General features: G+C 61.9%; 54 protein-coding genes, 2 tRNA genes and 1 riboswitch (1 of these 57 running past the window's edge). Of the genes, 29 read left to right on the forward strand and 27 right to left on the reverse strand.

Going from position 1 to position 56,150, the window contains the following annotated elements:
* Positions 1-34 precede the first annotated feature (34 nt).
* Positions 35-1,123, reverse strand: a complete 1,089-nt coding sequence (locus B5G40_RS08040) for a hypothetical protein (protein ID WP_242959328.1) — start codon at positions 1,121-1,123, stop codon at positions 35-37.
* 68 nt (positions 1,124-1,191) lie between these two features.
* Positions 1,192-2,097, reverse strand: a complete 906-nt coding sequence (locus B5G40_RS08045) for a selenium metabolism-associated LysR family transcriptional regulator (protein ID WP_087399285.1) — start codon at positions 2,095-2,097, stop codon at positions 1,192-1,194.
* Positions 2,098-2,169: 72 nt separating this feature from the next.
* Here B5G40_RS08045 and selD point away from each other — a divergent pair, with 72 nt between their 5' ends.
* The 5 genes from selD to udk all read left to right on the forward strand — a co-directional run bounded on the left by selD (position 2,170) and on the right by udk (position 5,630).
* Positions 2,170-3,213 carry a selenide, water dikinase SelD gene (selD, locus tag B5G40_RS08050; RefSeq protein WP_087399286.1) on the forward strand — a complete coding sequence of 348 codons (1,044 nt, stop codon included), beginning with the start codon at positions 2,170-2,172 and terminating at the stop codon, positions 3,211-3,213.
* A 198-nt stretch (positions 3,214-3,411) separates the two neighbouring features.
* Entirely contained in the window at positions 3,412-4,485 is a 1,074-nt protein-coding gene (gene yedE, locus B5G40_RS08055) for a YedE family putative selenium transporter (RefSeq protein WP_242959330.1), read from the forward strand.
* A 10-nt stretch (positions 4,486-4,495) separates the two neighbouring features.
* Positions 4,496-4,699: a sulfurtransferase TusA family protein gene (locus tag B5G40_RS08060; RefSeq protein WP_087269832.1), complete on the forward strand. Its 204-nt coding sequence runs from the start codon at positions 4,496-4,498 to the stop codon at positions 4,697-4,699.
* Positions 4,677-4,937 carry a DUF3343 domain-containing protein gene (locus tag B5G40_RS08065; RefSeq protein WP_087399287.1) on the forward strand — a complete coding sequence of 87 codons (261 nt, stop codon included), beginning with the start codon at positions 4,677-4,679 and terminating at the stop codon, positions 4,935-4,937. Before B5G40_RS08060 ends, B5G40_RS08065 begins: the two co-directional genes overlap by 23 nt.
* A 75-nt stretch (positions 4,938-5,012) precedes the next feature.
* Positions 5,013-5,630 (forward strand): uridine kinase, encoded by a 618-nt coding sequence (gene udk / locus B5G40_RS08070; RefSeq protein ID WP_087188331.1) that lies wholly within the window; start codon positions 5,013-5,015, stop codon positions 5,628-5,630.
* A 43-nt stretch (positions 5,631-5,673) separates the two neighbouring features.
* Here the strand turns inward: udk and B5G40_RS16860 are convergent, their stop codons facing one another.
* The 6 genes from B5G40_RS16860 to B5G40_RS08095 all read right to left on the reverse strand — a co-directional run bounded on the left by B5G40_RS16860 (position 5,674) and on the right by B5G40_RS08095 (position 11,723).
* Positions 5,674-5,835 carry a hypothetical protein gene (locus B5G40_RS16860; RefSeq protein ID WP_158099499.1) on the reverse strand — a complete coding sequence of 54 codons (162 nt, stop codon included), beginning with the start codon at positions 5,833-5,835 and terminating at the stop codon, positions 5,674-5,676.
* Positions 5,832-8,399: a M56 family metallopeptidase gene (locus tag B5G40_RS08075; RefSeq protein WP_087399288.1), complete on the reverse strand. Its 2,568-nt coding sequence runs from the start codon at positions 8,397-8,399 to the stop codon at positions 5,832-5,834. Before B5G40_RS08075 ends, B5G40_RS16860 begins: the two co-directional genes overlap by 4 nt.
* A 6-nt stretch (positions 8,400-8,405) precedes the next feature.
* Complete coding sequence (locus tag B5G40_RS08080; protein ID WP_087269844.1) at positions 8,406-8,765, reverse strand: BlaI/MecI/CopY family transcriptional regulator; 360 nt, start codon at positions 8,763-8,765, stop codon at positions 8,406-8,408.
* A gap of 121 nt (positions 8,766-8,886) precedes the next feature.
* A complete protein-coding gene (locus B5G40_RS08085) occupies positions 8,887-9,423 on the reverse strand; it encodes a hypothetical protein (RefSeq protein ID WP_087399289.1) in 537 nt (178 codons plus the stop codon).
* Positions 9,420-11,354, reverse strand: a complete 1,935-nt coding sequence (locus B5G40_RS08090; RefSeq protein ID WP_087399290.1) for a M56 family metallopeptidase — start codon at positions 11,352-11,354, stop codon at positions 9,420-9,422. Before B5G40_RS08090 ends, B5G40_RS08085 begins: the two co-directional genes overlap by 4 nt.
* A 3-nt stretch (positions 11,355-11,357) precedes the next feature.
* Positions 11,358-11,723: a BlaI/MecI/CopY family transcriptional regulator gene (locus B5G40_RS08095; protein WP_087269853.1), complete on the reverse strand. Its 366-nt coding sequence runs from the start codon at positions 11,721-11,723 to the stop codon at positions 11,358-11,360.
* A gap of 173 nt (positions 11,724-11,896) precedes the next feature.
* Between B5G40_RS08095 and B5G40_RS08100 the strand changes: the two genes are divergently transcribed.
* The gene (locus B5G40_RS08100; protein WP_087188337.1) at positions 11,897-13,381 is read left to right on the forward strand and encodes a DUF1846 domain-containing protein; all 1,485 of its coding nucleotides are present in this window, start codon (positions 11,897-11,899) and stop codon (positions 13,379-13,381) included.
* A 63-nt stretch (positions 13,382-13,444) separates the two neighbouring features.
* Here the strand turns inward: B5G40_RS08100 and B5G40_RS08105 are convergent, their stop codons facing one another.
* The gene (locus B5G40_RS08105; protein ID WP_087399291.1) at positions 13,445-14,311 is read right to left on the reverse strand and encodes a DUF6612 family protein; all 867 of its coding nucleotides are present in this window, start codon (positions 14,309-14,311) and stop codon (positions 13,445-13,447) included.
* 188 nt (positions 14,312-14,499) lie between these two features.
* Here B5G40_RS08105 and B5G40_RS08110 point away from each other — a divergent pair, with 188 nt between their 5' ends.
* Together B5G40_RS08110 and B5G40_RS08115 are read left to right on the forward strand one after the other, a co-directional pair.
* The gene (locus tag B5G40_RS08110) at positions 14,500-15,048 is read left to right on the forward strand and encodes an RNA polymerase sigma factor (protein ID WP_087399292.1); all 549 of its coding nucleotides are present in this window, start codon (positions 14,500-14,502) and stop codon (positions 15,046-15,048) included.
* Positions 15,035-16,507, forward strand: a complete 1,473-nt coding sequence (locus B5G40_RS08115; RefSeq protein WP_087399293.1) for a hypothetical protein — start codon at positions 15,035-15,037, stop codon at positions 16,505-16,507. Before B5G40_RS08110 ends, B5G40_RS08115 begins: the two co-directional genes overlap by 14 nt.
* 568 nt (positions 16,508-17,075) lie before the next feature.
* On the opposite strand, the gene B5G40_RS08125 is transcribed toward B5G40_RS08115, so the two are convergent.
* The 6 genes from B5G40_RS08125 to dusB form a co-directional block, all read right to left on the reverse strand.
* A complete protein-coding gene (locus tag B5G40_RS08125; RefSeq protein ID WP_087329985.1) occupies positions 17,076-19,154 on the reverse strand; it encodes an elongation factor G in 2,079 nt (692 codons plus the stop codon).
* 172 nt (positions 19,155-19,326) lie between these two features.
* The gene (locus B5G40_RS08130; RefSeq protein WP_087399294.1) at positions 19,327-20,208 is read right to left on the reverse strand and encodes a DUF4179 domain-containing protein; all 882 of its coding nucleotides are present in this window, start codon (positions 20,206-20,208) and stop codon (positions 19,327-19,329) included.
* Entirely contained in the window at positions 20,201-20,704 is a 504-nt protein-coding gene (locus B5G40_RS08135; protein ID WP_242959332.1) for an RNA polymerase sigma factor, read from the reverse strand. The genes B5G40_RS08130 and B5G40_RS08135 overlap by 8 nt, the downstream gene beginning before the upstream one ends.
* Before the next feature lie 120 nt (positions 20,705-20,824).
* The gene (locus B5G40_RS08140; protein WP_087269873.1) at positions 20,825-21,784 is read right to left on the reverse strand and encodes an anti-sigma factor family protein; all 960 of its coding nucleotides are present in this window, start codon (positions 21,782-21,784) and stop codon (positions 20,825-20,827) included.
* Between the two features lie 41 nt (positions 21,785-21,825).
* Positions 21,826-22,422, reverse strand: coding sequence for an RNA polymerase sigma factor (locus B5G40_RS08145; protein ID WP_087269876.1), 597 nt, complete (start codon positions 22,420-22,422; stop codon positions 21,826-21,828).
* Positions 22,423-22,461: 39 nt separating this feature from the next.
* A complete protein-coding gene (gene dusB, locus B5G40_RS08150; RefSeq protein ID WP_087399295.1) occupies positions 22,462-23,448 on the reverse strand; it encodes a tRNA dihydrouridine synthase DusB in 987 nt (328 codons plus the stop codon).
* Positions 23,449-23,580: 132 nt separating this feature from the next.
* On the opposite strand from dusB, the gene rd reads away from it, so the two are divergent.
* The 8 genes from rd (at position 23,581) to B5G40_RS08190 (ending at position 33,199) form a co-directional block, all read left to right on the forward strand.
* A complete protein-coding gene (gene rd, locus B5G40_RS08155) occupies positions 23,581-23,739 on the forward strand; it encodes a rubredoxin (RefSeq protein WP_087399296.1) in 159 nt (52 codons plus the stop codon).
* Between the two features lie 401 nt (positions 23,740-24,140).
* Entirely contained in the window at positions 24,141-25,157 is a 1,017-nt protein-coding gene (locus B5G40_RS08160; protein ID WP_087399297.1) for a hypothetical protein, read from the forward strand.
* Positions 25,141-26,637, forward strand: coding sequence for a MutS-related protein (locus B5G40_RS08165; protein WP_087399298.1), 1,497 nt, complete (start codon positions 25,141-25,143; stop codon positions 26,635-26,637). Before B5G40_RS08160 ends, B5G40_RS08165 begins: the two co-directional genes overlap by 17 nt.
* 204 nt (positions 26,638-26,841) lie before the next feature.
* Positions 26,842-27,019, forward strand: a riboswitch (Lysine riboswitch).
* A 121-nt stretch (positions 27,020-27,140) separates the two neighbouring features.
* On the forward strand, positions 27,141-27,959 hold the full coding sequence (locus tag B5G40_RS08170) for a 3-keto-5-aminohexanoate cleavage protein (protein ID WP_087188347.1): 819 nt from the start codon (positions 27,141-27,143) through the stop codon (positions 27,957-27,959).
* Positions 27,960-28,038: 79 nt separating this feature from the next.
* The gene (locus B5G40_RS08175; RefSeq protein WP_087188348.1) at positions 28,039-29,079 is read left to right on the forward strand and encodes an L-erythro-3,5-diaminohexanoate dehydrogenase; all 1,041 of its coding nucleotides are present in this window, start codon (positions 28,039-28,041) and stop codon (positions 29,077-29,079) included.
* A gap of 429 nt (positions 29,080-29,508) precedes the next feature.
* A complete protein-coding gene (gene ablA, locus B5G40_RS08180; RefSeq protein ID WP_087269892.1) occupies positions 29,509-30,762 on the forward strand; it encodes a lysine 2,3-aminomutase in 1,254 nt (417 codons plus the stop codon).
* A gap of 83 nt (positions 30,763-30,845) precedes the next feature.
* Positions 30,846-32,414, forward strand: coding sequence for a lysine 5,6-aminomutase subunit alpha (locus B5G40_RS08185; RefSeq protein WP_087188350.1), 1,569 nt, complete (start codon positions 30,846-30,848; stop codon positions 32,412-32,414).
* Entirely contained in the window at positions 32,411-33,199 is a 789-nt protein-coding gene (locus B5G40_RS08190) for an OAM dimerization domain-containing protein (protein WP_087188351.1), read from the forward strand. The genes B5G40_RS08185 and B5G40_RS08190 overlap by 4 nt, the downstream gene beginning before the upstream one ends.
* A gap of 150 nt (positions 33,200-33,349) precedes the next feature.
* Here the strand turns inward: B5G40_RS08190 and B5G40_RS08195 are convergent, their stop codons facing one another.
* From B5G40_RS08195 to B5G40_RS08210, 4 genes are all read right to left on the reverse strand, one after another.
* Positions 33,350-34,006 (reverse strand): HAD family hydrolase, encoded by a 657-nt coding sequence (locus B5G40_RS08195; protein ID WP_087270005.1) that lies wholly within the window; start codon positions 34,004-34,006, stop codon positions 33,350-33,352.
* 14 nt (positions 34,007-34,020) lie between these two features.
* On the reverse strand, positions 34,021-35,385 hold the full coding sequence (rpoN, locus tag B5G40_RS08200; protein WP_087399299.1) for an RNA polymerase factor sigma-54: 1,365 nt from the start codon (positions 35,383-35,385) through the stop codon (positions 34,021-34,023).
* Positions 35,386-35,482: 97 nt separating this feature from the next.
* Entirely contained in the window at positions 35,483-35,755 is a 273-nt protein-coding gene (locus tag B5G40_RS08205) for a sigma-70 family RNA polymerase sigma factor (protein WP_087188353.1), read from the reverse strand.
* Between the two features lie 25 nt (positions 35,756-35,780).
* Positions 35,781-36,014, reverse strand: a complete 234-nt coding sequence (locus tag B5G40_RS08210) for a hypothetical protein (protein ID WP_087269898.1) — start codon at positions 36,012-36,014, stop codon at positions 35,781-35,783.
* A gap of 258 nt (positions 36,015-36,272) precedes the next feature.
* Here B5G40_RS08210 and B5G40_RS08215 point away from each other — a divergent pair.
* From B5G40_RS08215 to B5G40_RS08240, 6 genes are all read left to right on the forward strand, one after another.
* Positions 36,273-36,348, forward strand: a tRNA-Thr gene (locus B5G40_RS08215).
* A 12-nt stretch (positions 36,349-36,360) separates the two neighbouring features.
* Positions 36,361-36,445: transfer RNA gene (locus B5G40_RS08220), tRNA-Tyr, on the forward strand.
* 279 nt (positions 36,446-36,724) lie between these two features.
* Positions 36,725-37,354 carry a LexA family protein gene (locus tag B5G40_RS08225; protein WP_087269901.1) on the forward strand — a complete coding sequence of 210 codons (630 nt, stop codon included), beginning with the start codon at positions 36,725-36,727 and terminating at the stop codon, positions 37,352-37,354.
* A 15-nt stretch (positions 37,355-37,369) separates the two neighbouring features.
* Positions 37,370-37,729, forward strand: a complete 360-nt coding sequence (locus B5G40_RS08230; protein WP_087188356.1) for a DUF6483 family protein — start codon at positions 37,370-37,372, stop codon at positions 37,727-37,729.
* A 13-nt stretch (positions 37,730-37,742) separates the two neighbouring features.
* Positions 37,743-38,075 (forward strand): cupin domain-containing protein, encoded by a 333-nt coding sequence (locus tag B5G40_RS08235; protein WP_087399300.1) that lies wholly within the window; start codon positions 37,743-37,745, stop codon positions 38,073-38,075.
* 23 nt (positions 38,076-38,098) lie between these two features.
* A complete protein-coding gene (locus B5G40_RS08240) occupies positions 38,099-38,287 on the forward strand; it encodes a hypothetical protein (protein ID WP_087269907.1) in 189 nt (62 codons plus the stop codon).
* A gap of 52 nt (positions 38,288-38,339) precedes the next feature.
* On the opposite strand, the gene B5G40_RS08245 is transcribed toward B5G40_RS08240, so the two are convergent.
* Both B5G40_RS08245 and B5G40_RS08250 read right to left on the reverse strand, forming a co-directional pair.
* Positions 38,340-38,708 (reverse strand): metallopeptidase family protein, encoded by a 369-nt coding sequence (locus tag B5G40_RS08245; protein ID WP_087399301.1) that lies wholly within the window; start codon positions 38,706-38,708, stop codon positions 38,340-38,342.
* The gene (locus B5G40_RS08250; RefSeq protein ID WP_087399302.1) at positions 38,705-40,876 is read right to left on the reverse strand and encodes a Tex family protein; all 2,172 of its coding nucleotides are present in this window, start codon (positions 40,874-40,876) and stop codon (positions 38,705-38,707) included. The genes B5G40_RS08245 and B5G40_RS08250 overlap by 4 nt, the downstream gene beginning before the upstream one ends.
* A gap of 128 nt (positions 40,877-41,004) precedes the next feature.
* Between B5G40_RS08250 and B5G40_RS08255 the strand changes: the two genes are divergently transcribed.
* The gene (locus B5G40_RS08255) at positions 41,005-41,958 is read left to right on the forward strand and encodes a hypothetical protein (protein WP_087399303.1); all 954 of its coding nucleotides are present in this window, start codon (positions 41,005-41,007) and stop codon (positions 41,956-41,958) included.
* A gap of 60 nt (positions 41,959-42,018) precedes the next feature.
* Here the strand turns inward: B5G40_RS08255 and B5G40_RS08260 are convergent, their stop codons facing one another.
* Positions 42,019-43,044 carry an aldose epimerase family protein gene (locus B5G40_RS08260; RefSeq protein ID WP_087399304.1) on the reverse strand — a complete coding sequence of 342 codons (1,026 nt, stop codon included), beginning with the start codon at positions 43,042-43,044 and terminating at the stop codon, positions 42,019-42,021.
* 270 nt (positions 43,045-43,314) lie between these two features.
* Here B5G40_RS08260 and B5G40_RS08265 point away from each other — a divergent pair, with 270 nt between their 5' ends.
* Entirely contained in the window at positions 43,315-43,752 is a 438-nt protein-coding gene (locus tag B5G40_RS08265; RefSeq protein WP_087399305.1) for a hypothetical protein, read from the forward strand.
* Between the two features lie 57 nt (positions 43,753-43,809).
* On the opposite strand, the gene B5G40_RS08270 is transcribed toward B5G40_RS08265, so the two are convergent.
* From B5G40_RS08270 to B5G40_RS08285, 4 genes are all read right to left on the reverse strand, one after another.
* Entirely contained in the window at positions 43,810-46,386 is a 2,577-nt protein-coding gene (locus B5G40_RS08270) for an S-layer homology domain-containing protein (RefSeq protein ID WP_087399306.1), read from the reverse strand.
* Positions 46,387-46,584: 198 nt separating this feature from the next.
* The gene (locus tag B5G40_RS08275) at positions 46,585-47,991 is read right to left on the reverse strand and encodes a Sapep family Mn(2+)-dependent dipeptidase (protein ID WP_087399307.1); all 1,407 of its coding nucleotides are present in this window, start codon (positions 47,989-47,991) and stop codon (positions 46,585-46,587) included.
* Between the two features lie 5 nt (positions 47,992-47,996).
* Complete coding sequence (locus B5G40_RS08280) at positions 47,997-48,650, reverse strand: helix-turn-helix transcriptional regulator (protein WP_087330618.1); 654 nt, start codon at positions 48,648-48,650, stop codon at positions 47,997-47,999.
* A gap of 67 nt (positions 48,651-48,717) precedes the next feature.
* Entirely contained in the window at positions 48,718-49,362 is a 645-nt protein-coding gene (locus B5G40_RS08285) for an L-fuculose-phosphate aldolase (RefSeq protein ID WP_087399308.1), read from the reverse strand.
* A gap of 127 nt (positions 49,363-49,489) precedes the next feature.
* On the opposite strand from B5G40_RS08285, the gene B5G40_RS08290 reads away from it, so the two are divergent.
* The 5 genes from B5G40_RS08290 to B5G40_RS08310 all read left to right on the forward strand — a co-directional run bounded on the left by B5G40_RS08290 (position 49,490) and on the right by B5G40_RS08310 (position 55,751).
* Positions 49,490-50,692 carry an ATP-binding protein gene (locus B5G40_RS08290; RefSeq protein ID WP_087399309.1) on the forward strand — a complete coding sequence of 401 codons (1,203 nt, stop codon included), beginning with the start codon at positions 49,490-49,492 and terminating at the stop codon, positions 50,690-50,692.
* A gap of 38 nt (positions 50,693-50,730) precedes the next feature.
* Positions 50,731-52,092 (forward strand): TraB/GumN family protein, encoded by a 1,362-nt coding sequence (locus B5G40_RS08295; protein WP_087399310.1) that lies wholly within the window; start codon positions 50,731-50,733, stop codon positions 52,090-52,092.
* Between the two features lie 237 nt (positions 52,093-52,329).
* On the forward strand, positions 52,330-53,601 hold the full coding sequence (locus tag B5G40_RS08300) for an amidohydrolase family protein (RefSeq protein ID WP_087399311.1): 1,272 nt from the start codon (positions 52,330-52,332) through the stop codon (positions 53,599-53,601).
* Between the two features lie 132 nt (positions 53,602-53,733).
* Positions 53,734-54,294, forward strand: a complete 561-nt coding sequence (locus tag B5G40_RS08305; protein WP_087399312.1) for an RNA polymerase sigma factor — start codon at positions 53,734-53,736, stop codon at positions 54,292-54,294.
* Positions 54,291-55,751, forward strand: a complete 1,461-nt coding sequence (locus B5G40_RS08310) for a serpin family protein (RefSeq protein WP_087399313.1) — start codon at positions 54,291-54,293, stop codon at positions 55,749-55,751. The genes B5G40_RS08305 and B5G40_RS08310 overlap by 4 nt, the downstream gene beginning before the upstream one ends.
* A 201-nt stretch (positions 55,752-55,952) precedes the next feature.
* Here B5G40_RS08310 and B5G40_RS08315 read toward each other — a convergent pair whose 3' ends face one another.
* On the reverse strand, positions 55,953-56,150 hold the 3' portion of the coding sequence (locus tag B5G40_RS08315; protein ID WP_087399314.1) for a phosphotransferase enzyme family protein. The gene runs 912 nt beyond the window's last position; 198 of the gene's 1,110 nt are visible here — the last part of the coding sequence; its start codon lies off the right edge, out of view; it ends in the stop codon at positions 55,953-55,955.

The following is a 56,150-nucleotide window of genomic DNA, read 5'->3' on the forward strand; positions in this document are numbered from 1 at the left end:
CCCCCCCCCCCCCCCCCCCCCCCGCTTCTCTTCTTTACGCCTGCTCCAGGGCCAGAAAATTCTCTATGATCTCCTCCCCCCGGGCGTGTACCCGGTCAAAGTCCACATGGGGATTATAGATGGCCTCCAGCTCATCGTGCATGGCCTTGGCCTGAGCCAGGGCGTCCACCGCCTCCTCCATGAGGGCGGCAGTCACCTTCCGGGCAAAGCGCAGCCGGGCCCGGCTGCGCCGCAGCAGCTCGGTGTCCACCATGGCCTCCAGCCGGATACGGCGGTAGGGCCGGCGGAGCCAGGGCTGCTCGGGGGTGGTGCTCACAAAGGCCAGAGACAGCTCGGGAACGATCAGATGGGCCATCCGGTCAGGGAACATGGGATCGGGGCAGGCCACCACGTCGTGGCCCGCTGCCATGGCCCCGGCGGCCAGGCAGGTGAGCATGGTGTGGGCCAGACCATAGGTATCGCTCAGCTCATATACCCTGCTGCACTGAGCCTCCACCGTGCCGTACTCCCGCAGCAGCCCCTTCCAGGTCACCGCCCCCAGAAAGCGCTGGACCGACCGGCCCGCCTGATCCCCCTCCCGTTTCAGCTCCCGGGACAGGATGCCTCTGGCCCGTTTGGCCATCTTGGCCTCCAGAGCGGGAGTGAGCAGTAAAGCCCGCCCGTCCTCCTCCAGCTGGGCGGCGGCGGTAAGACAGCGGTAGGCCCGGGCATAGCAGGCCTTATAGCCCTTCATGCACCCTTTCAGCTCCGCACCCACCGCCTGGAGGGCGGCCCGGTCATAGCAGGCCCCCAGATCCACATAGCTCTCCACCAGGCCGGGATATTTGGGCTCCACCACATGGGGGGCAGTGCCGTCCACCACCGCCGCACCCAGGGCAGGGATGATGACCGCATCCAGGGAGTCGGGATCGCCGGAGCAGTAGATGTACTCCACCGAATGGCCCGTCTCCTCCATGGCCCGCCCCACCTGCTTCATCAGGGTGGATTTGCCGCAGCCCGGCCCGCCCTTCAAAATGCGGATGTCCCGGGCCTTCTCCGGGTCCAGCATCTGATCGTAAAGGGAATAAAAGCCGGTGGGGGCATTGGCCCCTAAGTAATAACAGATCCTTGCCTCTGCTTCCATAAAAAGACCCTCCAAGAGTAAGTTTCTCACTCTCAGGGTATGCGTGGGCAGGTTGGACGGTGCGCCGGTCACATCTTGTCCCGGTAAAAGTAGAGTAATTCCTCCACCAGCATGGCCGCCGCCGGGGACAGGGGGCTGGAGCGCCGGTAGAGCAGATAGAACTGCCGCTCCAGCAGGGGGCTCTCCGGGGCGAACACCAGGATTTTGCCCTCCTGAGCCGCCTCTTTGGCGGCGCAGCCCGACAGGATGGAGATGCCCAGGCCATTCTTCACCCCCTGGAGGATGCTCTCAGTGCTCTCCAACTGGGCTGCCATAGTCAGATTCTTAATCTCCAGGCCGATGCCCTTGAGATACTGCTCGGCCTGCTTGCGGGTACCGGAGCCCGGCTCCCGCATCAGGAAGGGGGCGTGTCTCAGGATCTCCGGCGTCATCTGGCCTCCCAGGGCCTGATACTCCGGGGTGTTGGGGGTGGCAATCACCAGCTGTTCCGCGAAGAAGGGGACGCACAGCAGTCCCGCTCGCTGGACCGGGGCCCCCACCAGCCCCAGTTCCGCCCCGTTTTCCACCATCCACTGGACCACCTGGCCGCTGTCCCCCTGCCGGACCTGGAAAAACACGTCGGGGTAGCGTTGGCGCAGCAGGGGCAGGATCTGAGGCAGCAGGTACTGGGAGGGCACGGTGGAGGCGGCCACCGACAGGGTTCCCGAGATGGAGGAAGCGGCGGTGCGCACGTCCTGGGCCGCCCGCTGGCACAGGCCCAAAATCTCGGCGGCATACCGTCTGAGCACCCGCCCGGCGGCGGTGAGCCGCAGTTCCCGGGTAGAGCGCACCACCAGCTGGGTCCCCAGCTCGTCCTCCAGAGCGGCCACATGGGCGCTGACGGTGGGCTGGGTGAGATAGAGGGCCTCCGCCGCCTTGGAAAAGCTGCGCTGGCGGGCCACCTGTAAAAATGCCTCCAGTTGTTTGAATTGCATGGTAAGCCTCCGATTGCTTTTTTTACTAAAATGGGATACACTGTTGTCAACAAAAGTTCAGGGGGTGATGAGATGCCGTATGAGAAGCTGCGCCTGACCGCCATGACCACGGCCGGTGGGTGAGGGGCCAAAATAGGGCCGGGTGTCCTAAGGAATGTATTGGCGGGCCTGCCCAAAGCGGCGGACCCCAACCTGCTGGTGGGCTATGACTCCAGCGACGACGCCGCCGTCTACAAGGTCAGTCCTGACGTGGCCATGATCCAGACGGTGGACTTCTTCCCTCCGGTGGTGGACGACCCCTATACCTTCGGGCAGATTGCCGCCACCAACGCCCTCTCCGACGTGTACGCCATGGGGGGCGAGCCCCGGCTGGCCATGAATCTGCTGGCCTTCCCCTCCTGCCTGCCGGTGGAGGCGGTGGGAGATATTCTGGCAGGAGGCGCCTCCAAGGTAACTGAGGCCGGAGCAGTGATCGCCGGCGGCCACAGCATTGAGGATCAGGAGCCCAAGTACGGCCTGTGCGTCACCGGGCTGGTCCATCCCCGCCGCATCCTCACCAACAGCGGGGCAAAGGTGGGGGATATCCTGGTGCTCACCAAAGCGCTGGGCACCGGCATCCTGTCCACCGCCGCCAAAGCCGAGCTGCTGGAGGAGACCGACTACAAGCAGATGGTGGAACTGATGACCACCCTCAATAAGTACGCCGCCCAGGCGGTGGGGTCTATTTCCCTCAGCGCCTGCACCGACGTCACCGGCTTCGGCCTGGTGGGCCATGTGAAGGAGATGGCGGAGGGCAGCGGCACCACCATGGAGCTGTGGGCGGGCAAGGTGCCCATCGTACCCAAGGCTCTTGAGCTGGCACGGGACGGCATCATCCCCGCCGGCGCCTACCGCAACATGGACTTTACCGCCGGCGACACCCTGGAGGACTCCGCCGTCCCCCGGGAGGTGCTGGACTGTCTCTACGACCCCCAGACCGCCGGCGGACTGCTGTTTAGCGTACCCGAGCGCCAGCTCCACGCCCTTATGGGCCGGATGATGGACGCCGGGGTACCCGCCGTGGCCGTGGGCGCGGTGCGTCCCAGAGGGGAAAAGCTGGTCCACATCAAGCCATAAGCAGACAAAAGGGCTGCCGCACGTTGTGCGGCAGCCCTTTGTGCGTTTTCCCATTATACCTCTCTTTATTGATTTTTTCTATATCTTTCATTTTATTTATGGAAAATTCGTATTTCAAATTTTTGTACCCCGGCGCTATAATCTGCTTGAGAGAAAGTTTGTTTGCTTTCCTGAAAAAAAGTTAGAGAGGTGTTGTGTGTGACAAAGCTCAAAGGACACCTGCCGGTCATTCTGGCCGGGCTGGTGGTAGGCATCGCCTCGGTGGTGCTGGTTGCCCTGGGCAACCCGGTAAACATGGGCTTCTGTATCGCCTGCTTCCTGCGGGACATCGCCGGCGGCGTGGGGATGCACCGGGCCGCCATTGTGCAGTACATCCGGCCCGAGATCATTGGCCTGGTGCTGGGCGCCATGATCATGGCCATGGCAGGCAAGGAGTTCAAGGTGCGGGGCGGCTCCTCCCCCATGACCCGGTTCGTGCTGGGCTTCTGCGTCATGGTGGGCGCCCTCATGTTCCTGGGCTGCCCCCTGCGGATGGTCATCCGCCTGGGCGGCGGCGACGGAAATGCCATTCTGGGCCTCATTGGCTTCATTATCGGCATCTTCGTGGGCACCCTGTTCCTGAAGGCAGGCTTCTCCCTCAAGAAGTCCCAGCCTCAGCCCAAGATCGAGGGTGTGCTCATGCCCGCCGTCAACGTGGGCCTGCTCATCCTGGTGATCGCCGCTCCCGCCTTTATTTTCTTCTCCACCGAGGGCCCCGGCTCCATGCGGGCTCCCATCGCCGCCGCCCTCATTGCCGGTCTGGTGGTGGGCGCCATCGCCCAGCGCAGCCGTCTGTGCATGGCCGGCGGCATCCGGGACGCCATGATGCTGAAGGACTTCCACCTGCTGATGGGCTTCGTGGCCATCTTCGTGGCCGTGCTGGTGGGCAACCTGATCGTGGGCGGCATGGGCCTCAAGGGCGGCTTCAACCCCGGCTTTGCCGGTCAGGCCGTGGCCCACACCGACGGGCTTTGGAACCTGCTGGGCATGGTGCTGGTGGGTCTGGGCTCCGTGCTGCTGGGCGGCTGTCCCCTGCGTCAGCTCATCCTCTCCGGCAGCGGCAACAGCGACTCCTCCGTGGCCGTGCTGGGCATGGTGGTGGGCGCCGCCTTCTGCCATAACTTCGGCCTGGCCTCCTCCACCGACGGCCCCAGCTTTGCCGGTAAGGTGGCCGTCATCATCGGTCTGGTCCTGGTCTGCGCCATCGGCGCGGGCAACACCAAGAAAGCGTGAGGTGAACGGTATGAATCAAGTGGACGCCAGAGGCTACTCCTGTCCTGAGCCGGTGCTCATGACCAAGAAGGCCCTGCAAAACGGCACCCCCCTGGTGGTGCTGGTAGACAATGAGACTCCCCTCCAGAACGTGCGCCGGTTTGCCGCCAACAATGGCTACCAGGTGACCTGGAAAGAGGTGGGGGAGGACTATGAACTCACCATCACCAAGTAAGGAGCACATCGCCACCTTCCACACCCACTTCGGGGCCCTCACCTTCCACAAGAAGCTGAAAGCCCTGGGAGACAACGCGGTGATGATGCCGGTACCTCGCAAGCTGTCCGCCTCCTGCGGCACCTGCGTGAAGTTCTCCCTTCCCTTCGACCACGCCTGGGCCGACGAGGATCTGGAGGCGGTCTACCTCCATGAGGAGAGGGACTACCGGCTGCTCTTCGAGAACGAGGAAACCTGAGAAATCCCCCCGGATGTCTTGTAGCATCCGGGGGGATTATGCTATACTAAATAAAAAAATGGGGGAGCGGACGCAATGGACACCATGATCATCGGCATCGCCGGGGGCACCGGCTCGGGCAAAACCACCCTGACTCTGGGTCTGAAGGAGCGCTTTGGGGACGCGGTCTCCATCCTCTACCACGACAACTACTACAAGCAGCACGACGAGATGCCCTATGAGGAGCGGTGCAAGCTGAACTATGACCACCCGGACGCCTTCGATACCCAGCGTCTGGTGGAAGATCTGGACGCTCTGCGCCGGGGGGAGACGGTGTACAGCCCCACCTACGACTACACCATGCACAACCGGGCCGCCGAGACGGTGGAGGTCCGCCCCGCCAAAGTCATCCTGGTGGAGGGCATCCTTATTTTCGTGGAACCCGCCCTGCGAGAGCGGATGGACATCAAGCTCTTTGTGGACACCGACGCCGACGTGCGTATCCTCCGCCGTATCATGCGGGACGTAAAACAGCGGGGCCGCTCCCTGGACTCGGTGGTGCAGCAGTACCTCACCACCGTCAAGCCCATGCACGAGCAGTTTGTGGAGCCCTCCAAGCGGTACGCCGACCTGATCGTGCCCGAGGGCGGCCGCAACCAGGTGGCCATGGAGATGATCATTCAGCGCATCCGCAGCCATATTTCTTTGGATTGACAGACAGCAAAAGGGGACCTGCCATACGGCAGGTCCCCTTTTCTTATTGAAACCGGTAGCCCTTCTGCTGCAAGTTCTGGAGAAAACCCATGAAATGCCCGTGGTCCCAAAAGTTCAGCAGCCGCCAGCCCTCCATGGGGTGGAAGGAGACGATGCGGGCCTCATCCTCCAGCCACAGCTGATGGAGCGTCTCTGTTCCTGTCATGTTTTCAACAGCGCCTCCTCCAGGGTACAGACATAGGTCAGCGTTCCGTCCTTGTACTGGTATACGCCCTCTTCTCCATCCACTCTGGCCAGCACCAAATCGCTGTATTCCCGCTGGATATTGCCGATGAGGGTCGTGGAGTCGGCAAAGTCCGCACCCAGTTCCCAGGCCACATCAATCTTGTGGAGCCCATCCTCGTAATAGTCATAGATTATCAGCTTTCTTTCTTCATCCGCAGGCCAGACTAGTGCCTCCTGGAATCCATCGTCGTCCAGGTCGCAAAGCACCACATTTGTGTCCTCCCCCGCGGCTGTCAGGTAGAGATAGAGCTGCGGGTCCTCCACGATGGCCGATTCGTTGACCGTATCTCCCACATAGCGCAGCAGCACCGTATAGGGCTGGGACTGGATGGCGTAGACGCTGATGTGGGAATCCCCCGGGCCGTTCAGGTACAGGCACAGCCCGCCGTCAGCGTCCATATAGGACTCCGGGTCCTTAATGGGCACCAGCCTGGCTGCCGCTGCTCCCATCGCCTCGGTCTCAGCTCCGGTGCGGGCCAGCTCGGTCTCCTGGTTTCCATCTACCCACACCAGACGGCTGGTCAGTCCGCTGGCATTCTTCAGCACAGACTCCATGGCCAGCCCTTGTCCCGACAGGGTGATCCGGCTGTCCGGCGTAAAGCTCTCCGCCATGAGGGCCATCACCTGGGGCTCAATGGCAATGTAGGGGTAGTCGGTAATGGCGTCGTCCTGCCACTGGATGGTGATTCTCCAGCAGCCCTCCGTCCCCTCCACATAGTAGTAACGGTAGTTCCAGCCGTCCCCCTGTGCCTCAAAGACCCGTCCGCTGTCGCCGGCAGGGGTCATGCCCCCGGTGTCCCCCGCCAGATAGTCGGCCAGGTTGGTCTTGGTGTAGTCCACCGTGATGGCCGAGCCGGTATTGTACTGGGACACCCATACGCTGTGGACCGGGTCCGCCGACCACTGGGTCCAGGCCATCACAGGAACATAGAGATACCAGCCGTCCCCGTCGTAGCGGCGGACCGGGACATTGATCTCCTGTTCCCCATCCGGGCCGAGCATCAAAACGTTCCAGTCCTTTACATGGAGGGGCAGGTCCAGACCCTGGTCCGTCACATACCAGTCGTAGATAGCCTCCTCATAGCTGTTGTGGTGGCCTAAAAACTCTATGTCGTCGTTGACGATCTGGTTGTAGAGAATATCGTAGGTGCCGTCCGGGTAGCGCAGGGAGACGATGTTGTGGCCCCCCTGGCCCTCCAGGTCAAACCAGCCGTCCTCCTCGTACATCCCACCCACCAGGGCAATATCCTCCGCAGGGGCGTCGATCTGCACCAGGTAGTTGAAGGTCCAGGCCTCCAGGGTGCCCTCGGGAGCCAGCCCCTCCAACTCTCCCTGCTTGTCCAACCAGGCCAGCTTGGTACTGGTGACCTGGGCGGTGGCCTCCTGATTCGCGTAGGAGTAGTAGGTCACCTCTTTGGCGTTGTCCATCGTCTGCTGGGCAAAGTCCTCCATGCTCTGATACCGCCCTCCGCCGCCAGCAGGGGGTTGGCTGCTCGGCCCGGCGGGGTTTGCAGCACAGGCCGCAATGACCGCCACGCAGGCCACCCCAGCCACCAGGGACAGCCACATCCGGGGCCGCTTCCACCGCAGCAGGTTGCGGATACGCCCCTTGGGGTCTCCCTCGCCGAAAGCCAGAGGAGTACCCGCGATGGTGAGCCGCCCGGTGGCCAGCGCCAGCAGGGAGGCCGAGTAGTCGGCCTTGACCCGCTCGCCCAGCTGCCGCACCACCGCTTCGTCGCATCGCATCTCCATGTCCTTGCCCGCCAGAATGAAGGCCGCCCACACCAGGGGGTTGAACCAGTGGAGGCACAGGCCGGCAAAAGCCAGCACCTTTACCACATGGTCCCCGTGGCGGATGTGGTACCGCTCATGGCGGATGATGTAGCCCATCTCCCCCTCCGTCAAGGTGGAGGGCAGATAGATTTTAGGCCGTACCAGTCCCAGCACAAATGGGGTGGAGATGTGGTCGGCCAGATAGATGTTGTCCCGCAAACGCAAGCTGCCCACCAGCCTGCGCCGCAGCCGGAGCAGGGCGAAGATGCTGTACCCCGCCATGCCCAGCACGCCGGCCAACCACACCCAGGCCGCCACAGCGGCCCAGTCCACAGTGGAAGTAGCCTGCTGTTCCGGGACTACAGGAGCCAAGGAATCAGAGGCGGGTGTTTGGGGCTCCACCGGCACCTGCTCGGTCTGGGGCTGGATAGCCTCCGGCTGCCGCTGGGGCTGCACATAGGTGACGGTGCTCACCACCGGGCTTGCCTGTCTGGCCGGGGCGTCCAGGGCCCCCAGCAGGGAGATGCCGGAGGGCAGGGACACCGGACACAGAAGCCGGAAGAGCACCACCGCCCACAGGGCATAGGAAAAGACCTTTGGGGCCCGCTTCAGGGCCAGTCGGGCCGCTATCACACACAGGATCACGATACCTGCCGTGAGGCTCATGTTCAAAAGGGCCGGAAACAGCGTCTGAGACAAGAATGCCGTCATTTTAGGTCACCCCCTGCTCTCATCAATGAGCTGCTGTAACTGCGTGATCTCCTCCTGGGACAGTTTTTTCCGGCGGGTAAAGGCAGTGAGGAAGGCGGGCAGAGACCCGGAAAAAGTCTCCTCCACAAATTCCTCGCTCTGCCGGGCGTAGAACTCCTCTTTGGATACCAGGGCGGTCACCACCCCGTCCTGATTTTGAAAAATGCCCCGCTGGCACAGCCGCTTGAGCACCGTGTAGGTGGTGGACTTCTTCCAGCCCAGGGCCTCCTCCGCCTGGCGCACCAGCTGGGTGGAGGTCATGGGTTCCCCCTGCCAGATGAGATCAGCAAAACGGGACTCCACCGCCCCCAGTTTCCAATCGCTCATAGGATCGCCTCCTTTGGTCTACTGCTTGTCGTCCTCACCTGTAGTCTACAACCTATAGACCTCCCTGTCAATGACAATCCGGTTACAAAAAAGGGCGGCCTGGAGATCCAGGCCGTCCTTTTCAGGCAAATTTCTTCCGCAGGCGGAAGAGCTGCCAGATGATGCAGAACATGACGATGATCCATACCACCAGCACACCCATCAGAATAAGCGTGCCCAGGGTATCCCATTCCTCCCAGGGCAGGGGCAGGCACATGAGGGTACGCAGCACCGCGTCCACATTGCGGCAGGTCCTCAGGCCGCTCCCGTTCTCCCCTGCTCCATCCGCCAGGATAGCCAGGTCGGTGAGCAGTTGGAAGTGAAAATACAGGCCGATGCAGGTAAGCAGCGCATTCAGCAGGAAAAACTGCCCCATCAGTGTCTGTCCGGTGGCAAACACCGCCAGCCAGTCGGCCAGCTCCCTCGCTCCCAGCAGGATGCAGAAGGGTTTGAGCAGGGTCAGGTCCCGCAGCTGATCCCCCAGCAGGGTGATGGCGGAGAAAAAGAGCAGATAGCCCACCCAGTTGGGCAGAACGTTCAGGGTACCCAGGTTCAGATTCAGGTGGAGAAACACATAGCCCCAGGCAATTTTGGTCAGGCCACGATAGGTACTGCTCATGGGACCACCTCCTCCGGCAGAGCCACGCAGATATAGGTTCGATCCCCGTCCTCAACGGCCACCGCCAGGGCCTCTGGCATGGCGGTCAGGGTCATATTCTCGCCGCTGTATAAGCCGGTGCTCTTCCGCACCGGGTCCTCATCCGGCCCCACCGGATACAGGGTATACCGGTAGTCCGCCTGGGAAAGGGCGCGCTCCGGATCGGCGGACCGGGACATGAAGGCCAGCTCCACCGGCACTTCCACAGGCTCCTCCGTCTGTCTCACAGTGACTCGGAGGGCAAAGCCGTCCTGCATCAAAGTAAACGGGGTATTGGGGCGGGGAGCCGGCTCGACCCAGCCGCTGGAGAGATAACCGACCAGTTGCTGCGGTCTGTAGGAGGATACGGTGCGGTCAATGCCCAGCTGCATCCGCAGGTCCACCTCCACCCGAAGGGTGGCTGTCTCCGCCACGTAGGTGGTGCCGGGGGTGTTCAAATTCCGGGGGAGCCACCGGGGCGCCCCGTCCTCGGCGAATCCCATCCAGCTCTCCAGTTCCCCCAGGGGAGTTACCGTCCAGAATTCTCCCTCCGGACGGACCGCCACCTGCTGGACGGCCACGCCTTTGGTCTCATCTCCCTCCAGTGGGACAAAAAACAGGGTGCCGGTGTAGCCACCCGCTCCATCGGCCAGCAGGTTCATCACCGACCACTCCGCCTGCCAGGCAGGCCGGGACCAGTGAAAATTCAACTCCCAGAACAGGGAGTCATTCAGGTCCACCTCCTCAAAGGGTGCCTCCACCGCCTGAACCACCTGGGCCCGTTCCTTCTCCGGAGTCACCATAGCAAAATATACCGGACTGTCGCACAGCACCGCCTTAGCGTAGGTGTCCAGCGCTCCGGCCACGGTGGTGGGCCGGTTGAGCATGGCGGCGGTCATTGCAAAACTCCCCCGCTGGTCATACTCAGGCACCGCCACCGCCCCGCCGGTGCCCGCCAGACAGGTCACCGCCAGCACCACCGCCACGCACCGGGCCCCTAAAGCCACCCCTCTGGGGTAACGCTTGAACCGGGCAATGGCTCCGATACGGTCCTTGATGTTGCGGCCCCCGTTGGCCATGGAGGTGGTACCCGGCGCCCGGGCATATTTGTCCTCCGCCATGGACAGGAGGATCACGCCATATTCCCGCCGCTGCTCCCCCTCCAGCCGTTCCAGCACCCGCTGGTCGCACAGTGCCTCGCTGTCGTTCTGGGCCCGGTTCCAGCAGTACCACAGCAGGGGGTTGCACCAGTGGAGGCAGCGCAGCAGGCAGATCCCTACGCCGGCCCACAAATCCCCATATTTCAGGTGGAGCAGCTCGTGGAGGAGCACCTTGTCATCCACCGCCCGCTCCGGCAGCACCAGCACCGGGGAGAGCGGCCCGCACACAAAAGCGCTCTCCGCCGCCGCCAGCACAACCACTCGCTTGGGCACCTTCAGGCCGTACCTCACCGCCACCCGCTCCAGCTGGGCTGTCACCTCAGGTGCGGGGGCCCTTCCCCGGGCCACCTTCCGGCGCAGAGCCACATAGGTCAGCAAAAACCATAGCAGAGTAAGGACCACCCCGGCCACATAAATGATAAAAAGCCAGTCGGTCACACTGGTGGGCATGACAGGCCGGAGCAGCGGCACCGGGGCCGCCACCTCCGTCCCAGTATAGGGCTGGGTGAGGGCAGAGGACAGGTTGGCCTCGGCCGCCAGTTTGGCGGTCTCCAGCACCATCCGCCCCTCCGGCAGGAGGGACCGGCCCAGCAGCCCGGCAGGCAGCAATACCCGCAGGGCCAGAATGGCCCACACTCCGTACTGCCACCGGGGAGACAATTTGTCCAAAAAGAGCCGCTTGGCAATGAGCAGCATCGCCGCCGCCACCGAGGCGGTAAGGGTCTGCATCAAAAAGGCCCAGATGTTTTCCATGGATCACACCTCCATGTCGTCCAGCAGCTTCCGCAGCTCCTCCCGTTCCTGGGCAGTCAGCTTCTCCTCCTTCAAAAAGGCGGCCACCAGCTTGCCCGCCGAGCCCTGATACACCCGGTCCAGCAGCCCCCGCCGCTCCTGAGCTGCACAGGCCTCCCGGTCCACCGCCGCCTGGTAGCGGTGGGGCGCCTGAGTCTTGTCAATGGTCACCAAACCTTTGGCCTCCATCCGGGTCAGGTAGGTGAGCACCGTATTGCGGCTCCAGCCGGTGGCGGGCCGCAGCGCCTCCACCGCCTCGCCCAGAGCCAGCCCATCCGGCGACGTCCACAGCACTTCCAGCACCCGCCACTCCTTGTCACTCAGCTTCATCTCCGCCCCTCCTACAGCTGTAGTATCTACATAGATACTACAGCTGTAGGAGTATAATGTCAACACTTTCGCCAAATTTTCCGCAAACAGAAAAAAAGCCTACAGACCGTCCCGGAATTGTGGTACAATAGCCGTTGAGTGAAAAATGATATGAGAAGGGACGGAGACCGGAAATGGACAAAATCGGGTTTGACAATCAAAAATATCTGGAGCTTCAGTCGGCGCACATCCGGGAGCGGATTCGCAAGTTCGACAACAAGCTCTACCTGGAATTTGGCGGCAAGCTGTTTGACGATTATCACGCCTCCCGGGTACTGCCCGGCTTTGAGCCGGACAGCAAGATCCGGATGCTGAAGGAGCTGCGGGATTCGGTGGAGGTGGTCATCGCCATCTGCGCCAATGACATTGAGAAAAACAAGGTCCGGGGCGACCTGGGTATTACCTACGATGTGGACGTGCTGCGGCTCATCGACGCTTTCCGGGGCCAGGGCCTGCTGGTGGGCAGCGTGGTCATCACCCAGTATGCCGGCCAGCCCGCCGCCGACGCCTTCCAGCGCCGGATGGAACACCTGGGCGTCAAGACCTATCTGCACTATCCCATTGCCGGTTATCCCCACAACACCACCCTCATCGTCAGCGACGAGGGCTACGGCAAAAACGACTATATCGAAACCCAGCGGCCTCTGGTGGTGGTCACCGCCCCCGGCCCCGGCAGCGGCAAGATGGCGGTGTGCCTGTCCCAGCTGTACCACGAGTACAAGCGGGGCGTGAAGGCGGGCTACGCCAAGTTTGAGACCTTCCCCATCTGGAACCTGCCCCTCCAGCATCCGGTGAACCTGGCCTACGAGGCCGCCACCGCCGACCTGGGGGATGTGAACATGATCGACCCCTTCCACCTGGCCGCCTACGGGGAGACCACGGTGAACTACAACCGGGACGTGGAGATCTTCCCCGTCCTCTCCGCCATATTTGAGAAGATCATGGGCGAGTGTCCCTACAAGTCCCCCACCGATATGGGCGTGAATATGGCGGGCAAGTGCATCGTGGACGACGACGCGGTGTGTGCCGCCGCCCGGCAGGAGATCGTCCGCCGGTACTACACCGCCCTGTGCGACCGCCGCATCGGCACCGCCACCGACGATCTGGTGTACAAGCTGGAGACCGTTATGCAGCAGGCCCATGTGGATGTGTCCATCCGGTCTGTGGTGGCCGCCGCCGCCCAGGTGGCCGAGGAGACCGGCAACCCCGCCGGAGCCATCGAGCTGCCCGACGGCGAGGTGGTCACCGGTAAGACCACCGATCTGATGGGCGCCTCCTCCGCCACCCTGCTCAACGCCCTCAAGCGGCTGGCAGGCATCGACCACGAGCACCACCTGATCTCCCGTGAGGCTCTGGAGCCCATCCAGCAGGTGAAGGTCCACCACCTGGGCTCGGTGAATCCCCGGCTCCACTCTGACGAGATTCTCATTGCCCTGGCCATCTCCGCCACCACCAATCCTCTGGCCAAGCAGGCGCTGGATCAGCTCTCCGCCCTGCGGGGATGTGAGGCCCACTCCTCCGTCATCCTCTCTCCCGTGGACTCCCACACCTACAGCCGTCTGGGCCTGCGCCTCACCTGCGAGCCCCAGTATGAGACCAACAAGCTGTATCACAAATGAATTTAGAACAAAAAATGGGTGCTGTCTGTTGACAGCACCCATTTTTAATGTCTGTATCTGGGATCAGGCGCCCAGGGCTTCCGCCGGAATCTCAAAATCGGCGGCGTTGTTGTAGTTGGTGCAATCCATGGTGACCTCCACCTTGTCGACGGTCATCATGCCACTGACATCCACACCTTCCGCGCCTTCCACGCTTCCCATCGCCGCGTTCAGTGCCTTGCCCATGATGGACTGCATCACGTCGGTCATATCCATGAAGTAGCGCACGGGATAGCCGCTCTCCTGGTCGATCCACACGGTGATGGGCATATCGCCCAGATCGCTGTAAAAGTCGGACACATCCACCATACCGCCCAGGCTGGACTCCAGATTGGTGGTTGCGCCGCTGGCCTTAAGCACTTCTTCCATGGCCTCGCCCCGGATCACGCCGGTATACTTGTCGGCGGTCACGCCGTTGATCTCCTCGGTGCCCACGCTGATGTACTCCGCGCCGCTGTCCAGATAGAGGTTCACACTCTGCTGGGCGTCGTACTGCTCCAGCATATTGACGGTGGCGGTCTGGCTGGTCCAGGTGTTGCCGTCATAGAGGTACATATTGTAGGTATCCCCGTCAGCCTCGGCAAAAATACTCATGGAAACAGAGCCCAGGGAACCCATGTCCATGGTCATGTCGGCCTTCATCTTCATGGGGTCGTTGAAGCACACCATATCCATGGTGGTATCAGTCTCCACCTTCTGGCCCATGGCGGTCATATCCATTTCCATGACCATGGTGGCCTCCATACTCTCCACCGCATTGACCTTCTCAGAGGCCGCCCGGATCTTCGCGGTGGCATCCTCCTTGTTGGCAGTCCCGCCGCCGCAGGCAGTCATGGACAGGGTCAAAGCGGCACCCAGCGCAAGGGCTGCAATCCTCTTTCCGCTCTTCATAGGATTTACCTCCTTGTGATTGTGTCTAATATTTTTATTCGGGTCCCGATGGGATGTATTCAAGTTTACCATAGTTTCTTCCCCTTGTCTCCCCTTTTTTCTGAAAATTTTCTGAAAATTCTCCGTGGGTTTTTTCACCGCCCCGTGTATAATGAAACAGAAAGGTAACGTGGAAAGGGGGTGCCGGCATGGAGGAGCGCGATATCATAGAGCGGCTGCTGGGGCGGGATGAGACCGGGCTGCATGATCTGCTGCGCTATTACGGGCCCCTGATGCGCTATATCATCGCGCCCATCGTGACAGACCCCCACGACCAGGAGGACTGTCTGTCAGAGGCGGCCATGCGGGTATGGGACCGGGTGGACCAGTTCGATCCCCAGCGGGGCAGCTGGACTGCCTGGCTGACTGCGGTGGTCCGCAATACCGCCCGAAATCACCGGCGGGCCGTTCAACCCCACCACAGCACCCAGGACCTGGACGAAAACACCCCCTCCACCCAGCCCACCCCGGAGGAGCTGCTTCTGCGGCAGGAGCGGCAGGCCGCCGTCAATCGGGCCTTACTCCTGCTCTCCCCCAACGAGCAGACCCTCTTTTACCGAAAATATTACTACTTACAGCCCACGGCTCAGATTGCCGCCGAACTGGGCACCACGGAGCGGGCGGTGGAGGGCAGGCTCTACCGGCTGAAAAAGCATCTGCGGAAACTGTTGGGAGGTGAGGGATATGCGGGACCCTGATTGGGAGGCCATGGATGAGCAGGAATTTGAAGCCCTGCTGGAAAGCAGCGTCATCCAGCCCCCACCGGAAGAAGTGGTGGCGGAGGTCACCCCCTGGCGGCTGGCCACCAAGCGCATCCTCACCGGCATCGGCCTCACCACCGTCACTTTAAATTTCTGGTGGCTCAACTACCTTCTCCCCGCCATAGGTATAGCGCTGATGCTGCTGGGCTTCCGGGCCCTCCGGCGGGAAAATCGGTGGCTGGGTCTCTGCTTCGGCATCACGGTGTTCCGTGCCGTCTATCTGTATGCCGGACTGATCTCCAACAGCACCATTTGGCACAGCACCATATTCCCCTCTCCTGTGGTCTATGGATTGACCGGAGTCAATCTGCTCCTTACATTCGCCCAATTCTTCTGCCTGTGGCGCGGATTTCGGGCGGTGCAGCAAAAGGCGGGGCTTCCCGCTCGTGCAGGGGGCGCTGTGGCTCTGATGGTATGGTATGGCGTCATTTTCCTGCTGGCCCTGGTGCAGTATGTGGGATTCATCCTTCTTGGCATCTTGTTGGTGAGCTATATCTGTATCCTCCGCAGCCTGTGGAAGCTGTCCAAAGAGCTGGATCAGGCGGGCTATGCCATCCGCCCCGCGCCGGTGCGCATCGAGGACGGAACCGCGGCCCTGGCCATTGCCATCCTGCTGGTGGCCGGCTGCTTTTTGGGCTGGCTGCTGGGGTGCAAGTATCCCATGGACTGGCAGGCGACAGGCCCTGCCGAGCACAGCGGTGTGGAGGAGATCGAGGCACAGCTGCTGGAGCTGGGCTTCCCCGATTATGTGCTTCAAGATCTGACTGCCGAGGACATCGCCGCCTGCGACGGCGCCCTGCGGGTGGTAACAGATGTCCACAATTATTCTGTGAATAACAGCACGAACGAACCCCTGCGCATCACTGGTGTGGCGGTGGAGCTGCCCGGCGAACAAGGTCGATGGATGATTTTCCACCACTTCCTCTGGACCGAGGACCCCGGTTTCTACGGCACCGAGTCTATCCAGCTCTGGCCCGCCCAGCACCTTTCGGAGGGATGGAGGTCTGCGGGAACTGTCTCCGGCCGGGTGCTGTACGACAAGAACGGGCAAACCTACTCCGCTCCTTACTACTATCTGGGCGAGCAGACCTTTACCTCAGACAGCATCTTCTGGGGAGAGCAGACCAGCACCGACATATTCGCCGCCTTCTCCATGCCTGAGGCAGGCGAAAACAAGCGGGGTTATCTGGCCTATCCCGTTGCAGCACTCCAGGACGGCTATATCCTTGACAGCTGGTTCAATTACACCCACCAGCGCACCGCCCTCCAGTACCCCGCCATGACCGCTATGGAGGCCAGAATGAGCAACGGTCTGAACTGGTACGGTCCCTTCTACACCGTTCAGGACGCGCTTCAGTTCTACCCCACAGCAGAAAGTGCAGATCTTCTTTCGTAGGAATCGCCCCTACGGCACATAATAGCTGTTCTTCCGCAAAAAAGGGCCGGGCTGATTTCAGCCCGGCCCTTGTGCATCTGATTAGTCTGCCTCGTCCTGCATCGCCTTGGCGGCCTCGATGGCCTTCTCCTGGGCGGCGGGAGGTGCGTCCGCCCCAGCGGGTCAAGACCCGCCGGGGTCCCCACTTCTTTTCACCTGCTCGGGGCAAGTGAATTGCCCCGGCATCAAGGTTTTGCCCTTGGGGCAAAACGCTTGGACGAGGACGCTTTTCCTCCCGCCGAAAAAACGGGCCGGGCTGATTTCAGCCCGGCCCTTGTGCTCTTATTAGTCTGCCTCTTCCTGCATCGCCTTGGCGGCCTCAATGGCCTTCTCCTGGGCGGCGGGAGGTGCGTCCGCCCCAGCGGGTCAAGACCCGCCGGGGTCCCCACTTCTTTTCACCTGCTCGGGGCAAGTGAATTGCCCCGGCATCAAGGTTTTGCCCATAGGGCAAAACGCTTGGTCGAGGACGCTTTTCCTCCCGCCGAAAAAACGGGCCGGGCTGATATCAGCCCGGCCCTTGTGCATTCTATTAGTCTGCCTCGTCCTGCATCGCCTTGGCGGCCTCGATGGCCTTCTCCTGAGCGGCGGGAGGAGCGTCCTCGTAGCGGACAAAGTGGAAGGTGAAGGAACCGCGGCCCTGAGTCATGGACCGCAGGTCGATGGCATAGCGGCTCATCTCCGCCATAGGCACCTCGGCCTCCACCACCTGGTTGCCCTCGCCGTCGGGGTTCATACCCATCACGCGGCCACGGCGCTTGTTCAGGTCGCCGATGACGTCGCCCATGTAGCTGTCGGGGATGGTGACCTTCAGCTCGCCGATGGGCTCCAGCAGCACGGGGCTGGCCTGGGGCATACCGGCCTTGTAAGCCAGCTGCACGGCGGTCTTAAAGGCCATTTCGGAGGAGTCAACGGGGTGATAGGAGCCGTCGAACAGGGTGGCCTTCAGGTACACCACGGGATAGCCCGCCAGCACGCCGTGGACCACGGCTTCACGCATACCCTTCTCAACAGCGGGGAAGTAGTTCTTGGGCACAGCGCCGCCCACGACCTCCTCGCAGAACTGGAGCTCCTCGGTGTCGCCGGGCTCAAAGCGCATCCACACGTCGCCGAACTGGCCGTGACCGCCGGTCTGCTTCTTGTGGCGGCCCTGGACCTCCACCTTCTTGCGGATCTTCTCACGGTAAGCCACACGGGGCTCGGAGAGCTCGGCGTCCACGCCGAAGCGGCTCTTCAGGCGGGAGACGATGACGTCCATCTGCATATCACCGGTACCGGAAACCACCATCTGGTGGGTCTCGGCGTTGTTCACCCAGTTGAAGGTGAGATCCTCTTCGTTCAGGCGGGTAAGACCGGCAGCGATCTTGTCCTCCTGGCCCTTGGTCTTGGGGCTGATGGCCACGGAATAGCAGGGCTCGGGGAAGGGGATGGGCTCAATCTTGACCACCTTGCGGGGGTCGGACAGGGTGTCGCCGGTCTTGACCTTGTCCATCTTGCCGATGGCGCCGATGTCGCCGCACTCCAGCTCCTTGACCTCCTCGGCCTTCTTGCCCTTCATGACGTACAGGCGGCCCAGCTTCTCGGTGGCGCCGGTGCGGGCGTTGACCACCTGCATATCGGGCTTCAGGTTACCGGAGAGCACCTTCACATAGGAGTACTTGCCGTACTGGTCGGACACGGTCTTCCACACAAAGGCGCAGGGCAGAGCGCCGGGGAAGGCCACGAACTCGTCCAGTTCGCCCTTCTCGTTCTCGCCCATGAGGGGATGACCCTCCAGGGGAGAGGGCAGCAGCTCCACGATGATGTCCAGCAGCATACGGGTGCCCAGGCCGGTGATGGCGGAGCCGCACACCACAGGGAAGAGGGACAGCTCCTTGACGCCCTGGCGCAGGCCCTGGATCATCTCGGCGTAGGTGAAGTCCTCGCCGGAGAAATACTTGTCCATCAGCTCCTCGCTGGTCTCGGCCACGGACTCCTTCAGGGCGTCGTACAGCTCGTCCAGCACGGGCAACTTCTCGTCGGGCACGTCGATCTCCACGCGCTCGCCCTTGGGGCCCGCCTCAAAGGCACGCTTATGGAGCACGTCGATGAAGCCAATGACCTTCTTGTCGGCGTCCCAGATGGGGGCCACCACGGGGGCGATGTTCTTGCCAAAGCGCTCCCGCAGGGTGTCGAAGGCGGCGTTGTAATCGGAGTTATCCTCGTCGGTCTTGGAGATGTAGAGCAGACGGGGCATATTGCGGCGCTGGCACAGCTTCCAGGCCTTCTCGGCGCCCACGCTCATGCCGCCCTTGGCGGAGCAGACGATGATGGCGGCGTCGGAAACCTGCATGGCCTCCATGACCTCACCGGAGAAGTCGAAGTAGCCGGGAGTGTCCAGCACGTTGATCTTACAGCCATTGTACTCAATGGGGGCCACCGCGGTGGAGATGGAAATCTGGCGGCGGGTCTCTTCGGGATCATAATCACAAACGGTGTTTCCGTCGGCAGGATTGCCCAGACGGGGGGTACCACCGGTCAAAAACAGCATACTCTCGGCCAGGGAGGTCTTTCCGTTGCCACCGTGTCCCAGCAGACAGACGTTGCGGATATTTTGTACGGAATAGCTCATAACTTGTTTCCTCTCCTTACATTTGGAATCGCGGAGCAGCATGGTAAACTGCTGTTGTCCATTATACATGAAAGTTCCGTCAGTTACAACTAAAACTTTAGAAAAATCGCGCAAACTCCCGGGTAAGGCAGAGGAAGGCCCCGCCGCAGAAGGGGCGGGGCCTTGGGACAGTTCAGCTTTGGTCCACGGGGATAGTCTGGCCGTTGAGGGTAATGGAAACCACCTGCTCCGGGTCGATGGGCTGATCGAAGGCCCAGGTGGCCCACCAGCTGTTTCCATCCGCATACGTTGGGGTCAGGACGGTGCCGTCCTTCAAAACGACCGTAGGAGTAAATTTCTCCAGTGTAATAAAGCGGAGTGTCTTTCCATCCTCCAGGTACATGGTATCCTGATCACAAACCAGAGTAAGGCTCAGCGGGGAGAGTTCCAGGGCCTGGGCCATGACAGAGCCCTCCGACTCAAGATCAGCAGGCAATGCAAGGGAGATGGAAAAATACTCAGATTCCACTGTCTGGAGTGGAATTTCTATGGTCCACTCCCCTTCCATCGGTTTACTCAGGGCAGAATAGTCCACCAGCATCTCCACCTGGGTCAGCCTGGGCAACTGCTCGGGGCCAAAGCCCTCCAGACAGTAGGGCCAGACATCCCTGTCCGTCCTCATCAGGGAACAACTGATCTGCGTGGTCTCATCCAGCCGATTCCCGTCCAGGTCCCGAGCCGTGAAATAGACCCGCACCATCCTGCCGTCAGCCAGGGCCTGGGCCGCTTCGATCCGGACCCCCTGATCCTCACAGGCGGCCTCCACCTCCGTGGCATAGGAGGTCCGGCTGCCCAGGTCGTTCTGGATGGCCTGCCAGAGGGTGGGCCCCGCCGCCAGGGCGGTAACGGTAAGGGCGGCGGCAGCGGCTGCCGCCACAAGCCCCCGGCGGGTAAGGCGGCGGGGCCGGGCCTTCTCCCCGGACAACGCTTTTCTCATCCGGTCCCGGGTACCCTCCACCAGCGCCCGGTCCGGAGCAATCTCGTCAAATTTGGCGCGATAGTCATGCTCAAACACAGGAATCCCCTCCTTCTTCCAGATAGTCCCACAGCTGCCGCCGGACCCGCATCAGGCGCATCCGCACGGCGGACTCCTTCTTGCCCAGCAGCCCGGCAATCTCAGGGGTGGAGTACCCCTCGTAGTAGTAGAGATGAACCACCACCCGCAGCTCGGGAGACAGCCTGTCCAGGCAGGCGTCCAACTCGCTTTCTCCCTCCGGCGGCGGCGCCGTCAGCTCCCCCGTGTCCTCCAGGGGTTGGGTCCGGCGGCGGAAGGGATTACGCCAGTAAGAGTTGGCACAGTTGATGGTCACCCGGCAGAACCAGGCTTTTTCGTGTTCCTCAGTTTCCAGCTGGGGACGCTTGGCCACCAGGCGGAGAAACACCTCCTGAAACACGTCCTCCGCCCCCTCCCTGCTGCGGGTGCGGGCAAAGGCCTGTCGGTAAACCAGCCCTGCGTACCGCTCCAGCAGCTCCTCCGCCCGGGCATTGAACCCGCCGGCATCCTTCTTCACATGACCCCTCCTCTCCAGGTGTTTGAAAAGGCCTTTCACCTGAACTACGCGCCAGCCCTCTGTTTCGTCACATCCAAATAGAAAAAGCGCAGGCCCGCAGCCTGCGCTTTCTCAAAATAATTACGGTTGCACGATCTCGCTGCCGTCCAGCGGCACGGTGTAGGCGGTGCAGCTGGCGGTACCGTCAGGGCCAGGGGTGACCTGCTCCAGCTGGCACAGCCAGCCGGTACCCTCCTGGTTCAGTCCGGCGCACATCAGCTTGGTGGTAGTGCCGTCCTGAGCAGTGGGGCCGGTCATGGTCCCGTCCTCACCCACGGTCAGCTCGTCGGTGTTCCAGCCCAGCCAGGCGGCCAGCTTGTACAGGGCTTCCGTCTGGGTAAGACCGATCTGGGTAAGCGTGGGATTCACGGTGGCCTGGGTCGTCTGGACGCCCCGGTCGTCCGGGGTCACGCTGTAGGGTTCAGCTCCAGTTCCAGCAGGTGTCTGGGACGCAGCAGCAGGCTCCGTGGTCTTTGTGCTGCCCTCTCCGGAATAGCTCTGACCGCCCTGCTGGCTGTCTGTCCCCTGACCGGAGCTGCCGCCGGCAGTCTGATCCTCCTGATTGCCGCTCTCTGCCTGGGCCTGGGTGGGCTGGGGCACGATCTCTCGGGTCACCGGTCCCTCCTCATCGCCTCCGGCAGGCAGGTTGCTCTCCACCGCCACGGAAATGCTGCCGGGGGCCTGCTCGCCGCCCCGGAAGCCGCCGGTGCGCCACTGGTCCATAACCCCAGCGCCCACCAGCACCAGGGCGGCCACCGCCGCCAGGGAGGCCAGGCTCCGCCAGCGCCACTGCCGCTTCTTGCTCTGGAAGGGAGTGACCTTGGAGGTATGGATCTGGTCCATAACCCCCTCCTTCAGCCCGGCAGGGGGCTGAGCGGCCAGCTGGGGTAATTCCTCATGGAGCTCCTTCAGATCCTCCGCAAGGGTCCGGCACGCCGGGCACGCCGACAGGTGCTCCTCCAGCCGGGCAGTCTCTTCCTGGGTCAGAGGTCCGTCCAACCGGGCGCTGATTAGTTCCAGCGCCTCGTCACAGCTCAGCATATCGTTCCCTCCTCTCCGTTTTGGGGGAAGTTCCCCCTTGTTCATGGTATAGACGTGGACGAATCAAAAAAGTTCCCCTGTTTTTTCAAATAGTTTCGCAGAGCCAGCCGGGCACGGGCAATGCGGGATTTCACCGTGCCTTCCTCCAGACACAGTACCTGGGCGATCTCGCCGTAGGACAGCCCCTCCAGCTCCCGGAGGATGAGCACCCGCCGGTGCTCCGCCGACAGGGTGCTGAGGCCCGCCCGGAGCGTCTCCTGCCGCTCCCGGCGCTCAGCTTCCACATGGGGGGAGAACCGCTCGTCGGGCAGTTCGGCCTGCCTGGCCTCCTCCTCATCATCCAGAGAGATGGTCATGGACAGGGCGCTGCGCCGCTTTTCCCGGCGGAGAAAATCAATGCACACATTGCTGGTCAGCCGGTACAGCCAGGTAGCAAAGGAGCTGTCCCCCTGAAACTTGCCCAGCCCCTTCCAGGCGTTGAGAAAGGCCTCCTGACTCAGCTCCAGGGCATCGTCCGGGTTGCCTGTCATCCGCAAGGCCAGATTGTAGATCCGTCCCTGATTCTGCTCCACCAGGGCGGCAAAGGACTCCTCGTCCCCCTGCTTGGCCCGCTGGACCAGCTCCCATTCCGCTTTCATGCCTTTCTCACCCCTTTCTCTATCTTGTACCCGCCGCCGTTACCGGTCCGGCTCGTCTTTCAAATCCCGTTTGATGCCCGCTGTCACCTTGTAGATATCCTCCAGGGTGGACACATGGCTGATCTGCTCCTTATAGTATCCGGCGTGGGGCACCCCCTTCAGGTACCAGGCGTAGTGCTTCCGGGCCTCCAGGCAGGCAATGTGTTCCCCCTTCTGGGCCGCCGACAGCTCAAACTGCCGCACCGCCGTGTCGCACCGCTGGGCCAGGGGCGGCAGAGGCGGGATCTCCTCCCCCGCCAGCGCCGCATTGGCCCGCTGGAACAGCCAGGGATTGCCGAAGCAGCCCCGGCCAATCATGGCCATATCCGCCCCGGTGTACTTGAGGATGCGTACCGCGTCCTTGGGCTCAAATACATCGCCGTTGGCGATGACCGGAATGGAAACCGTCTCCTTCACCGCCCGGATGTAGTCCCAGTTGGCGGTGCCGGAGTACATCTGGGTGCGGGTCCGTCCGTGGACCGCCACGGCAGCCACTCCGGCCTCCTCCATGGCTTTGGCAAACTCCACGCAGTTGATGGAGCCCTTGTCCCAGCCCAGACGGAACTTCACCGTCACCGGCCTGCCACCGGCGCCCCGGATCACCGCCTCCGCCACCTTCACAGCCAGCTCCGGGTTCTTCATCAGCCCCGAGCCGTCGCCGGAATTGGCCACTTTAGGCACCGGGCAGCCCATATTGATGTCGATGATATCGGCGCCGGAGCGCTCCGCGGCCATACCCGCTGCCTGCTCCATACAGGCCGGGTCGCTGCCGAAGATTTGCACCGCCGCCGGGTGTTCCCCCTCCCCCAGCTGAAGGAGCGGAACCGACTTTTTGTCCTGATAGCACAGGGCCTTGGCGCTCACCATCTCCGTAATGGTATAGCCCGCCCCCAGCTCCCGGCAGATGGTCCGGAAGGCCAGGTCTGTCACTCCCGCCATAGGAGCCAGCGCCAGCGCCGAATTTATCGTGATATTGCCAATTTTCACAGTGTCCCCCGATGTGTTATAAATAGTAGCGTAACAAGCGTATCATACCACAGGACAGGAAATCCGGCAAGGTTGTTTCCCCGTCGGGTATCCTCCGCTTGATTTAAGATGAAAATGAAGGAGCGTTCTAACATGGATAAGTACGTCTGCGATCTCTGCGGCTATGTCTACGATCCCGCTGAGGGTGACCCCGACAACGGCGTAGCCCCCGGCACTTCCTGGGAGCAGGTTCCCGCCGACTGGGTGTGCCCCCTGTGCGGCGCCGGCAAGGACCAGTTCTCCAAGCAGTAAGCTTTTCCCCCCGCCGCATTCCGCCTGTCTGACGGTTGTTCCGTCGGACAGGCGGTTTTCTTTTTTTGCATCAATTCCATTCCAAAATTTCATGTACAAAAGCGTTCCTCTTTTCTGTCAAATGATTCTCGTTTGGTTTTTCCCGGTTATTTTGTAAATTTTATTTTTTATATTCCAAAAAGTAATCATTTATTCTGCCATTATGCTATATATTTCTTTCGTCCGTTCCCCGGCTCTGCATGATTGATGTATGCTTTTTTCATTTTCTGCTACTCCTCGCATCTGATTTCAGGCGGCTGGAATTCTGCTTCTCCCCATTGACAGAACCGATGTGGGCCTCTTATAATGGCCTCGACGAACTCAAAAATGACCCAATTTTCCTATGGAAGGGAGGCCCTATTTTGGAACATCTGTTAGCGCCGCTGGTGGGGGATGCCTCCCCCGTGACCGTGATCGGCCTGTGCAAGAACGCGGGCAAGACCACCGCCATGCGCCGCCTGATGGCCGAGTTGGGGGACGAGCGGCTGGCCCTCACCTCGGTGGGCCGGGACGGAGAGCGCACCGACCTGGTCACCGGGACCGAGAAGCCCGATCTGTACCTGAAAGCCGGCGATCTGTTCGCCACCGCCCGGGGCATGATCACGCTGTGCGACGCCACCCTGGAGGTGGTGGACCTGACCGACGTGATGACCCCCCTGGGACCGGTGGCTATTTTCCGCACCCTGTCTGACGGCTATGTCCAGCTGGCCGGTCCCTCTGCCGCCGGACAGCTGCGCCCCCTCACCGCTCGCTTCATGGAATTGGGGGCCCAGCGGGTCCTCATCGACGGGGCCGCCGGACGAAAGTCTCTGGCTGGCGCCGGTGTGGAAGGCGTGGCCCTGTTGTGTACCGGTGCCTCTCTGGACCGGGATATGGACCTGGTGGTATCGGAGACCGCCCACACCTGCTGGCTCTTTGACCGGAAAGTGCCGGAGCACGCCGGCCTGCGTTCCGCCCTGGAGGGCGTGGAGGACCGCTTCGCCCTGTTCGAGCTGGACGGCACCCCTCTGGAGTTGCCCCTGGACGAAGGCGGCAGCCCCAAGTGGAACAAGCTGCCTCGCCGCCCCCTGGCGGTGTGGGCGTCGGGAGGGGTTACCGACCCCCTGCTCAAAACCCTGGCCCGCCGGGGCGCTCCCACTACCCTGGTCACTCAGGACGCCACCCACCTGCTGGCAGGCCGGGCCGCCCTGGAGCTGTTCCAGCGCAACGGCGGCCAACTGGCTGTCCGCCGGGAGCTGACCATCGCCGCGGTGGCTGCCAATCCCTGGTCTGCCTACGGCTGGCACTTTGAACCGGATAAATTCATCTCCGCCCTGCGGCAGGCCATCCACCTGCCGGTGGTCAACGTGAAGGAGGATCATGATGGAACTGACGCATGAACTGCGGGAAAACGCAGGGTTTCAGTGGGTACTGAACCGGCTGAGTCCCATGTCGCCGTTCGGCAAGGCAGCCGCCCGTTCCCTGCGGTGGTACGGCCCCGGAGAGGAGGCCGCCCTGGAGGAGGAGCTGGACAATGTGGCTCTGGCCATGGAGCTTTGGAACGCAGGCACCACCGCCCCTCAGACCGAGGGCTGCGGCTGCGGCCCGGTGCGGCTCACCGAGGCCGAGCGCAAGGACGCCGCCGCCGCTCTGCGGGGTGTCACCCGCTGCCTGCCCCTGTTTCACGACATCCGGGGCTCTTTCGACCGGGACCCCGGCGCCCCCTTCGATCTGGTGGAGCTCTTTGAGATCAAGCATTTCCTGGTCACCCTGGAGCAGCTGGTCCAGGCCTACGCCGCCCTGCCCCCCATGGCCGGGCTGTCCTTCCCCTCCCTGGCTGACGCCCTGGAGCTGATGGACCCGGAGGGACGCCGTCTGCCCACCTTCTCCGTTGTCAATTCCTACCACAACGACCTGGCACCCCTGCGCGCGGAGAAGGCCAAGCTGGAGAAGGCCATCCGCATGACCATGGAGGACAAGCGGGGCCCCCTGATGGAAAAGCGCCGTGTCCTGGCGGTGGAGGAGGATAAGCTGGAGCTGGAGGTCCGCCGGATGCTCACCGGCAAGCTGATGGCCTACAAGCAGGCCTTCCTGGACAACATGGAGACTCTGGGCCGTCTGGATCTCATCGTGGCCAAGGCCAAGCTGGCTCTGCGGTACAACTGTGTCCGGCCCGCCCTCAGCGCCGACAAATCCATCACCCTCCGGGGGGTGCGCCATCCCCAGGTGGAGGAGGATCTGGCTAAGCGGGGCGAACAGTTCACCCCGCTGGATCTGGATCTGAAACCGGGCTGCACCGTCATCACCGGCGCCAACATGGGCGGCAAGACCGTGTCTCTCCGCTCCACCGTGCTCTCCCTGCTTCTGTGCCAGTGCGGCTTCTTCGTCTTTGCCCAGTCCGCCACCCTTCCCCTGTTCCACCGGGTGGAGCTCATCCTGGCCGACAGCGGCCCCGGCGCCGGCGGCCTGTCCTCCTTCGGCAAGGAAGTCCATCTGCTGGACAAGCTGCTGCGGGAAACCCACGGCCAGTTCTTCTTCGTGGCTCTGGACGAATTCGCCCGGGGCACCAACCCCCAGGAGGGCGCAGCCCTGGCCCGTGCTCTGGTGCGTCACCTGAGCAGTCTGGACTGCGTGGCCCTCATGACCACCCACTACGACGGGGTGTCCGACGTGGCCGCCGCCCACTACCAGGTGGCCGGTCTGGTGCGGGACATCCAGGGCGACGAGGGGGACGATCCCCGCAAGCGGATCGCCCGCCGGATGGACTACCGCCTCCTCCCCGCCCCTCCCGGAGCCCCCTGTCCCCGGGACGCCCTGCGTGTCTGCCGTCTGCTCAAACTGGACGATACTCTCATGGATCTCTTCCAGGCCGATCTGTAAATTTTCCCTGCTCCGGCAGGCAGTTCACGCCGCCTGCCGGAGTTTTTCTTCTTCCAGTTCTGGTTACCATTTGGTAAGCGCCGTCCCGCTGTAGCGCACAAAAGTCTGTGGGGTAGAGAAGAATTTTGTTGGCCTAATTTTTCAAAAAATAGTTGACAAACAAAAACGGCTGGGTTATAGTGTTTTTGTCAAAAGTAAATAACACGCATGGATAGAGGCGCGGAGCGCAAGGTAGCAGAGCAATGATAAGGGCAGGCGAGCCCGATGTACTCTGTGAATGTCCGCTCCGCCGAAGGGGGACGTGAATCGTACAGCCCTCCCCCTGAGCCGTGGGCCCAGCGCTTACGGATTGTCATGAGTCACATGAAGCGCTATTTGTGTCTGAACGAGAGTTTCCCCTCCCGCGGACATGAGTAGTGTTTTTTTGTTCATGAAGCGCTATCTCGCCGGAGGAATACATCTTCTGCCGGCGGGGTAGCTTTATTTTTTCGAGGAGGCGTGTCATGGAAAAGCTTATCATTACCGCGGCCATCTGCGGCGCAGAGGTCACCAAGGAGCACAATCCCGCTGTCCCCTATACCGTGGAGGAAATGGTCCGCGAGGCTAAGAGCGCCTTTGACGCAGGCGCCGCTGTCATCCACGTCCACGTCCGTGAGGACGATGGTACCCCCACTCAGGACCGGGAGCGGTTCCGGGTGATCCTGGACGCCATCAAGGAGGCCTGCCCCGGCGTTATTTTGATCCCCTCCACCGGCGGCGCCACCGGCATGACTCCTGAGGAGCGGCTCCAGCCCACCGAGCTGTGCCCCGAGATGGCCACTCTGGACTGCGGCACCTGCAACTTCGGCGACGACATCTTCGTCAACGATATGCCCACCATGCGTGCCTTCGGCAAGCGCATGATCGAAAACAACATCAAGCCCGAGTATGAGTGCTTCGAAATCGGCCACCTGGACACCATCGTGAACATGGCCAACAAGGGCCTGGTCCCCGGCGCTCCCATGCAGTTCAACTTCGTGCTGGGCGTGTCCGGCTGCACCCCCGCCACCGTGGGCAACCTGGACTACCTGGTGAAGCAGATCCCCGCCGGTTCCACCTGGACCGTCACCGGCATCGGCCGGGGCGCCTGGCCCATGGTTGCCGCCGGCATCGTGATGGGCGGCAACGTCCGCGTGGGCTTCGAGGACAACATCTACCTGGAGAAGGGCCACAAGGCCGCCTCCAACGGCGAGCTGGTCGCCAAGGTGGTCCGCCTGGCCAAGGAGCTGGGCCGCGAGATCGCCACTCCCGATGAGGCCCGGAAGATCCTGTCCCTGGCCTGATCTCATTCCTTTGTTTTACTTATCTCCCCAACCATATATCTCCCCAACCAAACATTAAACGAAACAGGAGGAACTTTCTATGCAGAAGAAAGGCAACAAGTACGGCACTCACCGCGTCATCGAGCCCAAGGGCCTGCTGACCCAGGCTGCCAAGAAGATCGACAACACCATGGAGTGCTACTCCAATGAGATCCTGTGCGACGTTTCCGCTCTGAACATTGACTCCGCTTCCTTCACCCAGATCTATGAGGCCTGCGAGAAGGACCTGGCCAAGACCGAGCAGATGATCCTGGATATCGTCAATGAGCGCGGCAAGATGCAGAACCCCGTCACCGGTTCCGGCGGTATGTTCATCGGCACCGTCCGTGAGATCGGCGAGGATCTGCAGGGCAAGATCGACCTGAAGGTGGGCGACAAGATCGCTTCTCTGGTCTCCCTGTCCCTGACCCCCCTGAAGATCAACAAGATCAAGGCCATCCACCCCGAGATCGACCGCGTGGACGTGGATGCCCAGGCTATCCTGTTTGAGTCCGGCCTGTATGCCAAGCTGCCCGACGACATGAGCGAGGAGCTGGCTCTGGCCGCTCTGGACGTGGCCGGTGCTCCCGCCCAGACCGCTAAGCTGGTGAAGCCCGGTGACTCCGTGCTCATCCTGGGCGGCGCCGGCAAGGGCGGCATGATGTGCTGCTACGAGGCCATGAAGCGCGTTGGCCCCACCGGTAACGTGGTTGCCCTGGTCATCTGCCAGGAGGACGCCGACCTGCTGAAGAGCATGAACCTGTGCCACCACGCCATCGTGGGCTCCGCCACCAACCCCACCGAGGTGCTGGAGAAGTCCCTGGCCGTCAACAACGGCAAGGAGTACGATGTCTCCATCCTGATCGTGAACGTGCCCGCCTGCGAGATGGCCGCCATCCTGCCCGTCCATGACAACGGCGTGGTATACTTCTTCTCCATGGCCACCGATTTCGCCAAGGCCGCCCTGGGCGCCGAGGGCTGCGGCAAGGACGTCACCATGATCGTCGGCAACGGCTACACCAAGGACCACGCCGAGATCACCCTGTCCGAGCTGCGTGAGAATCCCCAGCTGAAGGCCTACTTCGAGAAGAAATATCTGTAAGATATTCTGAGCTGTCTGTGCAGCTCGGACACCAGCGCCAGCTGGCCGCGCCTTTTGGCGCGCAGAACGCGCAGCGTTCCCGCAGGGGCAATTCAGTTGCCCCGAGGATGTCAAATCACGGGGCCCCCGCGCAATGGAACATTGCGTGGGGCACTGCGTGAGAATCCCCAGCTGAAGGCCTACTTTGAGAAAAAGTACCTGTAAGTTCCTGTTTTACCGATTTCCAGATTATTTCCCATTTACTTTGTGACTTACCTGTCCCATCGACAGATGAGCTGATTGATGTGATCGTTCTGCGGCCGACGATTCCGGTCCGGTCCTGCCGGAGAAACTCTCCTCCCCAACCCTTTCTCCCCCCGTTCCGGTTTCCGGTCCCTGACGCCTGTGAATGGCACATCCCCACACTGATTTAGAAAGGATGACCTTGTTATGGTAGAGTCCCGCCGTAAGATCCTGTTCCCCGATGTGACTGACGAGCAGTGGAACGACTGGCATTGGCAAGTCAAGAACCGCATCGAGACTCTGGAGGACCTGAAGAAGTATGTGGATCTGACCCCCGAGGAAGAGGAAGGTGTTAAGGCCTGCCTCGGCACCCTCCGCATGGCCATCACTCCTTATTATCTGTCCCTGATTCAGCCCGGCGATCCCCACGATCCCGTCCGGCTGCAGGCCGTCCCCACTGCCAAGGAGCTGCATCAGTCCGCCGCCGACCTGCTGGACCCCCTGCACGAGGATGAGGACTCCCCCGCTCCCGGTCTGACCCACCGTTATCCTGACCGCTGCCTGCTGCTGATCACTGACCAGTGCTCCATGTACTGCCGTCACTGCACCCGCCGCCGCTTCGCCGGTCAGAACGACGCCGGCCTGCCCGTGGATCAGGTCGATCAGGCCATCGAGTACATCCGCAACACTCCCGTCATCCGTGACGTGCTGCTCTCCGGCGGCGACGCTCTGCTCTGCTCCGACGAGCGCCTGGAGTACATCATCGCCAAGCTGCGTGAGATCCCCCACGTGGAGATCGTCCGCATCGGCTCCCGTACCCCCGTGGTGCTGCCTCAGCGTATCACTCCCGAGCTGTGCAATATGCTGAAGAAGTATCATCCCATCTGGCTGAACACCCACTTCAACCATCCCAACGAGATCACCCCCGAGTCCGCCAAGGCCTGCGCCATGCTGGCTGACGCCGGTATCCCTCTGGGCAACCAGAGCGTGCTGCTGGCCGGCATCAACGACTGCGTCTACACCATGAAGAAGCTGGTCAACGAGCTGGTCAGAATCCGGGTGCGCCCCTACTACATCTATCAGTGCGACCTGTCCATGGGCCTGGAGCACTTCCGTACTCCCGTCAGCAAGGGCATCGAGATCATCGAGGGCCTGCGCGGCCACACCTCCGGCTTCTGCGTGCCCACCTTCGTGGTGGACGCCCCCGGCGGCGGCGGCAAGACTCCCGTCATGCCTCAGTACGTCATCTCTCAGACCCCCAAGAAGGTCATCCTGCGCAACTACGAGGGCGTTATCACCACTTACACCGAGCCCGAGCACTACACCGATTGTCAGTGCGACTACTGCACCGGCAAGAAGAAGAAGGAGCTCATGGGCGTGGCCGGCCTGGAGCGCGGCCAGGCGCTCTCCATGGAGCCCGCCAACCTGGAGCGTCATAAGCGCTCCCACCACGAGGAGTAATCCAGATAAATACAGCGGATCGCCGCCCAACCGCGGCGATCCGCTGCCCCCCGTTTTGAACTGAAAAAGAATGGAAGTGATCGATGTTGGAATCCAAGCTGAACCTTGATTTTAAGCTGGTGGAACAGGCACGCGCTCACGCTTCCCGTGTGGCGGACGACACCCAGCGTTTCATCGACGGCTGCACCACCGTGGCCGTGGAGCGTACCATCTGCCGCCTGCTGGGCATCGACGGTGTGGACGCCGGCGACGTGCCTCTGCCCAACGTGGTTGTGGAGCACCTGATGGACAAGGGCGCTCTGCCCCAGGGCGCCGCTTTCTGGATCGGCAACGCCATGGTGGAGACCGGTAAGGATCCCCAGGCCATCGCCGAGGACGTGGCCAACGACAAGCTGGACCTGACAGCTCTGCCCACCCACAGCGAGGCCGAGATCCACGCCGCTCTGGATCCCATTGTGGAGGCCAGCCTGGCCAAGATCCGCGCCCGCCGCAAGCGCCGCGAGGACTTCATCGCCACCCACGGCGGCGAGAAGCAGGGCCCCTGGATCTACCTGATCGTTGCCACCGGCAACATCTATGAGGACGTTGTGCAGGCTACCGCCGCCGCCCGCCAGGGCGCCGACGTTATCGCCGTGATCCGTACCACCGGCCAGTCCCTGCTGGACTATGTGCCTTACGGCGCCACCACCGAGGGCTTCGGCGGCACCTACGCCACTCAGGAGAACTTCCGCCTGATGCGTGAGGCCATGGATAAGGTGGGCGAGGAGCTGGGCCGTTACATCCGCGTGTGTAACTACTGCTCCGGCCTGTGTATGCCTGAGATCGCCGCCATGGGCGCCTTCGAGGGTCTGGACGTGATGCTGAACGACGCTCTGTACGGCATCCTGTTCCGCGACATCAATATGCAGCGCACCCTGGTGGACCAGTCCTTCTCCCGCGCCATCAACGCCTATGCCGGCGTGGTCATCAACACCGGCGAGGACAACTACCTGACCACCGCCGACGCTGTGGAAGAGGCTCACACCGTGCTGGCCTCCCAGTTCCTTAACGAGGCCTTCGCCCTGCGGGCCGGCCTGCCCGAGGAGCAGATGGGTCTGGGTCATGCCTTTGAGATTGACCCCGACGTGGAGAATGGCTTCCTGTATGAGCTGGCCCAGGCCGAGATGGCCCGGGAGATCTTCCCCAACGCTCCCCTGAAGTATATGCCTCCCACCAAGTTCATGACCGGCAACATCTTCCGCGGCCACGTTCAGGACGCCCTGTTCAACATGGTGACCATCCTGACCAACCAGAAGATCCACCTGCTGGGCATGATGACCGAGGCCATCCACACTCCCTTCCTGTCCGACCGTTTCCTGGCCATCCAGAATGCCCAGTACATCTTCCGCACCATGCACGACCTGGGCAGCGAGATCGTGTTCAAGGAAGGCGGCATCATGCAGAACCGTGCCGCCGACGTGCTGCACAAGGCTACCGATCTGCTGGGCCAGATCGAGCAGCTGGGCATTTTCGAGACCCTGGAGCGGGGCATCTTTGCCGACATCAAGCGTCCTCGCGACGGCGGCAAGGGCCTGGACGGCGTTGTGACCAAGGCCGCCGGGTACTTCAACCCCTTCCTTGAGCCCATGATGAAAGGGGGTGCCGGCAAATGAGTTCCGGACTGTATCAGATTCGCGATAAGGACCTTGACACCACGCTGGACCTGACCCGGCTGAAACCCTATGGCGACACCATGAACGACGGCAAGGTGCAGCTCTCCTTTACCCTGCCCGTTAAGGACGACGACAAGGGCGCCGCGGCTGCCGTGCTGATGGCTCAGAAGATGGGCCTGGCCGATCCCAACGTGGCTCTCCGCCAGAAGCTGGACGAGGCCTTCACCTTCTATGTGGTGTACGGCTCCCTCACCCACTCCATCAACTACAACGAGATCGTGGTGCAGACCGTGGCCGACGAGGCCATGAGCATGGACGAGACCGATGAGTTCCTGAAGGAGCGGCTGGGCCGCAAGCTGGTGGTGGTAGGCGCCTCCACCGGCACCGACGCTCACACCGTGGGCATCGACGCCATCATGAACCGCAAGGGCTTTGCCGGCCACTACGGCCTGGAGCGCTACGAGATGATCGAGGCCTACAACCTGGGTTCCCAGGTGCCCAACGAGGAGTTCCTCAAGAAGGCTGCCGAGGTCAACGCCGACGTGCTGCTGGTGTCCCAGACCGTGACCCAGAAGGACGTCCACATCCAGAACCTCACCGAGCTCATCGAGCTGGCCGAGGCCGAGGGTGTCCGCGAGAAGTACATCTTCTGCTGCGGCGGCGCCCGTATCACCCACGCTCTGGCCAAGGAGCTGGGCTATGACGCCGGCTTTGGTGCCGGTACCTACGCTGACGACGTGGCCACCTTCTGCGCCAAGGAAATGGTCCGCCGCCTGGGTAAGTAACCCAAATCTCAATTGTTTCGATTTTTCCTCTTTTTCCCCTCTTTTTCTCTGTAGGACAACGGGGCCCCAGACGGGGCCCCGTTGTCCGTTTTGCGTAAAAAAACGCCGGGGCTGCTGCCCCGGCATTTTTTGCTACCTTATATAATAGAATTACAGCCCCAGCCAGGCCTTCAGATCCCCAAGGTCCTCCGCCACATGATCCAGCGGCAGGCCGCTGGCTTCAAAGTCCTGCCGGGTAGTGGTACCGTTGAGAACGGCGCAGAAATGGGCCCCGGCCCGGTGGGCGGTCTCCGCATCAATGAGGGTATCCCCGCAGTAGAGCACATTTTCCGGCTTCAGGCCCAGCTCTGCCAGGGCTGCCAGCAGCCCCTGGGGATCCGGCTTGGGCCGGTCCACTTTGTCACCTCCGGTGAGAGACACCAGGTACTGCCGCACTCCTCTGGCCTCCAGCACTGCCGTCAGTGTGTCGGTGCGCTTGGTGCTTACCACACCCGCCGGGATGCCCGCTTCCTTCAGGGCGGCAAGCAGTTCCGCCGCGCCGGGGAAGAGTTTGGTCACCTGCACCTGGAGCGGTCCAGCCTTCTCGGTGTACAGCTTCCGAAACAGGGCCCGCTGCTCGGGCCGCTGGTCTCCGGTGAGGGTGGTATAGCCGTCCTCCAGAGTCATACCGATGGTGTGGCGCACCGCCTCCCGCTCCGGCTCCGGCAGACCCATCTGCTCAAAGCCGTACTGGAAACCGGCCACAATGGCCTCTGTGGCATCCCCCAATGTATAGTCAAAATCAAAAAATACCCCTTGAAAACTCATGATTCCTCCAAAAATCATTCGTATTGCTTCCGCCCTGTGGTGCTGGGGATATGCAGCTCATCCCGGTATTTGGCTACGGTGCGCCGGGACAGAGGGCAGCCCTGGGCGGTCATCATCTCACACAACTTCTGGTCGGACAGAGGCTTTTTCTTGTCCTCTCCGGCGATGAGCTTTTTCAGCAGGGCCTTGGCCGCGTCGGGAGAGGCGGCGTCCTCACTGCTGGTCCCCAGGCTGCGGGAGAAGAAGTAGCTCAGGGGATACACCCCCATGGAGCACTGGATGTACTTGTCCTTTACCGCCCGGCTCACCGTGGACTCGTGGACCCCGATGCGCCCGGCCACGTCGGCCAGAGACATGGGCACCAGATGGCCCGGTCCCTGCCGGAAGAAGGCCTCCTGCAGCTCCAGGATGCACCCGGCGCAGGACATGAGGGTGGAGCGGCGCTGCTCAATGGCATGGACCATCCACTTGGCCTGCTTGACCTTTCCGGTGAGATAATCCTTCACCTGCTGGTCATCGCTCTCCTTCAGCAGACGGGTATAGTACCCGCTGATCCCCAGAGTGGGGAAATAGTAGTCGTTGGTCAGCAGCTCGAAGTGATCGGGAAAGCTGACCACGATGATATCGGGATTGATGTAGGTCAGGTTCTCTCTGGCGGCAAATCCGGTGCCCGGCCGGGGATTCAGGGTGCGGATCAACTCGCAGGAGGCCCGCACCTCCTCCGGGGTTGCCTTCAGCTCCCGGGCAATGAGGCCGTAGCGGCTCTTGGACAGGGCATCCAGCTGGCTCTCCACAATACGCACTGCCAGCTGGTCCACCGGCGTACGGCGCACCAGCTGGAGCCGCAGGCATTCGGACAGGTCCCGGGCCCCCACGCCGGCGGGCTCCAGGGACTGGACGGCAGCCAGCGCCTGCTCCAGCACCTCCACCGGGCAGCCGTAATCGGCAGCCAGGGCATCCAAAGGCTCATCCAGCCAGCCGTTGGCGTTGAGGCTCTCCACCAGGAAGGTGCCGGCCTCCATGACCTCCGGCGGCAGATCCAGCACCTTGAGCTGGGAGAGCACATAGTAATACAGGTTGTCCTCCCGGTCCTCCATGGTACCGTAATTGCCCAGCCGGTCGTCCTCCTCTTCGGTATCCTGCTGGTGATAGTAACGGTTCTGAGGGTCGGTGGATTCCAGCCACTCCAGCTTGCGGCGGAGCTGATCGCTCTCATCCGCCTTGTCGTACCGCTCCTCCGGCTCCAGCACCGGATTCTCCTGCACGGCCTCCTCAATGTATTCCAGCAGCTCCTGAGACCCCATCTGAAGGATCTCCATGGACTGCATCATCTGGGGAGAGAGGGTCTGTGTCTGCTTTTGTGTCAGGTTCAATTCCAAGGTAACTTCCTCCCTTCGCCCATTTTCGCGGTTTCTCGGAAGAAAGTATATCATGGAACCCCCTCACATTTCAACATCTCGCCCGGTAGAAAATACTTCACTCCCGGGGCGCCAGCAGCTGCTCGGCTCCATAGCGCAGGCAGCGGCGCAGCCGGGACTCTCCCCGCTTGATGTTGCGGGACACGGTGGATTTATCCACACCGGTCAGCTCGGCGATCTGCCGCATATTGAGCCCTTTTTCATAATAGAGCAGCATACACTCCCGCTGCCGGGGGGTTACATCCTCCTGGAGGGCCCGCATCACATTGCGGCGCAGCCGCCCCATCTGCTCGGAGTTATCCTCCGCCATGACCTGAGCATAGACTGCCATATCGGCGGCAAACTCTTTCCCTCTCCTATATCGTGTACCGGACATTGCAGTGATACCCCCTGTCGTAATAGCGCTCACACAGGACCGCCAGGTCCCGGGCCTCTCGCCACATGGCCTCCAGATGGCGAATGCGCTGTTCCAGCAGCCGGCGTCCGTGCTCGTCCACCGCGGCCGTCCTTCGGCTCTCCAGCAGCTGCACCCGCTGCCGCAGGGTCTCCGCACCTGCCCGATATTGAATCGATAACTCCTGTAATGTCATGCCTAGTCCCCTTCTCTCTGTCGGTAAGCTCCGCCCGGCAGAGCGGGCAAAGCTCCCGCTCCTGGCCATACAGCTCCGCGCCGCAAAGGCGGCACCACTCTGCCGGCGGTACCCGCTGCACATCCCGCAGCGGGTCTGTCCACACCCGTGGCCGGATACCCATTCCTCCTCCAAAAATTTTTTAAAAAATTTTGTTCTTTCTCTTGACAAATCCCCTTCTCCCTGATAAAATAACATTCGCTGTGGACGAGCTGGTCTGCTGGTGTAGCTCAGTTGGTAGAGCAGTTGATTTGTAATCAACCGGTCGGGGGTTCGAGTCCGTCCACCAGCTCCAACAAGTTCATATGGAGGAGTTCCCGAGTGGCCAAAGGGGGCAGACTGTAAATCTGTTGCGATTCGCTTCGGTGGTTCGAATCCACCCTCCTCCACCAAAAATGTCTCGCCAGAAGGCGGGGCATTTTTTATTTTCCTCCCCAATCGGGATGCCTCGCCGGACGGCGGGGCTTTTTTCTTCCCCTGCGTTTCTCCCCTCTCCGAAATAAATCTCCGATTGGTGATGAACTTATCCAAATATGGAACTTTCGTTCCATCGCATAGCCATAATAGCACCAAACGGAGATAAAAGTCAATCATTTTTTGTCGAAGTATGTTGCGTTTGGTGATAAAATGTGATAGAATAGACCCACAAATTGGACAGGAGGGAACATGGTATGGAGCAGGAGAGCACCTTCGGCGCCCGTCTGCGCAGCCTGATGGAAGAGTCCGGCCTCAGCTATGAACAGCTGGGGGACCGGCTGAATATGAATCCCCAGACTCTGAACCGCTATGTCCTGGGCCAGCGTGAGCCCAAAATCGGCACCGCCGCCGCCATTGCCCGCTCCCTTGGGGTAGACCCGCTGTGGCTGCAGGGTTTCAACGTCCCCCGCCAGCCCCCCTGCCCTGCTCGCCGGGAGCCGGTGGTACCCATACTCGGTGTCATCCGGGCGGGCTCCCCTATTCTGGCCAGCCAGCAGATCGAGGGCTATGCCGCTGCCGACGTGCCCGATCCGGAGGAGCATTTCTATCTTCGGGTCACCGGCGACAGCATGATCAACGCCGGTATCAGGGACGGGGATCTGGTGCTCATCCGGCGGCAATCTACGGCGGAGAACGGTCAGATCGTGGCCTGTCTGGTGGACGGCGAGGATGCCACCCTGAAGCGGTTCCGCTGCCAGAAGGGTATGGTAATCCTTCAACCGGAAAATCCCTGCTATGAGCCCAAAATCATTCCCCTGCGGGACTTCGAGCAGGGGTTGGCCCGCATCGTGGGCATAGCCGTCAAACTGGTGCGGGAATTATAACAAAGGAGCGATACCATGCTGACAGATGATTGGATGCTGCGGCAGGTGGACGGGCTGGCCCGTTCCCTGGCCAAGCTGGTTTTGAAGAAGGACTCCGCCGACTATCTGCCCACCGGTGCGGAGGAGGACGCAGCGCTGGATGCCCTCCATCTCCGACTGGTGGAGCGGCTGGCCGCCGGCGATGTGGGCGGCGGAGAAGATCTGCTCTTTCAGGAGAGCGACTGGGACGACCTGCGCTACCTGGAGGTGGCAGTGGACTTCTATGCCCGCGCCAACACCCTCACCGACGACCAGCTGGACCAGGCCGGCTTTGACCGGCAGGAGCTGCAGGAGGGCCTGCAGGAGCTGGCGGCCCGTTACGGTGTGATTCTGTAAGGAGGATACCCCTATGAAACTCTGTTTTTCCCAGATGGAAGAAACCCCCATGCCTCAGTTCAAGGGGGGCAAAAAGACCACCTACAGCCGTTTTGTGGACGACTGCGTCAACCACATCATGATGAACCGTCTGGAGCCCGGCGCCTCCATCGGCCTGCACACCCACACCGGCAACAGCGAGGTCATGTACATCCTCTCCGGCACCGGAAAGGCCATCTGCGACGGCGTGGAGGAGCGTCTGGGCCCCGGCGACTGCCACTACTGCCCGGAGGGCCACGCCCATACCCTCATCAACGACGGCGGGGGCGACCTGGTCTTTTTCGCCGTGGTGCCTCAGCGCAACTGAACAAAAAAGGGGGTTATAGAAGCATGAAGAAAGCCATCAATTATATCCTGCTCCTTATGCAGGTGATTGCGGTGGTATGTAATTTATTGCTGTTGCTTTTCCCACAATTACGCAGCTGCACGGCCATTTATCTGATCGTTATTTTGGGGTATGGATGCGGTGTAGCATTGAGCATCCGCTTCCTCATTCAACGCGAAAACCAACAAAAGTAAGAGGATGGCGTATCTATAAAAAAGCGGCGGACGCATGGCGTCCGCCGCTTTCTTACTGTTCCTGCCGGTACTGTTCCAGCTCCAGCTCATCCTTGATCTCCAGGCCCCGCTCGCCGGCCAGGCCCTCCACATGGTGGGTAAACTCGTGGGACAAGGTGGTGTACAGCTCGTCCTCCCAGTCCTCATGCGTCCAGTCCTCCTGCTCCGCCAGGGCGGCAAAGGAGCCGTAGTAGAGGTTGATGTACCGCCCCATCATGTCGTTGCAGTACTCCCCCATGATGTAGAGGTCCTCCCCCGCCGGGTCCTCCACCGCCTCAGGCAGCAGGGAGATGCCCCCGTTCAGGTCCTGATAGAACTCCTCCGGGAATTCCTCCGCCATTTCGTCCAGCAGGTCCCCCACCTGGTCAAAGCTGAGAATCATACCGCTCCCTCCTTGGGCTTTTTCATGGTGAGAGAGATGCGCTTCTTTTTCTCGTCCACCTCCAGCACCCAGACGGTGACGATGTCCCCCACGGCGCACACCTCGCTGGGGTGGCGCACCCGGCGGTTGGACAGCTGGGAGATGTGGACCAGTCCGTCCTGGTGGACGCCGATGTCCACAAACACGCCAAAGTCGATAACGTTGCGCACCGTGCCGGTGAGCTCCATCCCCGGCTTCAGGTCCTTCATCTCCATTACGTCGGTACGCAGAATGGGCTTGGGCAGCTCGTCACGGGGGTCCCGGCCCGGCTTGAGCAGCTCCTTCACGATGTCATCCAGGGTGGGCAGGCCCACGCCGCAGGCTTCTGCTGCCTTTTCCCTGCCGTAAGTCTTTACCCGGTCAGACAGCTCGTCAATGGTTCCTGCCCCCACATCCTTCAGGGTGTAGCCGCACAGCTCCAGCAGCTTCTGGGCCGCCTCATAGCTCTCCGGGTGGACGCCGGTGTGGTCCAGCACGTTTTTGCTCTCCGGCACCCGCAGGAAGCCGGCGCACTGCTCGAAGGCCTTGGGGCCCAGCTTGGGCACCTTGAGTACCCCCTTCCGGGTGGTAAAGGCGCCATTCTCCTCCCGGTACTTGACGATGTTCTTGGCGGTGGTGTTATTGAGGCCCGCCACATAGGCCAGCAGGGGCGCCGAGGCGGTGTTCAGGTCCACGCCCACCGCATTGACGCAGTCCTCCACCACGCCGCCCAGGGTCTCGTCCAGCCGTGCCTGGGGCATATCGTGCTGGTACTGGCCCACGCCGATGGACTTGGGATCGATCTTCACCAGCTCGGCCAGGGGGTCCTGGAGCCGCCGGGCAATGGACACAGCGGAACGCAGATTCACGTCATAGTCGGGGAACTCCTCCGCCGCCAGCTTGGAGGCGGAATACACCGAAGCGCCCGCCTCGTTGACGATCATGTAGCTCACCCCGCCGCCCAGCTTGCGGATCATCTCCACTGCCATCTGCTCGGTCTCCCGGCTGGCGGTGCCGTTGCCAATGGCGATGTGGGCCACGCCGTGCTTGCGGATGAGCTTGGACAGGATGTCAATGGCCTCCTGCTTCTTCTTTTCATTGAAGGTGGGATACACCACCGCCGTGTCCAGCACCTTGCCTGTGGCATCCACCACCGCCACCTTGCAGCCGTTGCGGTAGCCCGGGTCCAGGCCCATGGTGACAAAGCCCTTCACCGGCGGCTGCATCAGCAGGGGTTTCAGGTTGAGGCCGAACATCTTGATGGCCCCCTCGTCGGCCTGTTCGGTAAGCAGGTTGCGCATCTCCCGCTCCACCGAGGGGAAGATGAGCCGGTCGTAGGCGTCCTCGGCGGCTGCACGCACAAAGGCCATAGCGGGGGTGCCGGGGTTGAGCACCCGCCGACGGACGGGGATGAGGGCGGCTTCCCGGTCCATCTCCACGCTCACCTTCAGGATATCTTCCCGTTCGCCCCGGTTGATGGCCAGGATCTGGTGGCCCTGGAGGCGGTTGATGGGAGACCGGAAGTCGTAGTACAGCCGGTATACCGTGTCCGACCGCTCCTTAGCCGCGGCGGCGGATGCCAGATAGCCCTTCTTCCACACCAGCTCCCGCAGCAGCTTGCGGATGTCGGCGTCGTCGGAGATGCGCTCTGCAATGATGTCGTTGGCGCCCTGGAGGGCGTCCTCCACCGTCTCCACACCCTTCTCCGGGTCAACATACCCGGCGGCAGCTTCTTCCGGCACAGGGCCGTCCATGGCCTGAGCGAAGAGCAGATCGGCCAGGGGCTCCAATCCCTTCTCCTTTGCCATGGTGGCCCGGGTGCGCCGCTTCTGCTTGTAGGGGCGGTATAGGTCCTCCACCTCCGCCAGGGTGGCGGCGGAGTCAATGGCGGCGGAAAGCTCCTCCGTCAGCTTGCCCTGGGCCTCAATGGCCCCCTTGACCTCCTCCCGCCGCTTGTCCAGGTTCCGCAGGTATTGCAGCCGGTCGGCCAGGGTGCGCAGGGTGGTGTCGTCCATGGCGCCGTGGAGCTCCTTGCGGTAGCGGGCGATAAAGGGAATGGTGTTGCCCTCGTCGATGAGGTTCACCACGTTCTGAATGTATGTCTCCTTCTGGCCCAGTTCCCTGGCCAGGATCTGAATGATGGTATCCATAGCGTTCTCCTTTGCAGCGGGCTTGTCATCAATATTTTACCCGGTTTTGGACCGCAAGTCCAGGGTATCTCCTTGCTTTCCCCCGTCGTTGTGTGTAAAATCAAGGGGAAAGAAGGGGGAGAGATGTTATGAACCAACGCCTTTATGAGATCGACCAGGCCATCGATGCCCTGACCGCCGCCCAGGCCCGCCGCAAGCAGCTGGATGCCCAGATCGAGGAACTCCACCGTCAGCGGGGGGAGCGGCAGGCCAAGGTGGACGAGACCGCCCAAAGCTTCCGCAAGGAGCAGGACGACGTGGACAAGCTGGAGAAGGGCGGCGTGCACGCCTTTCTCCTTACCCTGATTGGTCATAAGGAGGAGCGGCTGGACAAGGAGCGCCGGGAGGCTCTGGCCGCCAAACTCCAGTACGACCAGGCCAGGTCGGACCTGGAATATCTGGAGAACAAGCTCAACGGCCTGATCCGGGAGCGGGACGGCCTGCGGGACGCCCCTGAGCAGCTGGAGGCACTGTGGACGGAGAAGGCGGAGCTGGTGAAGGCCATGGGCGGCCAGACAGGGGCCCGACTGGTGGAGCTGGACCGCCAGCTGGCCGACCTGTCCCACCAGCAGAAGGAGCTGGAGGAGGCCATATCCGCCGGTGAAAACGCCAAACGCCTGCTGGGCCAGGTCCAGGACGATCTGGACAGCGCCCGCAGCTGGGGCACCTGGGATATGCTGGGGGGCGGACTGATCGCCACCATGGCCAAGTATGACCGGCTGGACAGCGCCCAGTCCAGCATCCGGGCGGCTCAGCGGGCCCTGAGCGACTTCCGCACCGAGCTGGCCGATGTGAGTCAGCTCCAGGTGCCCAACATCCAGATCGGGGAGTTTGCCACCTTTGCCGATTACTTCTTTGACGGCATTTTCTCCGACTGGTACGTCCAGTCCAGCATCAAAACGGCCCAGGAGGGGGTATCGGAGGTCCACATGAAGCTGACCGCCGCACTCCGGGATCTGGAGGCCGCCTCCCAGGACCTGAACGACCAGCAGGCTTCTCTGAAGCGGGAGCGGGAAGAGTTGCTGGATTCCGTCTCATCTTAAAGCGCAAAAGAGCCGGCCTGCCAATGGGGCAGGCCGGCTCTTTGCTTGCGTTCGCCCGGCTTAAATGGTAGCCAGCCGGTAGGTGGTGGTGTGGCGGTACTCCTCCCCCGCCCGCAGGATGGGGCTGGGGAAACCCTGGTGGTGGATGGCGTCGGGCCATCCCTGGGTCTCCAGGCAGAAGGCCGACCGGGGCCCGTACACCGCCCCGTCCTTGCCGGGCACGCCGTCCAGATAGTTGGCGGTGTAGAGCTGGAGGCCGCACTGGGTGGTGTAGCACTCCAGGCACAGCCCGCCGCCCATGACCCGGGCGGCCAGCCCCAGAGGGGCATTGGGCTGGGTCCGCAGCACAAAGTTGTGGTCGTAGCCGTTGCCCAGGGTCAGCTGGGGATGCTGCATGGCCAGTCCCTGAAGGAACTCCCGGGGGAAACGGAGGTCAAAGGGGGTGCCCTCCACCGCCAGCAGGGACCCGGTGGGGGTGCTGTTGGCGTCGTTCTCGGTGATAGCGCTGGCATACACCTGGACCCGCTGTCCCTCCAGGGACCCAAAGTTGTGGCCCATCAAATTGAAGTAGCTGTGGTTGGTCAGGTTACACAGGGTATCCTTGTCGCTCTTGGCCCAGTAATCCAGGGAGAGTACGCCGTCGGCGGTGAGGTCGTAGCTCACCCGCACCTCCAGGGTGCCGGGGAAGCCCTCCTCCCCGTCGGGGCTGGTGTGGGAGAGCACCAGCCTGCCCTCCCGGACCGCCGCCTCCCACACGGCCTCATGAAAGCCGTGAACACCGCCATGGAGGCAGTTGGGGCCGTTGTTGGCGGCCAGGGGGTAATGGACCCCGTTCAGGTCAAAGGAGGCGCCGCCGATGCGGTTGGCCACCCGGCCCACCAGGGCGCCGAAGTATTTGTCCTGCTTCTCATAGTCGGCCAGGGTGTCGCACCCCAGCACCACGTCTCTGTCCTCCACCATAAAGCTGCGGAGGATGCCGCCATAGGTGAGGATCTTGGCCGTATAGCTGCCCGCCTGAGCGGTCCACTGTTCCACTTCCTTGCCCCCGGCGGTGACGCCGAAAGGTTCTCTTGTCCAGTCTGCCATGGTTCCACCTTTCTCCCGGCCGAAGCGGGCCTCCCCTTCCTGTGAGCACAGCCCGCTCCGACTGATCATTCCACTCCATATCCGGTCCCGTTCCCGGGACAGCCTTACAGGAAATGATAACATATTTTGCGTCCCATGCCAATAGCCAGACGCTCCGCAAGGGCACTTCTTGCCGGCAGTCTGCCGGTTGTTTTTTGCCTGTGCAACAGATCGCCATCTGGCGCTGTTTATGGATCATAACGGTCCAAGCAAAAACAAGGAGGAATGTGCATGGCAAACTATACGGAACATTATCAGCTTCACCAGTGGGAACCGGGGGACGCATTTCTGCGGACCGATTTTAATGAGGATTTGGAGAAGATCGATGCTGCGTTGGAGGACAAAGGAAACTGCCGGATTGCCACCGGCAGCTATGCAGGCACAGGGGAATACGGCAACTCTCACCCCAACACCATTCAGCTGCCTTTCCCGGCCCAGATCGTCTTGTTGGATGTATCTACCTGCCACAGTTTTAACTCTACACCTGAGTATTACTTGCTGTTTCGGCAGGCATCCAGTTTTATTCCGAACGACACATCTAACGGGGCCAATGTCCTGAGCTGGAGCGACAGTTCAGTATCCTGGCACTATACCGATTCCCACAGCGATGGTCCTTTTTACCAGTTTAACAAGAGTGGCCAAACCTACCACTATATTATAATTGGATAAAAGAAGGGTCCTGCCAGAGGCAGGACCCTTCTTCAGTGTTTGGATAATGCTGATCCGTTAGGGAGCGGCGTCAATGTCAGTGATGAAGATCACCACAGCGCCGTCCTTAGACACATTCATGGTCAGAACAGCATTGGTAATGACGTTGTCCTTCTTCAGGGAGTTCAGCTCATCGATGGAGGACACGGTAGCATCGTAGTTGCCTTCCGCATCGGTATCGTGAACGTCGACCACCACGGCATCACCAATCTTGATGTCCTCGATGGTACGGTTGCCGGTCTGAACACCCTCGATGGTCAGCAGGTTCTCGAACAGGGACTTGAAGTTACCGGTGACAACACCCTCCTGCTCATCCCACACGCCGGAGACAGCAGTGGACATAGCGTTGGCATCCTTCAGGGTGTAGTAGCCGTCGCTGTTCTTGTCGTAGGTGTAGAAGCCAGCGCCGTAGGCGTTGGAATCCAGCTGCCAGGTCTCCTCGGTGCCGTCAGCGAAGTAGACCTTACGGGCATAGTAGCCGTCGCCCTCTTCGTAAGCATCGATGTCAGCCAGGTACACAGTGTCCTTGCTGTAGGTCTGGCCCTCAGAGATCTCGCTGGCAGAGCCGATCACCACATACTTCACAACGCTGGAATCCTCAGCGGTGATGAAGTAGGCAACGTCGGGAGTGCCGGAAGTCTTCACGGTGTAAGCGATGCCGCCAGTCTTGACGGTGGCAGACAGATCCTTACCGGACTCGCCAATCATCACATACTTGGTATCGCTGTTCAGACGATAAGTCTCGCCGCCAACAGTGATGCGGGTAGTGTCCTTGGTGAAGGTGCCGGTCACGTTGGAGACCTTGGCCCAATCCTCGGTGGGATTCCACTCAGTGACGTTGAACTTGTCGTTGTTGGCCTTGCAGACCACGGTGTCGCCAGACTTCACAGCCTTGTCGGACAGGGTGACCAGCTTGCCGGCAACAGCAGCGGCGTCATAGGGATCCTGACCATTGTTCTTGCTCTCCAGCTCGACTTCCTGAACGGTGCCGTCCAGAGCAACCACCTGGGCAAACTGGCTATAAACGGAGGCGCCATAGCTGGCGTCGGTGTTCTTCCAAACCTTGGCGATGTAGTACACATCATCAATGGTAGCAGCCTTCTCGGTATCGGCAACAGCGGCGATCACGTAGCCGTTGTCGTCAGTGTAGAAGGTGTAGGAGCTGCCAGCGTTGATGGCAACCTCGTTGTAGGCGGAAGCCAGGGTGTACTTAGTGCCGTCAACGGTGAAGTAGCCGTTGTAGCCGTCCCCAACAGAAGAGATCTTCTTGGTGGTGACAGTGGCATCAAAGGAATCAATGTCGGTAGCCTCGATGAAGTTGGCAGCGTTGACCTCGGAACCCTTGAAGTAGGTCAGCATGTAGTCACCCTTCTCGTAAGAAGCGGTCAGGGTGTCGAAGGTATCGTCCTTCTTGTCGGTGTCGTCCTTGAAGGAAACGGAGATATACTTGCTGGCGTGCCAGGGATTGTAGACCTTCAGGGTAATGGTGGTCTTGGTCAGAGTAGTAACCTCGGCAGCGTAGGCCTGAACCAGAACAACCTGAGTCAGGTTATCGTTCTTGTCGGCATACAGCTCGATCACGGTGCCCTTGTAGTCGCGCTCGGTGAGAGTGGTGGCGTTCAGAGAAGCGTCGATCACACCGTTGTTGTAGAACTTGGTGGCATTGTCGCCGGAAGTGACAAAGTTGTAGTCCTTGGCGATCTCATCCTTATCGAAGTCCTCAGTGTAAACAGCGTCAGCCTTGTCAGCATAGGTACCGACGGTATCCTTGCCATTCTTCCAAGCATGAGCGGGACGGCCATACTTGTCGATGGTGCTGGCAGTGTCGACGAGCTTCAGATCGGTGAAGTACTTCTCAGCAAACTGCAGGTTATCAGCGTTCATGTTGTCATCGTAGCTGCCCTGAGGAACAACCTCAGCAGTGGAAGCACCCACGCTGACGGAACCGCTGCCGGTACCGAAGTCAATATCGATGCCCTTGTTGTCGTACTTGACCATGTCAGCGGTCAGAGTCTGGAAGGCCATCTGAGCGGCGTCCTGACGGGACAGCTCGTTGGTCAGCACCATACCCTTGGGGGAGATGCCGGCCTCGATGGCGTCGGAAGCCACATTGATGGTCCAGGAGTTGCCGGTGTAGTTCTCAACCTTGGGATCATAGCCCAGAGCAACCAGCAGCATCTTGGCAAAGGCAGCGCCGGTCAGCTTGCCCTCGGGGAAGAAGTGGCCAGCACCGTCGCCGGCCAGGATGCCCAGGTTCACGCAGTAGCCGATGTAGGGAGCGGACCAGCGGTCAGCAGCCACGTCGGAGAAGATGGCGCCGCTGGCAGCCAGCTTCTCAGCGTTCTCGGTGCCCAGGAGCATGTAGCAGATGATCTTAGCAGCCTGCTCACGGGTCAGGATGGAGTTGGGCTGGAAGTCGCCCTTATCGCCGCCCTGAAGCACGCCCAGAGCAACCATAACGTCGACAGCCTCAACATTCTTGATCTCACTGGCGTCAGTGAAATCCTTGCTCGCAGCGCCGGCGCCCACGACCATCATGCCCATCAGCATAACAGCGGCCAGAGCCAGGCTGAGAGTCCTCTTGAGGTTTCTCATTTGGAATTCCTCCTTATTTTATTTGACCATGAGGAGGGAACATCCTGCGAGTTTTTCAAGAATAGACTGTGCTGCAAGGCTTTCCACTTTTTTAATCGGCTACTGGTAGCCAGCGGGTAGCCGTCAGGTAGCCACAAAAAAAGGCCGAAATCCCCTGTTTGGAGATTTCAGCCTTTTTATGCAATCAATGGGTTTCCATCAGCCGCACAGGTCAATGATGGCCTGAGCGAAGATCTTGGCGGCGGTGAGCTGGTCGGCAATGCAGGTGTGCTCGTCGGCGCCGTGCATATTGCCATTGAAGCCGGGCATGGCGCAGCCGAAGGCCACGCCGCCGGGGATATCGTGGACGTAGGTGCCGCCGCCGATGGCCAGGCACTCCCCTTTCCGGCCACTGTACTGCTCGTAGCACTTGAGCAGAGTGCTGACCAGCGGGGTATCGGCGGGGGTATAATGGGGGGCCTGCATCCCACCCTCGGCAGTAAAGCCGAACTTGGCGAAGGCAGCCTCAGCCGCGGCCTTGCAGTTTTCCTCGTTGGCGCACACCGGCACCCGGCTGTCAAACTGGCCGGACAGGCCGGTGTCGTTCAGCTCCAGCAGGGAGAAGGCCAGGGTCAGCGGGCCGGACATTTCGTCGGCCTGAGCAATGCCCAGGGCCTTACCAGCATAGTCTCCGTGGGGGAAGAGAGCGTTCAGTGCATGGAGGGCAGCGGTGGAACCCACCTTGGCCAGGGGCAGAGCACACAGCAGATGGATCAGGCCGGTGATGGCGTTGACGCCCTCCTCCGGGGTGGAGGCGTGGGCGCCCTTGCCCTTGCACAGGATATGCAGGTCATCTCCCCGCTCGGTAAGCACATAAGTGACGCCGGTCTCACCGGCAGCCTTGTCGCAGTAGGGCTGAGCCGCTTCGGCGGACAGGCCGGCCACCACACACTCCGCCTCGGGAGGCAGCACGTTGATGCGGAACCCGCCGTGGAGCTCCTTCACCCGGGGAGTGGCGCTCTCCGCCGCCCAAGTCTTGGTGAACACCGGCTTGTAGCTGCCCTTCTCCAGGTTGATAACGGGGAACTCGCCGTCGGGAGAGAAGGTACAGGGGGCGTAGGGCTCCTTACTATAATAATAGGCGATATCCTCAGAGCCGCTCTCCTCGTCGGTGCCCAGCAGCAGCCGGACATTCTTCTTCAGGGGCACACCCAGGTCCCGGACGGCCTGCATGGCCAGCAGCACGGCGGCCACCGGGCCCTTGTCGTCGTCGGTGCCACGGCCGTACAGCATCCCGTCCACCTCGATGGGCTCATAGGGCTCCGTCACCGTCCAGCCGGTGCCCTCCCCCACCACGTCCAGGTGGCACAGGATATGCAGCTGGGTCTCCTGATCGTTGAAGTCCACAGCGCCTACATAGTTGTCGTAGTTCTTGACGGAGAAGCCCAGCTCCTCCGCCAGCTTCAGGCCCTCCGCCAGGGCGGCGGCGGGGCCGGGACCAAAGGGCATTCCAGGCTGGGCCTCCTCCCGGACGCTGCGGATACGCACCAGCCGGGAGATCATCTCCACCAGCTGCTGCCGGCGGGCCGGGTCGTCAAAATAGGCGTTGATTTGATCCTGATACATGGAACTTATTCCTCCTTGGGTTTTTCATCTCCGCCGGCGGCGCCGGTCAGCTCCCCCAGGTACTTGTACACCGTATACCGGGACACCTGGAGCCGCTTGGCCACAAAGGGCACCGACTTGCGGAAGGAAAAGGCGTTTTTCTGGTCCAACAGGGCAATGATCTTCATCCGGTCCCGCTTGGTCAGCACGTTCACCGGCTTGCCTACCGCCGCCAGGCACTCCTCGAAGATCTGGGTCAGCTGGCCCTCCCCGCCGTGCCACATGGCGCTTTGCAGGTCGGCCTCGGCGCTCATCAGATCCACCAGGATGCGGTTGGCATAGACCAGAGAGCTGTAGTCAAAGTTGATGCCCAGGGCCAGGTTGAAGTCCTCCCCGATGAGGTGGAAGGTACTGCTCTTGATCTGCTGGCCCGAGGGGGTGGTGGCGTAGAGGTTGACGAAATCGGTGACCAGAGCGTCCTGGTCCAGCTCCTTGGCGGTGCCCAGGATGTCCATGGTGGAGCCTACCGTCCGGCCGGATACATGGCCGTTATAAATGGATAAAATGGGGTGCCTGGGGTCCCCCATGTCGTGGACCAGCGTCTCGCAGGTGGAGCCAAACATCTCCGCGATCCCCCGGGCGGTCCGGTCCAGAAATTCAAAGGCTTCCTCCCGATCCATTGGTTCACTTCCTTCTCTCTTGGTTTCCAGTCCAGATTGTACTCTGAACCGGGCTAAAATGCAAGGCTCAGGCCTGGCGGTAGCTCTGGAACTTGCCCAGCACCGCCTCCAGCTCCTCCGGGGTCAGGTTCACGCCGCCCCCGGCCTGCCTGGTGTAGTAGTACACCTTGGCCAGAAACTCCAGCTGCTGGGCGGCGTCAAAGGCGAAGGACAGGCTGCCCCCCACCGCCAGCAGGCCGTGGTTGCCCAGCAGGCAGGCGTTGTACTCCTCCTTCATCCCCTCCCAGGCCGCCTCGGCCAGCTCCAGAGAGCCGAAGGGATAGTAGGGGACGCAGGGCACCTGCCGCCCGGCGTAGGCCACCAGATAGTGGACCGGCTCGATGTTCCAGCGCAGGCAGGAGAGCACGGTGGCGAAGGTGGAGTGGGTATGCACCACCCCGTTTACATCCTTCCGCCGCCGGTAAAACAGCCGGTGGAGGTCCAGCTCGCTGGAGGGCTTGCGTTTGCCCTCCACCACCTTGCCCTCCAGGTCGGCCACCACCACATCCTCCGGGGTGGTGGCAAAATAGTCCATGCCGGAGGGGCTGATGGCCATGAGGCCGCTCTCCCGGTCAAAGACGCTGAGGTTGCCGAAGGTTCCGTCGGTGAGGCCGGTGGTGACCAGCTTTTTGCCGTATTCCACCACCTGCTCCCGCTGATCCTGTAACAGCATAAACAAGACTTCCTTTCTCTATGCCCGTTTCCTCAAGCATACGGAAAACCGGCTCGCAAGTCAAGCCTTTGCATTGACAGCAGGCTCCTCCTCGCATAAAATGGACACAGACAAGGAGGAGCCCGACATGATAATGGAAACCCTGCGCTTCGCTCTGGGAGGCGTGGCCGCTTACCGGCATATTCTGGACACCCACGAGCTGGGTCTGGTGCGTACTCTGCTGGACAAGCTGGCCCTTGGCGACACCGCCGGGGCGGCGGAGGCCTACGCCAGCCTCTTCTATACCCTGCGGGAGGGCCGGTATCCCGGCCTGGGAGACTGGCTGTATGACCAGCTGCGCTATACCGAGTCCCCCTACGCCCGGCTGGCCGAGGAGGGCGGGTCAGACCCCGCCCTGGAGGAGGCCGCCCGCCGGGACGTGGCCATCTTCGCCCAGCTGTGTGAGCTGGACTGCGGGCAGCTCATCGCCGCCATGGCCCGGAAGGCCGACCCCGCCCTGCTGCCGGTGCTGGAGGGCCTGCCCCGGTGGCCCGCCGGCTGTCCCTTCACCTTTGAGGGGCTCACCGATTTCTACCGTGCCCACGGCTCCGGCCTCTTCGCCCGCAGCCGTGCCTTCCTGTGGGAGGACGGCCGGCTCTTCCCGGTGGAGGAGCCCGACTGCCCCGGCCCCGACGAGATGCTGGGCTACGAGCTCCAGCGGGACCAGGTCATTGCCAACACCCGGGCCATGCTGGAGGGCCACCACGTCAACAACGTGCTTCTCTTCGGAGAGAGCGGCACCGGCAAGTCGGCCACGGTGAAAAGCCTGCTCTCCCGGCCCGGCTTTGAGGACCTGCGGCTCATCGAGGTACAGAAGGAGGGGCTGGCCGATCTGCCCCGGCTCATCCGCAAGCTGGGCGGGCGGCGGCTCAAGTTCATCCTGTTTATCGACGATCTGGCCTTCGATCAGGACGACACCACCTATTCTGTCATGAAAACTATCCTGGAGGGCGGTCTGGAGCGCCGCCCCGCCAACGTGGCCATCTACGCCACCTCCAACCGCCGCCACCTGGTGCGGCAGACCTTCTCCGACCGGGCGGGGGACGAGGTGGATGCCAGCGAGACCATCCAGGAAAAGACCTCTCTGGCCGAGCGGTTCGGCTTGCGTATTCCCTATCTGGCTCTGAACAAGGCTGAATTCCTGGACCTGGTGGAAAAAATGGCCGCTCTGTACGGCGTGACCATGGACCGGGAGACCCTTCGTACCGGCGCCGGCCGTTGGGAGATGAGACATCCCGGCCGAACGCCCCGCACCGCCAAGCAGTACATCGCCAGCCTCAGTCTGACATAAACACACCATTCTCCACATAAGGAAAGGAGCATCCCTCTATGAAACGGAACCTGTTGAAAAAAGCCCTGGCCGGCCTGCTCTCCGCTGCTCTGCTGGTCCTCCCCACGCTGGCGGCGGAACCCCAGCAGCCCTCCTCCTGGGCGGTAAGCCAGCTGGCCGACAGCTACGCCCTGGGTCTGGTGGACGACAACTACACCACCTACATCCAGAGCCCGGTGACCATGGAGCAGTTGGAGTCCATGACCAAGGTAGTGGCCGACAAGCTGGCCCTGCTGGAGCTGGAACCCCGGACGGCAGACGCCGTGGGCCTGGTGGTAGACACCACCCGGGGCGGCGTGATGAACGCCCTGTATCAAGAGGCGGCCACTTATGACCTGCCCGGCGTGGAGGAGGGCCCGGAGGCCTTTCTGACCGGGCTGGGCGTGGTCCAGGGAGACGGCGCAAGCCTGGCCCAGGAGCGCACCTGCACCTATCAGGAGGCCATGGTCATGGCCAACCGGCTGATTCTGGCCATCTATGACGGGCAGGACGCCGGCTCCAAGGGCCTGCTGTGGAAGGCCACCAACGGGGATAATACCCTGTATCTGCTGGGCACCATACATCTGGACCGGGACAACGTCTATCCCCTCCACAAATCTCTCCGGGACGCCATTCAGGCCTCCGAGGAGGTTATCTTTGAGCTGGATCTGAACGACCAGGAGGGTATCGCCCTGCTTCAGAGCCTCCAGACCTATCAGGACGGCACCACTCTGGCCGACCACATCAGCCCCGAGCTCTATCAGCGGGTACAGGCCGCGGCTACCGCGCTGGGTATGGCCCCCAACGGGCTGGACGCCTATAAGCCCTGGGCTCTGGCCTCCACCTTCTCCACCCTGTCCATGCAGGACGACACCACCGGCAGCAACGCCATGGCCATTGACCTCTATGTGAACGCCGCCGCCGTCAACGCCGGCAAGGCTATCGGCGCGGTGGAGACCTACGCCTTCCAGGGCGGCATCTTCGACGGTCTCTCCCCCGAGTATCAGGAGTCTTATCTGGACTCCGCCCTGGCCGGTTTTGAGAGCACCCTGTCCGGCGCCGCCACTTCCCCCGAGATCGACGAGGCGCTCCAGGCTCAGGAGGAGATCCTCTCCGCCATGTTCGCGGCCTGGAAGGACCGGGACCCGGAGGCCTTCTCCAAGGTCTATGACAAGGCCGCCATCATCAACAGCACCGACGAGCTCAACTCCAAGCTGTTCACCGAGCGGGACCCCGGCATGATCGAGGCCGCCGCGGGCTATCTGGAGACTGAGGGCAGCCACACCTACTTTATGGCGGTGGGCGCCGGCCACATGGTGGACCCCGGCGGTATTGTCAGCGGCCTGAGAGAGATGGGCTACACCGTGGAACTGGTGCCCTGAACCACTCCCATCGGGTCCACCATGCTCCGCCGTCAGGCGGCCCAAGCGTCTTGCCTCTGGCAAGACCTTGATGCCGGACGAACTTTGTCCGTCCGGCAGATCTGATCCTTCCGGGCCCCCACGGACCGGGACGGTCCGTGGGACTGACCCCAGGCGGCATTGTCAGCGGCCTGCGTGAGCTGGGTTATACCGTGGAACTGGTACCCTGATTCTTTTCAACTCTGAAAGGAGTACCACATGATCCTGAAAGGAACCTTCCTACACACTCCCAAACTGGGGACGCTGGAGGTACGTCCTGAGGCCTATCTAATCTCCCAGGGAGAGACTATCGTTGGTCTGTATGACACTCTGCCCCCAGAGTACGCCGGTCAGCCGGTGGAGGACTGGGGGGACGCCCTGATCATCCCTGCCTTTACCGACCTGCACATCCACGCCCCCCAGATTATTAACCGGGGCATCGGTTACGACAAGGAACTTCTGCCCTGGCTGGAGACCTACACCTTCCCGGCGGAGGCCCGCTTTGCCGATTCCTCCTTTGCCGACCGGGCGTGGAAGGCCTTTCTCAACCACCTGTGGGCGGTAGGCACCCTGCGCTTTGCCGCCTTTGCCACCGTCCACAAGGAGGCGGCATGGCGTCTTATGGAGCTGTCCGAGGCCTCCGGCCTCCGCGGCCTCATCGGCAAGGTGAACATGGACCGCAACTCTCCCCCGGAGCTTCAGGAGGACACCGGCGCCTCCCTGGCGGACACCGAGGAGCTGATCTGCCGCAGCCGGGAAGAGCTGCGCCGCACCGGCTTCATCCTCACCCCCCGGTTCGTCCCCTCCACCACGGCCAGGCTGATGGACGGTCTGGGTCAGCTGGGCGAGAAATATGATCTGCCCATCCAGTCCCACCTGTCGGAGAACCCCAGCGAGGTGGCCTGGGTAGCCCAGCTCCACCCGGATATCCCCACCTACACCCAGGTGTATGAGCACTTCGGCCTGCTGCGGCAGGACAAGACCATCATGGCCCACGCCATCCACCTGTCCGACGGTGAAAAGGCCCTACTGAGAGAGAAAGGCGTCATGCTGGCCCACTGCGCCCTGTCCAACACCAACCTGTCCAGCGGCATCATGCCCCTGCGGCAGGATCTGGAGCAGGGGCTGCGGTGCTGCGTGGCCAGCGACGTGGCCGGAGGCCACACCGCCAACGTGAGCCGCAGCGTAACCGCTACGGTGCAGGCCTCCAAGCTGCGCTGGCTGAACCACCCCGACCAGGCCCCCCTCTCCCTGACCGAGGCCTTCTATCTGGCCACCCGGGGCGCGGGCTCCTTCTTCGGTCAGGTAGGCGCCTTCCTGCCCGGCTTCGCATTTGACGCCCTGGTGCTCCGCCCCTCCGCTCTGGATGCCCTGGTGGAGCGCACCCCCTTTGAGCGGCTGGAGCAGTTCCTCTACGACGGGGACGACCGGAACATCGCTGCCCGCTACTGCGCCGGGGAATTGATTCCTCAGCCCTTCCCCCAGATCTGAAACGAAAGGGGCCTGCCGCCGCAGGCCCCTTTTTTCACAAAAAATTTGTTCTGACTGTAACCTTTTCCCCTCCCAACTCGCTGACAGGGGTGAAAGGCCTTTTCACCAGCCCACAGGAGAGGAGTGAGTACCGTGGAGGACGCCCAGATTGTGACTTTATTTCTGACCCGGGACGAGGGAGGCATCCGGGCGGCATCGGACAAGTACGGCAGCCGCCTGCGGCAGCTGGGCTTCCGGCTGCTGCCCGACCGGCTGACGGTGGAGGAGTGCGAAAACGACGCCTACCTGCTGGCCTGGGACTCCATCCCGCCCCACCAGCCCAGGGACTACCTCTTTCCCTTCCTGGCCCGGCTCATGCGCCACACGGTGCTGGACCGCTGCCGGGCCCTCAGCCGCCGGAAGCAGATCGCCCGGCTCACCGCCCTCACCCGGGAGCTGGAGGACTGCCTCCCCGGTCCCGACCACACCCAGGCGCTGATGGACCGGCTGGCCCTGGGTGAGAGCCTGAACGCCTTCCTCAAAACCCTGCCTGAGGAGGCCCGGAACCTCTTCCTGCGGCGGTACTGGTTTTTTGACCCCATCGCCGCCATCGCCCGACGGTACGGGCTCACCCAGAGCAAGGTGAAAACCACCCTGTTCCGCACCCGGCAGCGGCTGCGGGACCACCTGACCAAGGAGGGATTTACAGTATGAAAGCGGACGAACTGCTGGACAGCCTGGAGCACGTAGACCCGGAACTGGTGGCTCAGGCGGACAAACCGCCCCAAAAAGCGCCTCACCGCCGCCCCCTGTGGATGGGGCTTACCGCCGTGGCGGCAGCCGCCGCCATCGTTATCGGCATTGTACTTTGGCCCGGAGGCAGCCCTTTGACAGGCCAGGCCTCCGCCCTGGCGGTGGCGGAGTATCCGGACATGGCCCCCTACCCCAACGAGATGGACTATCTCAACCCCGACGGTTCCCTGGATTCCGACCGCTGGAGCGCCGACTACGACACCTGGCGGACCAGCCAAAAGGCCCAGCTGAACCAGCCCGAGGGCTATGACAGCGGGCTGGAGGGATACTATACCGCTACCCTGCGCCAGTTCCTGGGGGACAGCGGGACAGAAAACAAGGTGTGCTCCCCCCTGAACATCTACTTCGCTCTTGGGATGCTGGCCGAGCTCACCGACGGCAGCAGCCGCCAGCAGATCCTGGACCTGCTGGGGCAGGACAGCATCGACACCCTGCGGGCCCAGGCCAGGGCCCTGTGGAACGCCAACTACAGCGACGACGGGATGCTGACCAGCGTGCTGGCCTCCTCCCTGTGGCTCAACGAGGATGTGCCCTTCAACCAGTCCACCCTGGACACTCTGGCGGACACCTACTACACCTCCTCCTACCAGGGGGAGATGGGTTCCGCCGAGCTGGACCAGGCCCTGCAAGCCTGGCTCAACGACCAGACCGGCGGGCTGCTGAAGGAGGCGGCAGGCCAGGTGTGCCTGGACCCGGAGACCGTGCTGGCCCTGGCCACCACCGTCTACTACCAGGGCCGGTGGTCCCAGGAGTTCAACCCGGACAACACCGCCCCCGAAACGTTCCACGCCCCCGACGGGGACGTAAAGTGCGACTTCATGCACAGCTCCTCCTCCAACAACTACTGCTGGGGGGATCAGTTCTCCGCCGTGGGGAAGTCCGTGCTGTACGGCGGTACCCTGTGGATGGTCCTGCCCGACGAAGGGGTGAGCGTAGATCAGCTGCTGGACGACCCGGAGGTCATGGAGTTCCTGCTCTCCAACGGGGAATGGGAAAACCAGAAGTACCTCAGAGTCAACCTGTCCATGCCCAAATTTGACGTGTCCGGCCAGCTGGATCTGATTGAGGGATTGCAGGCCATGGGGATCACCGACGTGTTTGACCCGGCGGTGTCCGACTTCACTCCCATGACGGAAGCTGTGGAGGACATTTCTGTCACTCAGGCCACCCACGCCGCCCGGGTGGCGGTGGATGAGGAGGGCGTCACCGCCGCCGCCTTCACCGTGATGGCCGCGGCCGGCGGGGCCATGCCGCCGGAGGATCAGGTGGACTTCACCCTGGACCGGCCCTTCCTCTTTGTCCTCACCAGCGCCGCCGGCCAGCCCCTCTTTGCCGGAGTAGTCAACCAGCCCGCATAAAAAACGAGGCGCCTGTTGGAAAATTGACAGTTTGCGCATACCTGTCATTGCGAGCCAGCGCGCACGCTGGCGTGGCAATCCGTCTTCCCGGCAGAAGGGACGGATTCCCACGAAGAACGGCCGCCCACCGGGCGGCCGTTCTTCTCGGAATGACGGAGGTTTTGTGCGGCCTGTGCAGTTTTCCAACAGGCGCCTCATTTCTTATCGATATTTATCTACCGCGGAGCACATCTTGTCCCAGCAGGCCTCCATATCGGCCACCAGCTTGAACTGGGTGCGGCACCGGTCCAGGTTCTGGCCGGGCCGGTGGATACGGAAGTATTTGTCCCCCTCCAGGTAGTCGGTGAGGAAGCGGATGCCGCACTCCAGGGTGATGAGCCGGGCGCCCCAGGGCAGGTA

The sequence above is a fragment of the Flavonifractor sp. An9 genome (assembly GCF_002161245.1).
GTDB classification, from domain to species: Bacteria; Bacillota; Clostridia; order Oscillospirales; family Oscillospiraceae; genus Flavonifractor; species Flavonifractor avicola.

What these genes read in the sequence shown, in the direction of transcription:
- B5G40_RS08175 (WP_087188348.1), top strand. Translation starts at nt 28,039, where the DNA reads ATGCAGAAGAAAGGCAACAAGTACGGCACTCACCGCGTCATCGAGCCC.
- udk (WP_087188331.1), top strand. Translation starts at nt 5,013, where the DNA reads ATGGACACCATGATCATCGGCATCGCCGGGGGCACCGGCTCGGGCAAA.
- B5G40_RS08285 (WP_087399308.1), bottom strand. Translation starts at nt 49,362, where the DNA reads ATGCTGTTACAGGATCAGCGGGAGCAGGTGGTGGAATACGGCAAAAAG.
- B5G40_RS08075 (WP_087399288.1), bottom strand. Translation starts at nt 8,399, where the DNA reads ATGACGGCATTCTTGTCTCAGACGCTGTTTCCGGCCCTTTTGAACATG.
- B5G40_RS08290 (WP_087399309.1), top strand. Translation starts at nt 49,490, where the DNA reads ATGATAATGGAAACCCTGCGCTTCGCTCTGGGAGGCGTGGCCGCTTAC.
- B5G40_RS08100 (WP_087188337.1), top strand. Translation starts at nt 11,897, where the DNA reads ATGGACAAAATCGGGTTTGACAATCAAAAATATCTGGAGCTTCAGTCG.
- B5G40_RS08185 (WP_087188350.1), top strand. Translation starts at nt 30,846, where the DNA reads ATGTTGGAATCCAAGCTGAACCTTGATTTTAAGCTGGTGGAACAGGCA.
- B5G40_RS08300 (WP_087399311.1), top strand. Translation starts at nt 52,330, where the DNA reads ATGATCCTGAAAGGAACCTTCCTACACACTCCCAAACTGGGGACGCTG.
- B5G40_RS08260 (WP_087399304.1), bottom strand. Translation starts at nt 43,044, where the DNA reads ATGGCAGACTGGACAAGAGAACCTTTCGGCGTCACCGCCGGGGGCAAG.
- B5G40_RS08095 (WP_087269853.1), bottom strand. Translation starts at nt 11,723, where the DNA reads ATGAAGCTGAGTGACAAGGAGTGGCGGGTGCTGGAAGTGCTGTGGACG.
- B5G40_RS08295 (WP_087399310.1), top strand. Translation starts at nt 50,731, where the DNA reads ATGAAACGGAACCTGTTGAAAAAAGCCCTGGCCGGCCTGCTCTCCGCT.
- ablA (WP_087269892.1), top strand. Translation starts at nt 29,509, where the DNA reads ATGGTAGAGTCCCGCCGTAAGATCCTGTTCCCCGATGTGACTGACGAG.
- rd (WP_087399296.1), top strand. Translation starts at nt 23,581, where the DNA reads ATGGATAAGTACGTCTGCGATCTCTGCGGCTATGTCTACGATCCCGCT.
- B5G40_RS08250 (WP_087399302.1), bottom strand. Translation starts at nt 40,876, where the DNA reads ATGGATACCATCATTCAGATCCTGGCCAGGGAACTGGGCCAGAAGGAG.
- B5G40_RS08110 (WP_087399292.1), top strand. Translation starts at nt 14,500, where the DNA reads ATGGAGGAGCGCGATATCATAGAGCGGCTGCTGGGGCGGGATGAGACC.
- B5G40_RS08045 (WP_087399285.1), bottom strand. Translation starts at nt 2,097, where the DNA reads ATGCAATTCAAACAACTGGAGGCATTTTTACAGGTGGCCCGCCAGCGC.
- B5G40_RS16860 (WP_158099499.1), bottom strand. Translation starts at nt 5,835, where the DNA reads ATGACAGGAACAGAGACGCTCCATCAGCTGTGGCTGGAGGATGAGGCC.
- B5G40_RS08080 (WP_087269844.1), bottom strand. Translation starts at nt 8,765, where the DNA reads ATGAGCGATTGGAAACTGGGGGCGGTGGAGTCCCGTTTTGCTGATCTC.
- B5G40_RS08170 (WP_087188347.1), top strand. Translation starts at nt 27,141, where the DNA reads ATGGAAAAGCTTATCATTACCGCGGCCATCTGCGGCGCAGAGGTCACC.
- B5G40_RS08115 (WP_087399293.1), top strand. Translation starts at nt 15,035, where the DNA reads ATGCGGGACCCTGATTGGGAGGCCATGGATGAGCAGGAATTTGAAGCC.
- B5G40_RS08040 (WP_242959328.1), bottom strand. Translation starts at nt 1,123, where the DNA reads ATGGAAGCAGAGGCAAGGATCTGTTATTACTTAGGGGCCAATGCCCCC.
- B5G40_RS08090 (WP_087399290.1), bottom strand. Translation starts at nt 11,354, where the DNA reads ATGGAAAACATCTGGGCCTTTTTGATGCAGACCCTTACCGCCTCGGTG.
- B5G40_RS08205 (WP_087188353.1), bottom strand. Translation starts at nt 35,755, where the DNA reads ATGGCAGTCTATGCTCAGGTCATGGCGGAGGATAACTCCGAGCAGATG.
- B5G40_RS08140 (WP_087269873.1), bottom strand. Translation starts at nt 21,784, where the DNA reads ATGCTGAGCTGTGACGAGGCGCTGGAACTAATCAGCGCCCGGTTGGAC.
- B5G40_RS08065 (WP_087399287.1), top strand. Translation starts at nt 4,677, where the DNA reads ATGAACTCACCATCACCAAGTAAGGAGCACATCGCCACCTTCCACACC.
- B5G40_RS08195 (WP_087270005.1), bottom strand. Translation starts at nt 34,006, where the DNA reads ATGAGTTTTCAAGGGGTATTTTTTGATTTTGACTATACATTGGGGGAT.
- B5G40_RS08270 (WP_087399306.1), bottom strand. Translation starts at nt 46,386, where the DNA reads ATGAGAAACCTCAAGAGGACTCTCAGCCTGGCTCTGGCCGCTGTTATG.
- B5G40_RS08265 (WP_087399305.1), top strand. Translation starts at nt 43,315, where the DNA reads ATGGCAAACTATACGGAACATTATCAGCTTCACCAGTGGGAACCGGGG.
- B5G40_RS08275 (WP_087399307.1), bottom strand. Translation starts at nt 47,991, where the DNA reads ATGTATCAGGATCAAATCAACGCCTATTTTGACGACCCGGCCCGCCGG.
- B5G40_RS08190 (WP_087188351.1), top strand. Translation starts at nt 32,411, where the DNA reads ATGAGTTCCGGACTGTATCAGATTCGCGATAAGGACCTTGACACCACG.
- B5G40_RS08235 (WP_087399300.1), top strand. Translation starts at nt 37,743, where the DNA reads ATGAAACTCTGTTTTTCCCAGATGGAAGAAACCCCCATGCCTCAGTTC.
- B5G40_RS08255 (WP_087399303.1), top strand. Translation starts at nt 41,005, where the DNA reads ATGAACCAACGCCTTTATGAGATCGACCAGGCCATCGATGCCCTGACC.
- B5G40_RS08280 (WP_087330618.1), bottom strand. Translation starts at nt 48,650, where the DNA reads ATGGATCGGGAGGAAGCCTTTGAATTTCTGGACCGGACCGCCCGGGGG.
- B5G40_RS08245 (WP_087399301.1), bottom strand. Translation starts at nt 38,708, where the DNA reads ATGATTCTCAGCTTTGACCAGGTGGGGGACCTGCTGGACGAAATGGCG.
- B5G40_RS08060 (WP_087269832.1), top strand. Translation starts at nt 4,496, where the DNA reads ATGAATCAAGTGGACGCCAGAGGCTACTCCTGTCCTGAGCCGGTGCTC.
- B5G40_RS08230 (WP_087188356.1), top strand. Translation starts at nt 37,370, where the DNA reads ATGCTGACAGATGATTGGATGCTGCGGCAGGTGGACGGGCTGGCCCGT.
- B5G40_RS08225 (WP_087269901.1), top strand. Translation starts at nt 36,725, where the DNA reads ATGGAGCAGGAGAGCACCTTCGGCGCCCGTCTGCGCAGCCTGATGGAA.
- B5G40_RS08085 (WP_087399289.1), bottom strand. Translation starts at nt 9,423, where the DNA reads ATGAGCAGTACCTATCGTGGCCTGACCAAAATTGCCTGGGGCTATGTG.
- B5G40_RS08165 (WP_087399298.1), top strand. Translation starts at nt 25,141, where the DNA reads ATGGAACTGACGCATGAACTGCGGGAAAACGCAGGGTTTCAGTGGGTA.
- B5G40_RS08240 (WP_087269907.1), top strand. Translation starts at nt 38,099, where the DNA reads ATGAAGAAAGCCATCAATTATATCCTGCTCCTTATGCAGGTGATTGCG.
- B5G40_RS08105 (WP_087399291.1), bottom strand. Translation starts at nt 14,311, where the DNA reads ATGAAGAGCGGAAAGAGGATTGCAGCCCTTGCGCTGGGTGCCGCTTTG.
- B5G40_RS08210 (WP_087269898.1), bottom strand. Translation starts at nt 36,014, where the DNA reads ATGACATTACAGGAGTTATCGATTCAATATCGGGCAGGTGCGGAGACC.
- B5G40_RS08145 (WP_087269876.1), bottom strand. Translation starts at nt 22,422, where the DNA reads ATGAAAGCGGAATGGGAGCTGGTCCAGCGGGCCAAGCAGGGGGACGAG.
- B5G40_RS08125 (WP_087329985.1), bottom strand. Translation starts at nt 19,154, where the DNA reads ATGAGCTATTCCGTACAAAATATCCGCAACGTCTGTCTGCTGGGACAC.
- B5G40_RS08310 (WP_087399313.1), top strand. Translation starts at nt 54,291, where the DNA reads ATGAAAGCGGACGAACTGCTGGACAGCCTGGAGCACGTAGACCCGGAA.